Source organism: Paraburkholderia steynii (assembly GCF_900100565.1).
Taxonomy (GTDB): Bacteria; Pseudomonadota; Gammaproteobacteria; order Burkholderiales; family Burkholderiaceae; genus Paraburkholderia; species Paraburkholderia terrae.
Map to the genome: position 1 here is coordinate 1 of NZ_FNDI01000049.1, position 43,686 is coordinate 43,686.

Consider the following 43,686-nt stretch of genomic DNA (forward strand, 5'->3'; position numbering starts at 1 on the left):
GCCATCGAGCACCCACACTTATCGGCTGTTGATTGTTAAAGAACATTCGCTAAAAAGCCGCTGTTTTCTGCTGCTTTCTTGCGTCTCCGTCGTTTGGAGAGGCCGAATTATGCGGAACCCCCAGGGGGCTGTCAAGCACTTATTTCGCACGATCTACGAAAAGTTTGCGATGCCACTTTATTAGGCGAACGCGGTCACTCGAGCCCGACTCTCTGTCGGCGTCCCATTCCTGTTCCATTTCGGCCCGCCATATCCAGCTATATTTTTCACGGGTCAAACAATCCGGACGTTCGCGTGCAACGGTTCGCCGACAGATCAGGGAGGACCCTGCCGCATGGCTGCATCCGTGTGCTGTTGCCGTGCGTAAAAGAGGGATGACGCGCCGGCGATGGAGAACACGCAATGGATCTGCAGACGGAAACTCATCCTGTTCCGCCGGGCAGCCGCGTTGCTGTCATCGGCTCCGGCATCGCTGGACTTGCGAGTGCGTATCTGCTGGCCCGCCGCCATCGCGTGACGCTTTACGAAGCCGCCGCCTACGCTGGCGGCCATACCAATACCGTCGACGTCGAACTGGAAGGCCTCACGCATCCCGTCGATACCGGCTTTCTCGTCTTCAACGATCGCACTTATCCCAACCTGATCGCACTCTTCAACGAGCTCGATGTCGCGTCATACGAAAGCGACATGACATTCTCCGTCTCGCTCGATCATGGACGACTCGAATGGGCAGGCACCAACCTGAACACCGTTTTCGCCCAGCGGCACAACCTGCTTTCGCCCAGCTTTCTCGGCATGTTGCGCGATATCGTGCGTTTCAATTCAGCTGCTGAAATGCATCTCGACGCGGCATCCACCAACGGATGCTCCGTTGGCGACCTGTTGACGGCGGGCCGCTACGGCGCTGCCTTCCGGCAAAACTACCTCTTACCGATGGCGGCCGCTATCTGGTCGTGCGCGAGCTCCGACGTGCTGCGCTTCCCCGCCGCGACCTTTCTTCGCTTCTGCCTCAACCATGCGCTGCTGCAGGTGAATCGCCGCCCGCGTTGGAAAACCGTCGCAGGCGGTGCTCGCGAGTATGTCCGCCGGATCGTCGCCACACTGGACGACGTGCGCACGAACGAACGGGTCGTCGCGGTGCGCCGCGAGCGAGGCGGCGTCCACGTAGCAAGCGAATCCGGCTGCGAGTGCTTCGACGCAGCGATTCTCGCCACGCACGCGCCCGACAGTCTGCGCATGCTCGCAGACCCCGATCCCAATGAACGCCATGTGCTCGGCGCGATCCGCTATCAGCCCAATGTCGCGTGGCTGCATACCGATCTGGCCTTGCTTCCGCGCCGCGAGCGGATATGGTCCGCGTGGAACTACCTGTCGACGCACGGCGTAGACGACATGCGCCCGGTCTGTGTGAGCTATCTGATCAACCGCCTGCAACCGTTGCCCTTCAAAATGCCTGTGATCGTGACACTCAATCCGTCGCGACCGCCGTCGCCCGAAACGGTACTGAAGCGCTTCGACTACGATCATCCACTGCTAGATAGCGTGGCCGTGGCCGCGCAAAGCCGCCTCCCTTCGATTCAGCGCGCAAGACGCACTTGGTTCGCGGGCGCGTGGACAGGATATGGCTTTCATGAAGACGGACTGAAATCGGCGCTACGCATTGCTCGCGACTTCGGCGTCGAACCGTCATGGTCCGTACGATGAACGGCCAATCTTCCGATCGCGCTGGATGGCTGATGTCCGGGCGCGTGATGCACGCGCGGATGCGCCCCGTGCATCATCGCTTCGTCTATCCCGTGTTCTGCATCCGTTGCGATTTGGCGAGGCTTCATGAACTGGATGGCTGGTGGCTGGGCATCGACCGGCTGCGGCCATTGAGCCTGAGAACACGCGACTACGGCGCTTGCGACGGAACCGATCTGCTCGCGTGGATACGCGGGCAGATCGCAAACGCGGGCATCGACCTAGACGGCGGCGCCATCTGGCTGCAGACCTGCCCGCGCGTATTCGGCTATGCATTCAACCCCGTCAGCTTCTGGTTCTGTCATGACCGCGACGGCAATCTGCGCGCATTGCTCGCTGAAGTGCGCAACACGTTCGGACAACGTCACTCGTATCTGCTCAAAGCGGGCAATAACCGCCCCATCGACGCGCACACCCATCTCCACTGCAAAAAGAAGCTACACGTATCGCCGTTTTGCGACGTCGAAGGGCATTACATATTCCGTATCCTCGAGAGCGAGCACCGATCGTCGATCTCCATCGACTATCACGACGCGCAAGGGCTCCTGATCCGCACCGCGATTTCGCTCGCGAAGCGCCCCCTCACGCGCGGGCACGCGCTGCGCGCACTCATGCGGCAACCGCTTCTCACGGTCGGCGTCATCGTACGGATTCACTGGCAGGCGCTGCGCCTGTGGCTCAAGAAAGTGCCGTTCCACGGGAGCCAGCCCGCCTCGCCTCACTCACGGCCAACAACGATCAACGAGGAATCGTGACCATGACGTTTTCACGCGCCTTCTATGCCGCCGGCGGTACACCTCTGTTCGCCCGCCTGTTCCTCGCGCTGCTGGACCGTTTGCGCGTTGGCCATCTGGTTCTGACGACGCCCGGCGGCCAGCAACGCGTGTACGGCGATCCCCACGCCCATCCCGGCGCGCAACTCATCCTGCACGACTGGCGGGCGTGCCGCGCGATCCTGCAGGCAGGCGACATCGGATTTGCCGAAGCGTATCGTGCGAGATGGGTCGACACGACTGACATCGTAGCGCTGGCGCGGCTCGCCATCCGCAATGAAGCTGCATTGCCGCGCACCGTGTCAGGGAGCGCCCCTGCGCGCCTGCTCTATGGATTGCGCCACTGGCTGCGTCCCAACACACGGCGCCGCAGCCAGCGCAACGTGCATGCGCACTATGATCTTGGCAATCCGTTTTACGCGCTCTGGCTCGACCCGACGATGACCTATTCGAGCGCGCTGTTCGAGGGCGATGCCAGCCGTTCGCTCGAAGACGCTCAAGCAGCCAAGTATCAGCGCATCGTCGATGTGTTGCAGTTGCGCGCCGGCATGCGTGTACTGGAAATCGGCTGCGGCTGGGGTGGCTTCGCGCTACACGCGGCGCGTCAAGGCATACGCGTGCATGGCGTGACGATCTCCCCCGCGCAGTATGAATGGGCATGCGAGCGCGTGGAACAAGCCGGTCTCCGCGATCTCGCGACGATCGAATTGCGCGACTATCGTGACTTACGGGGCATCTATGACGCAGCGGTGTCGGTCGAGATGTTCGAAGCCGTGGGAGAACGCTACTGGCCTACGTTTTTCACCGTCCTCAAGCGCATGGTGAAGCCGGGCGCACGCGCGCTCGTCCAGTCGATCACAATGGACGATTCGCGCTTTGCCGAGTACCGGTCTTCGAGTGATTTCATCCGCGAGTACATTTTCCCGGGCGGCATGCTGCCGGGTGCCGAACGCTTTCGCGCCGCGGCGAGACGCGCGGGCATGGCATGCGTCGAGTCGCAATCGTTCGGACTCGACTATGCACGCACACTGCAGTGCTGGCACGCACGCTTCGAGGAGAATCTCGACGCTGTGCGGGCACTCGGTTTCGACGATCTGTTCATACGCACGTGGCGGCTCTATTTCGCGTATTGCGAAGCGGGCTTCGCCGAACGGCGCACGGACGTCAGGCAATTTGTTCTCACCGCCAAGCCGTGACGTGCGCGCGCGTCCGGCACACAGCGCGAATCAGCCGTCACTCGTCTGGCGGCAGAAACCCTGGCTGGCCGATCTGCTGCGGATGCTGCGGCACGCGGCGAAAGCGCGATGCGTCGAAGCCCATTGCATCGAATCGCGCGAGCAGCGAGCGATAAACGTCGTCGCTCATATCGGGCTCGCGCGAGAAAATCCAGCCGAGGCTCTTGTCGCCGAGACCGAGCAATGTGTAACGGTAATCGTCGTCGACATAGAGCGTCAGCTGCGTCACATGAACCGGCCAGAAAATGCGTACTTTCCATTCGCCGTTTCCGCTGCCCAGCACGACGCTGTCGACGAAATGGAACTTCGACGGCGACGCGTCGAATGTTCTCTTATGCGCGGTGTACCGGTCGTCGATCTTTCCGTCTTCACGCAGCGACCAGTCCGTATAGCTGCCGACATACTTGTTTTCCAGGAAATACGGAATGATCGCAATGACGTACCAGCGGCCCATGTAGCGTGGCAGATCGACGGTTGCGGGCTTTAGCGGAATGTCTGCGCGCGGATTGGGATTAGCCGGCGACTGCGAGCACGCCGACATCAGAACGGCTGTTGCGGCCACGGCGACCAGTGCCAGAGCAACACGCGCAACTTTCATCGCATCACCGCTTGTCGAACAGGTAGTGCGCAACACCCCATTCATTGCCTTGCGCATAGCCAAAGAGTTCGGCCACAGCCATGTAGAACATGCGCCAGCGCTGGAACCAGAGCCGCGCGTTTTCCGCGCCATATGTCAGGATCAGTTCTGGCATCACGCGCTCGCGTGCCTCGTCGAGATTCGCAAGCCATTGATTTGCCGTGTGTGCGTAGTGCGCGCCGCCCATCCACCACTGCCTGTCGATCCGGAGGTCGCTCTGAAAGTGCAGCAATAAAGCTTCCGATGGCATCGTGCCACCGGTAAAGAAGTATTTCGACATCCAGTCCGTCGAGTCCCGGTTCTGAAAGTGATAAGCGAGTGTTCGATGCGCGAAAATATGGACGAAGAGTTTCCCATCAGGGCGCATCCAGCGCGCAACGCGCTCCAGCAGAAGGCCATAGTTTTTCATATGCTCGAACATCTCGACCGACAGCACGCGGTCGAAATAACCGGCGCGTAACTCATCTGCGAAATCGAACTGGGCGACGTTGCCCGTCACGACGCGCAGATTCGTGATGCCCGCAGACGCTGCACGCGCTTCGATGAATTCCCGTTGACTGCGCGAATTCGACAAAGCAACGATACGGGCATTCGGATACTGCGCGGCCAGACACAATGCAAGCGCGCCCCAGCCGCAACCGAGATCGAGAATGGTCTGGCCGTCTTCGATCCTTGCCCGCTCTGCGTAGAGTGCGAGCATCGCCTGTTCCGCCTGCCCGAGCGTCTCGTCGCCGCGCGGATACAGGCAGCACGAATACTTCAGGTGCGCTCCGAGATGCGCCTCGAAGAATGAAGGCGGCAATTCGTAGTGTTGCGTGTTTGCGGCATCGGTATCGATCGCGACGGGACTCGCGCGCAACTCGTCGAGCAACGCGTTGAAACGTTGCGAACGAAACTCGCCATCCAATGCGCCTTCTTCGATCAGACGCTGCCGCATCAGGCGGCGCATGCCAAAGCGGATAACGCGATCCGGTATCCATCCACGCTCGCACGCATGGATGAGCCAGTCTTCCCTGGCAAAAAGCGGCTTATCCATTGAAGGTTGAGTTGCCGTAACTGTCATGGCGAGCACCGTTCGGGGTATCGGAAGCGTAGTGGGACTCAGCCGCGTCGCGGCGGCCACGGTATCAATGCGCTAGTCTCGCGCATGTACTCGGCGTAACCCGGACGCGAATGGACGAGATGCGCCTCAAGCATCGGCACGCCTGAGAGCTTCATCAGCAGCCACGCCATGAGCACGGGTGGGAATAGCGTCAACCACACCCAGGGTGAACCGATCGACAGCGCGACATAAGCAACCCAATGCAGACACTCGAAAAAATAATTCGGGTGCCGCGAATAGCGCCACAAGCCGACCCGGCACACTTCGCCCTGATTCGCAGGATCGGCGACGAAGCGTCTAAGTTGACGGTCCGCCACCGTTTCGCCGCTGACCGAGGCCAGCCAGATCGCTACCGCAATCGCGACCCATGCCACGGAAGGCTTGTCTGCGCGCCATGCGGGCACGGCGAACGCCAGCGACAGCACCATCGAAATGACCGTCTGAAACTCGAGAAACCAGAACATCTTTCGTCCCGCAGCCGCGCCCCATTGCTCGCGGAAACGGTGATAACGCGGATCTTCCTGTTTGCCCGCGTTACGCCGCCACAAATGCCAGCCGAGCCGCGCGCCCCAGATACCCCCGCCCGCAGCAACGAGCGCACGGGCAAACGGATCGCCGTCGCTTGCCATGCCGTAGAACATCGCAATTGCGCCCAGCGAGAAAGCCCATATCGGATCGATCATCCCCGCGTTTTCGCTTTTCAGTTGCCACGCCCAGAACGCAGCGAACAGCATGACAAGTACCACGAACGCGATCGACGCTGCGGCAGCAGGAGACATCAAAAGCTCCTCTAACGTAAATCAGCAGTTGCGTTGTCGACAGGTTATACGCGCGATGACGGCGCGTGGATGCATCGCGGGAAGAGTGTGCGCAAACAGCGTGCCCCCGAAGGGGTCGTGTCGCGGATTTGAATCGGTTCCCCACGCCTCATGAGGGGCGACTGCATCGCAATGAGGAACCGTCAGATGTGGGGTAACAGAGGAGCGGTTGAAGGAATCGTGTGCATGCACCGCAACGACCCTGACGCGAGAACGCGTCAGGCCGAAGCACGCACTCCGTGCGCAGAGATGAGCTTGCACGCATGCGCCGGCAGCCCCGCAAGCACCGGCACGCCGGGTGCAAGACCCGGCACTTCGCGCGGCGTAGTCGCGGCAGTCAACGTGAAGCCTGCGCATTCGATCGTTGCCTCGAGCGAGGCGCCGACGTCGCGAATGAACCGCACGGTGCCCCGAACGGAGTTCGTATCGTGGACGCCCTGATCGGCGCCCAGTTGAAGATGCACGTCTTCCGGCCTGATCAGAAGACGAATATCGCCGGACGCAACCGACATCGGCGCCGTGTTGGCGACGACGATCTGCTGCCCGCCCGGCAGACGCACTTTCCCGCTCTCGTCATTTGTTACGGGCAGGATATTGCCAAGGCCAATGAAGTCGGCCACGAATTCGTTGACAGGGTCGCGGTAAATATCGAGTGGCTTGCCAACCTGCGCGATACGACCTTTCTCCATCACGACGATGAGGTCGGCCATGGTCATCGCTTCGCGCTGATCGTGCGTGACCATGATCGTCGTGATGCCCAGACGCTGTTGCAGCAGGCGAATTTCAATCTGCATCGCCTCGCGCAACTTGGCATCGAGGGCAGACAGCGGCTCGTCGAGCAACAGGAGCTTCGGTGACGTCGCGATCGCGCGGGCAATCGCCACGCGCTGCCGCTGGCCGCCGGAAAGTTGAGTAACGGCCCGCCCGGCCATATGCGGCAACTGGATCAGTTCGAGCAGTTCAGAGACCCGCCTCGCCTGCTCGCTCTTGCCCGTCTTGCGCAACTTGAGCGGATACGCAATGTTCTCCGCCACCGTCATATGCGGGAACAATGCGAGTGACTGAAACACCATGCCGAAATCACGCCGGTTCGCGCTCAAATGCGTGATATCGCGACCGGCGAACATCACCGCTCCCGACGTTGGCTGTTCGAGCCCGGCGATCATCCGCAACAGCGTGGTCTTGCCACAGCCCGACGGTCCGAGAAAGCACACCAGCTTGCCTTCGGGAATCGCGAGGTCGACGTTGTCGACCGCATGCGCGGCACCGAAGCGTTTCGTGACGGCCTGCAGCGTGAGATGAGTCATGACAGTTTCCAGTCCGTTTCGCGACATGGCGCGATGAATGGGATCACAGCGCGATCCCTTTGTCGCCCACCAGCTTTTCGAGCAGCCAGATCAGCGCAAAATCGATTGCGACGACGAACACCGCAAATGAAAACACGGTTGGATCGAGTGAAGACACCGTGCGGCTATACAGCCATACGGGAAGTGTCATCGTGTCGATGCCATACAGAAAGAACGTCACCGTGAATTCGTTGAACGAGATAATGAACGCGAACAGCATGCCCGCGAGAATGCCCGGCCGCATCAGCGGCAACACGACATCGACGAGCGCGCGTCTCGGGCTCGCGCCCATCACGTAAGCGGCCTCTTCGAACTCCGGCCCGATCGACGCCACCGACGCCGCGCAATTCTTCACCGTGAACGGCAACGCGAGAATCACGTGGGCGATGATCAGCCGGAACACGCCGAGTTCGACGGGTAGCACGTTGAACACCAGCAGCAGCGACAGTCCCAGCATGACCAGCGGATACACGAGCGGCAGCGCGACCAGTTGTTCGACGAGCCGCTTGCCGCGAAAACGGTAGCGGCTCAGCGCATACGCGGCGGGTACGGACACCAGCGTCGCAATGATCATCGTCGACACGGCGACGAGCAGGCTCGTTCCGAGCGCCGCGCCCATCGACAGCGCATCGCTTGCGTCAGGCGAAACGAACGTGTGCCACGCCGCGCGATACCACCGAAGGTTGTACGCATGCGGCGGAAATTCAAGCGTATCCGCAGCGCTGAACGACATCGTGATCATCGTCAGAATGGGGAGCGCCGCCAGAAACAGGACGATCGCAGCCGACAGGGCCGCCACCTTCCCAAGCCGGCCGGGCATCGTCGAGGATGGCCTCAGCGCGCCCAAGGGCCGGCGAGGCAACACACCTTGCGTACTCATCAGGCAGAACCCTCCAGACGCTGCATGCGGCGCAGCAGCCATTGAGACAGCGCCATCAGCGCAAGCGTGGCGACCATCAGCACGACGCCCGATGCCGACGCCGCAGGCCAGTTCAACAGCGGCGAGACCTGGTCGTGAACCAGCACCGCGAGCATGGGGACGCGTCGTCCACCGAGCAAGAGCGGCACCGCGAACGCACTCGCGTTGTACGCGAACACGAGCAGCGCGCCGGATACGATGCCAGGCATCGCGAGCGGCAGCACGATGTCGCGCATGGTTCGCCAGCGGCTGGCGCCGAGTGTCGCCGCGGCCTCTTCATACGAAACGGAAATTGCGCGCATCGCGCTCGATATCGGCAGCACGGCCAGCGGAAACGCCGTCTGGATCAGACCGAGCAACACGCCATGTTCGCGATAGAGCCACATGACGGGACGCGACACGAGACCGCTGCCGAGCAACGCATGGTTGAGCAATCCGGCGGGGCCGAGGATCACGAGCCACCCGTAGCCCTGCAACAGCAGATTGACGAGCAGCGGCAACAGCACGCCCGCGAGCAGCAGGCGCCGCACAAGGCGCGACTCGGTACGCGCCATTGCAAGCGCAACGGGAATAGCGAGCAGTACGGCGCACACCATGCTTTGAAAAGCGAGCCGCAGCGTCAGCCACAGCGACTTCACGAAGTAACTGTCGGCGAGTTCGACATAGTTATGCAGCGTGTACGCGTGCCACTCGTTCCCTGAGACGCCGAAACTCATTCGCACCACGACCAGCGCGGCGGCGGCGAGCACGGCGAGAAACACGAGAATTGGCGCAAGCAGCAGCCACGGCCTCGCGCGCGCGGACACGCTGTCGGCACCGCTCGCGGCGTGCCCGTCGGGCACGCCTGTCGACCCAGCCGGCGCGACGTCAGCGCGCCCGCGCCGCGAAAAGAGCGCGGGCATTCCGTTCATGCCGAGAAGATCTCCGTGTAACGCTTGATCCACGCTGGCTGTACGGCCGCGAGCGCCTTGTCGTCATGCAACACCGCTTTTTCGGCGATCTGCTTCGGGCTCGGCACATAGGCGCTGCTCTCGGCGGGAATCATGGCCTTTGAGTTGACCGGGCCATTCAGGACATCGGCGGCCATCCGGCCCTGCACGCCTGCATCGAGCGAATGGTTGATGAATGCGTGGATCAGGTCGGCATCGCCCGGGTGCGCCTTCGGAATGACGGTGAACATCAGTTGCGTCGCGAAGCCTTCCTTCATCCCGTAGGTCACGCCCATCTTGTACTCCGGCTTGCGGATCTGAGCGGGGAAAAACGCGGGTGAATAAATGCCGCCGATATCGAGTGACCCCGTGCGAAACAGATCGGCAACCTGATTCGGGTTTTCACCGAGCGTCATCACACGATCTTTCAGTTGCGCAAGCTTCTTGAAACCCGGCTCGATGTTCTGCTGCGAACCGCCTGCGAGCTTTGCAGCGATGATCGCGAGATCGACTGCCTCGGCCCACTCCGGCGGCGGCAGGAAAATGCGCCCAGCGTACTTCGGGTCCCACAGCGCTTCATACGAGTCGGGCGGCGTCTTGACCGTCGACGTGTTGTAAATCAGGCCGTCCGACCAGAGCAGATAGCCGACGCCGAAGCCGTTCGCGCCCGTGCGGTACTGCGGCGACACGTCTTTCAGGTTCGGCAGCTTGTCCAGATCCGGCTTGACGAGCAGGCCGGCATCGCCGAGCCCGGACGCGCCGACGCCTGCCAGCGTGATCACGTCGTAGGTGGGACGATCCCCTGCCGCCTTGACCTTGGCGACCATGCCGGATGTCCCGTCAGCGCGGTCCGCGATCACTTTCGCACCCGTCTTCGCGGTGAAGGTCGCGGCGATGTTGCGCAACGCGGCCGTACCCGTATCGTCGGACCAGGTTAGGAGACGCAGGGTCTTTCCGGAGAAATTCTGTTGCTGCTGGGCGCGCACGTTGATGAACGGCATTGGCAACGTCGAAGCCGCGAGTGCCGCGCCGATCGTCTTGATTGCCTGCCTTCTGCCCCGTTTGATGTCTTGCATGACGGTCTCCTGATGAACGATCGATGTCCACTGCCTGTCTCACGTGACACAGCGGCACGGTGCGAAGGCTTTGCGCGACAACCGACTGTAGGTTTGCCAATATCACGCAACAAGCGAAATCTGCGCATGCGCACCATGTCAAAAACTCATGCGCGCTCAGGCGAGCGAGACGTTCAGGCGGTCGTCCTTCAGGCAGGAGAGCGACATTCAATATCCGCTACATACCCCACCTCAGCGACGGCGTGTACACTGCGCTATCCCAATGTCTTAGCATTTCTTCGTTCATCACGCACAACGTAATCGAGGCGCCCGCCATTTCGAGCGAAGTCGTCAGCGAATCCACTTTCACGCGTGCAATCTTCAGATCACGCTGTTGCAGCCACAAGCGCGTGGAATTGAACAACAGATAGAGTTCGCCCAGCGGCGTGCCGCCCAGCCCGTTGATCAACACTAGCAGTTCCGCAGCGGCTGGCGGCTTGAGATCGGCGACAATAGCCGTCAGCAGTTCGCCCGCGATCGCGTCGGCCGCGGCGAAACGCGCGCGCCGCCGCCCCGGCTCGCCATGTATCCCGACGCCGACTTCGATTTCGTCATCGCCGATCTTGAACGTGAGCGTGCCCGCCGCCGGCACCGTGCAACTGGAGAACGCAACGCCCATCGACGCCGTATGCTTGTTGATCCGGTCGCCGAACGCCTTGCATTGTTCGAGATCCGCGCCGCTTTCGGCGAGACTCCCCACCAGCTTCTCGACGATCACGGCACCCGCCACGCCGCGCCGCCCCGTCGTGTAACTGGAATTTTCGACGGCGACGTCGTCGTTGATCAGCACCATCGCGTTGGGCAACTCCGACATCTCCGACGCCATTTCGAAGTTCATCAGATCGCCCGAATAGTTCTTAACGATAAACAGCGTGCCCGCGCCCGTATCGACGGCTTGCGCGGCAGCCATCATCTGATCGGGCGTTGGCGACGTGAAAACCTGGCCCGGACACGCGGCGTCCAGCATGCCGTAGCCAACGAAGCCGATGTGCAGCGGCTCGTGCCCCGACCCGCCGCCCGAAATCAGCGCGACTTTGCCCGGCTTCAGGGTCTTGCGCCGCACGAATACCGGTTCCTGATTGAGCACGACAAGATCGCTGTGCGCGGCGCCGAATCCGGCCAGGCTCTCGACCAGAAAGTCGTCGACGTGATTGATGAATTTCTTCATGGTCTCCGCTCCTTCTACGCTCTGTCTTGCGCGAGCCGCGCACATACGGCGTCGATCATCAACTGGCTCGACCGCGCGCCCGGATCGATGTGACCTCGCGAGCGTTCGCCGAGAAACGATGCGCGCCCCTTGGTCGCGAGCATGTCGCGCGTCGCGAGCATGCTCTGCTCCGCGACTTCCGGCAGGGTGTCGAGCACGACTTCCGGCGGCGCATCGTTGTCGGCCAGTTCCGCCAGGCGCGACGCCACGGGAATCAGCACGTCCATCATCGTCTTGCTGCCGATACCCGCCTTGCCGCGCTGCGCAACGGCATCGACACCCGCGGCGAAGATACGCGCCGCGTCCTGCACGCTGGCAATGTCGCCGCTTTCCGCCGATGCTTTCGCCATGCCATGCAGTAGCGAATAGAACAGCGGCCCCGACGACCCGCCCACCGTCGACAGCAACTTCGACGCAGCGAGATCCAGCGCCGGTGCGAATGCTTCGGCTTCGATATCGGCGCGCAGGCCGAGCAGTGCATCGGCGCCGCGCAACAGGTTGAAGATGTGATCGCCGTCGCCGATCTGCTGATCGAGCGCGGCGATCTCCTCAGTGTGTTCCTTTAGCGTTGCATGCGCAGCCTCGATGCACGCCATGACCGTTGTGCCGTTCATGCCGGAATCCTCCTGCCGTCGGAACGAAAATAAAGAAGGCTGCGCGGCGGCAGTGACACGCCGACCGTTTGCCCTGGCGTGAAGTTGCGTTCGGTCATCGTGGTCGCGACGATCGCCGTGCCTTCGCGGTCGAGAATCAGCAGATGCCGCAGCGGCGAATATTCGAGCACGCGAAGGTTGAGCGCGTCGCGTGCCTCGGCGCCGTGCAGCACGATGTCTTCCGGGCGAATCGCGACGGTCGACGTACCCGCCGGCATCGCCGCCGGATCGAACAGCGCGGGCGGCAGCAGGTTGATGGGCGGCGAGCCGAGCCGTTGCGCCGCGCTGAGCGACGCCGGGTTGCCATAGACTTCACGCGGCGTGCCCATCTGTACGATGCGACCGTGTTCGAGTATGCCGATGCGATCGGCAAGCGTCGTTGCCTCGACCTGGTCGTGCGTGACGTAGATAATCGTTGCGCCGATGGAGCGATGCAGCCGCTTCAGTTCGATGCGCAGTTCCTCGCGCAGTTTTGCATCGAGCGACGACAAGGGCTCGTCCATCAGAAAGACTTTGGGCTCGCGCACGAGTGCGCGGCCAATTGCAACCCGCTGCATCTCGCCGCCTGACAAATGCGTCGCCATGTTGGCGAGTTTCGACTCGATATGCAGCATCTGCGCGACTGACCGCACGCGCGCGCTGACTTCTGCCTCGCTCGAGCGCCGCCGCGGCGAGCGCAATGGAAACGCCAGATTGCCGAACACCGTCAGATGCGGATAGAGCGAATACTGCTGAAAAATGAAGGCGACGTCCCGGTCCGCAGGATGCATGTCCGTGGCCGCTTCGCCGTCGATGAATATCTCGCCCTCATCGGGCCGTTCGAGGCCCGCAATGAGCCGCAATGTCGTCGTCTTGCCCGCGCCGCTCGGTCCGAGCAACACGACGAACTCGCCCTCGTTCACGTCGATCGACACGTCGTGTACCGCGACGATATCGCCGAATCGCTTCGTCACATTGTGCAGGCGAATCTCAGACATAAGCGCCTCCGCTGCCGTTACCGTTACCGTTAAAGGCCATCTGGCGTGCGGCGCCGGGCAGCAGCTTGCCGCTGTCCGCGTCGTACAGCAGCGTGCGTTCCTTGCGAAACGACAGCCCGACCTGCGAACCCGCCGCCCGCCCCTCGTCCTTCCCGACCCGCACGCGCATGATGCCAAGCGCCGTCTCGACGACGAGAATCTGATGCGAGCCGAGATATTCGTCGGCGATCACACGGCCGCGCAACGCGCCGCGTTCATCGATCATGACGTGCTCGGGCCGCACCCCCACCAGCGCCTTCGCGGCCGACGCCTCGGTACGCGGCACGGGCACCGCCGCGCCGCCAAGCGAGACCTGTTCCGCGCCCGCCGGAACGCCGCCGTCTACCGCCAGAAAATTCATCGGCGGGCTGCCGATGAAGCTGCCGACGAACACGGTTGCAGGAAAGTGATAGATCTCATGCGGCGACGCGGACTGCAGCACTTCTCCGCGATTCATCACGACAATGTCGTCGGCCATCGCCATCGCTTCGCTCTGGTCGTGCGTGACATAGACAGTCGTTGCCGTCAGCGCGTTATGCAGCTTGCGCAACTCGAGGCACATCAGTTCGCGGAAGTCCGCGTCGAGCGTGCCAAGCGGCTCGTCCATCAGAAAGGCCTTCGGATGGCGCACGATGGCGCGACCCAATGCGACGCGCTGACGGTCGCCGCCCGACAATCCACCCGTCTTTCGATCCATCAGATGTTCGATGCGCAGCATGCGCGCAGCCGTGTCGACGCGCGTCGCTATTTCACGGCGCGAGATACCCTCGTTCTTCAGCGGAAAGGCGATGTTGTTGCGCACCGTCATATGCGGATAGAGCGCGAACATCTGGAACACGAATGCGATGTCGCGCTGACGCGCTCGCAGTGCCGTCACGTCTTCGCCGTCAATCAATATCTGGCCCGACGTCGGCAGCTCGAGTCCGGCGATCATCCGCAACGTGGTCGTCTTTCCGCAACCGGACGGTCCGAGCAGCACCACGAAACGGCCGTTGCCCACCGTGAGATTCGTATCGTGGACGGCGGTGAATTCGCCGAAGCGCTTGTGGAGATTGGAGAGAACGATCGTCGACATGGCTCAGTCCGGGAAATGGCTTGTCACGACAAAGGCCAGCGCGCCCACCAGAATCACGGGAAACGACCACGTATAGAGGTCGACGGTGAACGGCTGAACGAGCATGGCAATGCCCAGACCAATGAGTGCCATCGATGCGCCTTCCCAGTAGCGCCTGCGAAGGAAACGCCGACGCGGCGTGGCAGGTAGGGCTTTCATTTGCGCACCGCTCCAAAAGTGATGCCGCGCAACAGATGCTTGCGCAGCACAACGGTGAAGATCAGGATCGGCAGCACGAACAGGGTGGTCGCGGCCGCAACGGCCGGCCAGTCCTGCCCGCCCTCGCCGATGATGAACGGAATGAACGGCGGCATCGTCTGCGCGTCGCCGCTTGTCAGCAATAGCGCGAACGCGTACTCGTTCCACGCGAAGATCAGGCAAAAGATCGCCGTGGCGGCAATGCCTGTAATCGCTTGCGGAAGCACGACCTTGATGAAAGCCTGCATGCGGGTGTAGCCGTCTACGAGCGCGGCCTCTTCGTATTCGCGTGGGATCTCGTCGATGAAACCCTTGAGCAGCCATACCGCCAGCGACACGTTCACGGCCGTATAGAGCACGATCATGCCCAGATAGGTATCCGCGAGTCCGAGCGCGCGGTACATCAGGTAGATCGGGATCGCGACGGCAATGGGCGGCATCATCCGCGTCGACAGTATGAAGAACAGCAGATCGTCGGCGAGCGGCACCTTGAAGCGCGAGAACGCATAGGCAGCGAGCGTGCCGAGAAACACCGCGAGAAACGTCGAGCCGAAGCCGATTACCAGCGAATTCACGAAGCGCGGCAAGACCTTCGACGGTCCCGCAATCACCATGTTGCGCTTGCGCACATCGCGGTCATACCAGGCCGTTGCAGGCGGCAGGCTCGCGATGAACTCCGGCGTCTGCCGCGAGCGGATCGTGAAGAGATTCACATAGCCTTCCATCGACGGCTGAAACATCACGACGGGCGGATAGGCAATCGCATCCTCCTGCGTCTTGAAGCTCGTCAGAATGATCCATACGATCGGCAAAGTCGCAATGAGTGCGTACGCGATCACGACGACGGCGGCAAACGTCTTGCTGCGCGGCGTGGCGGCTACGACCGATTGTTGAAGGGCAAGGTCTGTCATCGCTGTTTCACCTTGTTGAGTGCCTTCACATAGATATTCGCGGCGCCGAACACGACGACAAACAGGATGATCGCCAGCGCAGACGAATAGCCCGTCTGCCACTTCTCGAACGCGGCGCGCTTGAGCGTGATCGACACGGTTTCCGTTACCGAACCAGGACCGCCCGACGTCAGCAAATTCACCATGTCGAACATCTTGAAGTTCTCGATACCGCGAAACAGGATCGCGAGCATCAGGAACGGCAGCGTCATCGGTAGTGTGATCGACCAGAACTGGCGCCACGGCGAGGCACGGTCCACTTCCGCCGCTTCGTAGATGTAGTCGGGAATCGAGCGCAGCCCGGCAAGGCAGATCAGCATCACGTACGGCGTCCACATCCATGTATCGACCATCACGATGGTCCATGGCGCGAGCGGCACGTCGCCGATCATCTGGAACGAGCTGGGCGGAATGCCCGTGAAGAAGCTGACGATGTCGTTGAAGAGGCCGGTTTGCGGCTGCAGCAGGAAGGTCCAGAAATTGCCGACCACGGCGGGCGACAACATCATCGGCAGCAGGATCAGCGTGGTCCAGAAACTATGGCCTCTGAACTGCCGGTTAATCAGCAGCGCGAGCCCGAACCCCAGCAGAACTTCCAGTCCGACCGACCAGAATACGAAGCGTGCGGTGACCTGCATCGCGTACCAGATGTCTTCGTCGGTCAGGATGTCCGTGTAGTTGTCGATGCCGACGTTGCGCGCGGGCACGCTGGGCATGTTCGACTTGAAGTTCGTAAACGACAGGCGCAATGCCCAGATCAACGGAAAGATGTTGATCGCGAGCAGCAATACGATGGTCGGAAGAATGAACAACCACGCGATCGTCCTGTCGGACAGCCCGCGCTGGCGCGCGGCCGCGCGCGGCAGCCGTTTCGCCTGCAATCCTTCCGGAGTAAAAGGCTTGTTTGCCAACATGCCGACTCCTTTTCGCGGATTAGCGGGGATCACCCGCCCGCCAAGCCGCGAGCCGAGATATTTTGATTGCTAATGCGTGCCTCTACTTCCCTTCCGCCTTGAAGACCTTGTTCCAGTCCTTGACCAGCAGATCGAGTGCTTCTTTTGCCGTGCCTTTATCGGCAACCACATAGTCATGCACGCGCTTCTGCATGTCGAGCAGCAACTCGGCGTAGGCGGGTTCCGCCCAGAAGTCCTTGACGATCGACATCGATTTCAGGAAGGCAGGCGCGAACGGTGCGCTCTTCGGAAAGTCCGGCGCATCCACGACCGACTTCGCCGCCGAATAGCCGCCGAGTTGCCACCACTTCTTCTGCACATCGGCTTGCGCGAACCATTTGATGTATTCGAGCGCGTCCGCTTTGTGATCCGAGTACGACACGACGGAGATGCCTTGCCCGCCGAGTTGCGTGAACTGCTTGGTTTCCTTGGGATTGACGAAGAAGCCGATCTTGTCGCCGCCGACATTCGGATCCTTGTACAGCCCCGGGAAGAACGCGAACCAGTTCATCTGCATCGCAACCTGACCGGACTTGAACGCATCGAGCCCCTCCTGCATGTACGCGTTCGTCATGCCCGGCGCCGTGCAGCATTTGTACAGTGCCTTATAGAACTCCAGCCCCTTGATTGCACCGGGTGAATTCACATAGCCGTCGAGGTGATAGGGCTTCTTGGGATCCTGGTACTCGAAGCCAAAGTTGTAGAGCATGTTAGTCACGCCCATCGTGATGCCTTCCGAACCGCGCTCTGTGAAGATATACACGCCGTACACGGTCTTTCCATCGATCTTCCGCCCCTGGAAAAACTCGGCGGTTTGCTTGAGTTCGTCCATCGTGGTTGGTGGTTCGAGTTCGCGTTTGTATTTCTGCTTGAACTCGGCGCGCAGTTCAGGCCTTGCAAACCAGTCTTTCCGATAGGTCCAGCCCACTGCGTCCGCCATGGCAGGCAACGCCCAGTAGTTCGGCGTGTTCTTCGGCCATTCCGCGTAGCCGACAACGGTTGCCGGCACGAAGTCATCCATGGAGATCTTGTTCTTCGCGAAGAAATCATTCAGCTTCACGTAGTGACCATTGACGGCGGCTCCGCCGATCCACTGGCTATCGCCGATGATCAGGTCGCACAGTTTGCCGTGAGAATTGAGTTCGTTGATGAAGCGGTCCGCGTAACTCGTCCACGGCACGAACTCGAACTTCATTGCAATGCCGGTTTTGGCCGTGAAGTCTTTCGATAATTCAACGAGTGCATTGGCGGGGTCCCATGCCGCCCAGCACAATGTTAACTGCTTGCCTTGGGCGTGCGCCGCCGATCCCAGGCAAAGTCCCAATGATGCGAGGACCGCCGCGACTACCCTTGCTGACGTTAGACGTAACATTTGTCTTCTCCTTGTCTTTCTCGGGTCTCCAACCTGATGACAGACAGCGTCCATGCGCCGGACGCCGTATACGGGCTCTGGCGGATTCAGAAAGCTGTCCGCGTGTCGCGAGCGTCAGGCATGCGCATTCTCACGAAGATAAATCCGGGTTTCGGGCGTCGGGATGTTGAGCACGCCCCGTACATCGTTCAGAAAATTGATGGCTGCCAGGCCCGCCCAATGGACGATGCCGCGCACATCCTGATCGAGGATCACGTCGATGGCGCGCTCGGACAATTGCGCGCGCGTCTCGGCCGTACATTCGTGGCCGATCAGAACGACGCGCGCCTTGTCGCCCGATTCCTGCAACGCAGACGCAATGCCGGAAATGCCGCCGCCCGTCACATACACGCCGACGAGATCCGGGTGCCCTGCAATCAGGCCTTGAACAGCGAGACCGGCGCTGTCGTCGTCTTCGGCGAAATCGGGTTCGGTGACCCAGCGCAGGTTGCGAAAATCTTCTTCGAGAACCTGTGAGAAACCCGTGCGGCGCTCCAGTTGATCGTGCAACCGTGACGATGCGGACAGCACCGCGACCGTGCCAATGCGAGATCCGACGAAGCGGCCCATCAGCAGCCCAGCCGTTCGTCCGGCGATGCGGTTATCGACGCCGACATAAGCCGCGCGCCCACTCGACGGTAAATCGGAAAAAACCGTGACGACGGGCATGTTCGCGTCGGTCATGTCCTGGATCATTCGAACGACCCATGGGTAATCGAGCGGTACCAGCACGAGCGCGTCGTAGTCGGTCAGCTGCTGGGCGAAAGATGCGGCGTCCCGCTGGTTCGACAGGTCGCATCGATAAAACGACGGGACGATGCGATGCTCACGAAAGAAACTCGCCGAGAGCGCGATATCGCGCTCGGCCTGATCGAGAAAGCGGGAATTGATTTGCGGCAGAACGAATGCGACCCGAAATGACGTGGTTTTTGCCGGACGACCACGACTTGCACGCTCGTCGCGCAATGTCGCAAGCGCGAGATGAACGCGTTCGGCTGTCTCCGGACGCACGCCCTGGTCGTCGCGCAGCACACGATCGACCGTGGCGACGCTCACGCCGGCGCGACGCGCAATCATCATACGAGTAGCCGGCATGGGTCTCCTCCGTTGCCGAGCCAAGACACCTTTTGTTAATTGAAAATAGTTTTTCCAGCGAAGAATGCAAGGTTTTTCGTTTGGATAAATGCGTCATTCTTGATGACGTTACCGCGCAAGGTACTTCGCTGGTGCGCGGCGACGGAATCAACCATTGCGCAGGCGATAAAGGACGGTCTGCAGAAAGAGAATCATTTGCGCTCCCTGTCTCGTTACCGCCATGCTCACGCCAGCCGCCTATGCTGTATGAAACTCTGCGGAATGACGGGAGCTGTCATGCAAGCCGATCCAAAAGTCATTGAATATCTGAACGCCGAACTGAAGTACGAACTGACGGCCATCAATCAGTACTTTCTACATGCACGTCTCTACAAGCATTGGGGCATGGAAGGACTCGGCAAACACGAATATGACGAGTCGATCGAGGAAATGAAGCATGCCGACAAGCTGATCGAGCGGATCTTCATGCTCGACGGTTTGCCGAATTTGCAGGATCTGGCCAAGCTTCTCGTCGGCGAAGATACGCTCGAGGTCCTTCAATGCGATCTCAAACTCGAACAGTCCGCCCAAGCCCATTGCAAAGAGGCGATCACTTACTGTGAATCGGTCAAAGACTACGTGTCGAGAATGATCTTTTCGGAGATCCTCGATGACACTGAAGATCATATCGACTGGCTGGAGGTACAGATCAGCTTGATCGACAAGGTCGGTATCCAGAACTACCAGCAGTCAGCCATGGGTTCACCTGGTTGAGTCGCGAGTCCGCGTTATCTTGCATAACGCGGCGAGGCGGCCATGAGGTGCTTGCGAGAGATGTACGAGGACGTCGCGTTTCTCAGAGCCGCTCAAGGGCGACACTCACGGGGCGGATCTTCCAGATCTCGTGACAGTACTCGCCGATCGCGCGATCGGAGGAGAACTTACCCGAACGCGCGGTGTTGAGGATGGACATACGGGTCCAGCGTCGCACGTCTTGCCATGCGTTGTTCACACGCTCCTGGCACGCCACATAATCCGCGTAGTCGGCCAGCACGAAAAATGGGTCGGCGTGCAGCAGATTGTCGACAAGCGGCCGGAACATATCCCTGTCGCCGCGCGAGAAATGCCCGCTGACAATCAGATCCAGTGCGTCGCGCAATTCGCCATTGCCAGCCGCGAAGTCTGCCGGACGATAACCATCGCGCCGGAGTTGCTCGACCTGAGAGTCGGTCATGCCGAACAGGAAAAAGTTCTCCTCGCCGACCTCCTCCCGGATCTCGATGTTCGCGCCGTCGAGTGTTCCGATGGTCAGTGCGCCGTTCATCATGAATTTCATGTTGCCCGTACCCGATGCCTCCTTGCCCGCTGTCGATATCTGCTCGGACAGGTCCGCTGCGGGATAGATGAACTGTGCGTTCTTCACATTGAAGTTCGGGTAGAACACCACTTTGAGCCGTCCGTTTATCGACGGGTCGTTGTTCACGACTTCCGCCACCCCGTTGATCAGGCGAATGATGAGTTTGGCCATCGCGTACCCCGGCGCAGCCTTTCCGCCGAATACGAAGCAGCGCGGCGCGACAGCGAGATGCGGGTCGCGGCGCAGACGCTGATACAGCGAGACGATGTACAGCGCGTTCAGGTGCTGTCGCTTGTACTCGTGAATGCGCTTGACCTGAATGTCGAACAACGCGGCAGGGTCCACTTCGATGCCTGTCGTGTTTCGAATGTGCTGTGCGAGGATCGCCTTATTCGAATACTTGACGTCGCGCCATTCGTCGAGAAAGCCCGGGTCGTCGGCATGCGATTCGAGGGCGCGAAGCCGTGTGAGGTCGGTCGCCCATCCCTCGCCCACCGTCTTGTCCAGCAACCGCGCAAGCCCGGGATTGCTGAGCAGCATAAAGCGACGTGGCGTGACGCCATTGGTGACGTTTGTGAAGCGCTCGGGCCACAGTTGCGCGAAATCGCGCATTACCGTTTGTTTGAGCAGCGCGGAATGAAGCTCTGCCACGCCGTTCACGGCATGGCAGCCGACAGTCGCCAGATGCGCCATGCGCACCTTCTTCTCGCCGGCCTCGTCGATCATCGACATCCGCGCCACGCGTGCATCGTCGCCGGGATAACGTTGCCGGACCTCGTCGAGAAAGCGCCGGTTGATTTCATAGATGATTTCGAGCAGGCGCGGCAGCAGGTTGCGAAAAAGCGGCAGGCCCCAGGTTTCGAGCGCCTCGGGCAGAAGTGTGTGGTTGGTATAGGCCAGCGTGCTGCGGGTGATATCCCAGGCTTCGTCCCACGGGACACGCCGCTCGTCGACGAGCAGGCGCATCAGTTCTGCCACTGCGATTGAAGGATGCGTATCGTTCAGCTGCACCGTGAACATGTCGGCAAAGCGCGCGATGGGTTCACCCTTGATATCGAGCAGGCGCAGCATGTCCTGCAACGAGCAGGAAACGAAGAAGTACTGCTGCGCGAGGCGCAGCCGCTTGCCGGCTTCGGGCTCATCGTTGGGATAGAGCACCTTGGACAGCGTTTCGGAAATCACCTTCTCCTGCACGGCCTGGTAGTAGTCGCCGGCGTTGAAGTCCTCCAGATCGAAGGACTCGACAGCTTCGCTCTTCCATAGGCGCAGCGTGTTGCAGGTGTTGACCCGGAATCCGAGCATCGGTGTATCGCAAGCCACACCCTTGACCATGTGCGCCGGTATCCAGCGCACGCAGTAGCGGCCTTGCGCATCGTTCTCGCTCTGCGTGTGTCCGCCGAAGCGCACGTAGTAGTTCACGTTGGGGCGCACGATCTCCCATGGGTTGCCCTTCTGCAGCCACTTGTCGGTGGCCTCGACCTGCCGGCCATCGCGGATCACCTGGTCGAAGATGCCGAACTCATAGCGTATGCCGTATCCGACCGACGGTATCTGAAGCGTGGCCAGCGAGTCCAGATAGCAGGCGGCGAGCCTTCCGAGTCCGCCATTACCGAGTCCCGGCTCTTCCTCGAGCGCGATGAGCGCGTCGAGATCCTGGCCGAGCGACTGCATGGCAGCACGCGCTTCGGCCTCGATGCCCAAGTTCACGAGATTGTTGCCGAGTTGCGGTCCGATCAGGAACTCCGCAGAGAGGTAGCAGGCAACCCTCAACTCGCGAGCAGCATAGGTCTGAATCGTGGCGGCCCAGCGCGCGAGCATGCGGTCGCGCACGCTGTAGGCCAGCGCCATGTACCAGTCATGCGGCGTAGCAATGGCCGGCGGGCGAGCCTGCAGGCAGATGAGATTGTCGAGCACGCCGCGCCGCAATGCGTCGGGATCCAGCGCGCTACGCGCGGAGTCGCCGCAACTGGCGCTGGCGGACATGTCGGCAGCCATGGTCTTGCCCTCCTGTTTTTGCGCGACCGCTCCGAAGCCGAGGGCAGTCTCACATTCGCAGCGCTACCCAAGGAGATACGCGCACACGAAGGCAGCATACGTTACACCATGCGTATTTCAAGGCAATGGCCGATTTATCGCCGTTCGTTCATATGATTAGGCGCGATTCAGGCAGTACATCGACGCTGCTACGCGCGCGGCTCGTCCGTGTCCCCAAACGGATCAAGCCTGCGAGATGATGGCCAGTCGATAAATATCCGCCGGATTCAGGATGGACCGTGGTGCGCCGTGACGCACGGCACTGAGCATGGCGTCGCCGACAACCGACGTCGTCAACACATGCTCCGGCGAAATGCGGCGGGCCAGAATCAGAAACGGCTTGAGCACGACATACATCCATCGATACACGGCGGTGCGCGACTGGATGCCGTCCTCGGGAATGATGGCGGCGGGCCGAAAAATCACGACTTGCCGAAACGGGAGCCGCTGCAACGCATTCTCGGTTTTTCCGCGGATGCGGGCCCACATGGGACGTGAAGCGTGAGGTCGTAGGTCACCGCGCGGTATGCCGTCTCGGACATATGGAAGGACGAAACACCCACGCAGAAAAAGCACGCATCCGCGTTGGTGAAAACGTCGCCCTCGGCCTGAAAGCGCTCCAGATGTTGCGTGATGACGACCTTGAGTCGCGGATCCTCGTAACCCTGTAGCGCACGCCGGCTGATTACGATGATTTCGGTGACGTCGCGTGCTTTCAGGCACGCTCGCAATACGCCTTCGCCTACCATGCCGGTCGCGCCGATCAGAACAATACGCATCGTCTTACTCCGAGGGCAACTCAGGCGATACCGCGCCGAAATCGGCAGCGACGGTGACGGGCTTCCAGCGTGGCTTCGAGAATGATGCGGCCCAAACCTCGGGACGCACCGCTAATCAACCAGACTTTGGACATGATCGTTTAATCCTTTGATATACGCCGGGACTACGCGTTGGCATTGAAGACGTGGAAGCTCGTCACTCAGGCATGAAGCCAGACTTACCTTCGAACATCACAGACGCGGCGAGATCCTTTTGCGCCTGCAGCGCGGTCAGACTCCGGGTATAGCCCGCTTCCAGCACAGCATAGGCATCGCCGCCTAGAACGGTGCGCAGTGGCGGCTCCGGCATCTGGCTGATCGTATAGATCGCTTCGGCCATTCTCACCGGGTCGCCCGAAGCATCTGCTTCACCGTTTTCCTCGATCCATCGACGCAGCGTGGCAACGGTGCCGTCCTTGTAGTGCTCGAGTTGCGGCGTCCAGCGGATATTCGCCACGAAGCCTGTCTTGATGGAGCCCGGTTCGATAATGATGGTCTTGATGCCGAACCCGGCGACTTCCTGGCTGACTGCTTCGGCGAAGCCCTCCAGACCGAACTTCGCGGCGTGATACATCGAGCCTCCGGGGAACGCGGCACGTCCGCCGACGCTGCTGACATGGATGAACGTGCCGCGCTGTTTCGCGCGCAATGCGCCGAGAAACGCGCGCGTGACGTGGATAGGCGCCAGCAGGTTCAGCGCGATCTGTTGCTCGATATCGGCGTCACTCATTTCCTCCATCGCGCCGAAAACCGCGCCGCCCGCGTTGTTGACCACGACGTCGACATCGGGATGGCGTGCTGCGGCCGCCTGAACCTGCTCGCGATCAGTCACGTCCACCGACTCCACTTCGAGCAGGTCCGCATATGCCTGCTTAAGTGTCCGCATTCCTTCAATACGACGCACCGCCGCGACCACTGGATGCCCTTGCGCCAGCGCTTTTTCCGTGAGTGCGAGCCCCAGACCGCCGGAGGCTCCCGTGATGAACCACTTCTGACTGGACATGATGTCTTTCTCCATTTGCAAACCAGGTAAGCACACATTAATGAGCGCCCAATCACTCATTAATCGAGTAAAAAAATTACATCGTGATTGCGCGCCACAGGACGCGAAAGCCGAGCTTCCTTTGAGTTGCGGCGTCCTTGGGATGCCGTTCGATATGCTCAATCGTCGTGTCGGCAATGTGCTCGATCAAAGACGAGAGAAAGCTGATTGGCGCATCGACCAGGACGCCGTCGCGCACGCCATCCTGCATCATCTGGGCGACGGCCAGAAATCGCTCGATGCCCTGTGATCGTGTGTCGTCCGATATCTGCCCCGAACCCGCAAGCCGGGAAACAGCGAACCGTGCAGACGGATTGACCAGTCCCCAGTTCACGTACCGCTCAAAGACGTGCTGCATGCGCTGCATGTAGTCGGCTCCCGTGGGATAGCCAGGCATCACAGCGTCGGCCAGGCCGCGCTTGAGGTGCAGATACAGTTCCTGGAACAATGCCTCCTTGCTCTCGAAGTACGTAAACAGCGTGCCCTCCGCGACGCCGGCGCCCCGCGCGATGCTCGCCGTGGAGGCCTGCACGCCCATCTCAGCGACGGCCTGCGTCGCGGATTCCAACAGGGCACTACGTTTTTCGGGACTCAAGGGACGGGCCATGAACTGCCTTAAATGACTGATTACTTGCTCAACTATAACCGTCTTTTTCAAGACACGCAATTGAAAGTGACCTTTCTTCCGAAGTCGAAGATCGATACGGGTGCGCTGCGCGATCCTGCCCAAGCAGGCAGAGCCCGCTCGATCAATGCGCCCGCACGATGTGCGGGCGCCAGGCACATGATCAGATTGAACAACCCTGTTAGAAGCGCGTACGCAAACCAACAGTCGCCGCCACCTGATTGCCCGTCGTAGCCTGCGCCAGGCCATTGATGAACGCACCTTCGAACGCGGAACCAGTCGCACCGTAAGCGTGTTGATAGACGCCTTCGACATAGACATCCGTGCGTTTGCTGAAGGCGTAGTCGGCCATCAGCGTCACTTGATGCCACTTCGGGTCACCCGAACCGGTGCTTCCGTCAAACGCACCTTGGGTGAACGTATAGGCACCTGCGAGCGAAATTGCCGGGGTCACGGCATAGTGAACATTGACTTCATAGTTGTCGAAATGAAGCGAATCAAACGACTGGGCGATCACAGAGTTCGCGCCCGGCTGCGTGTTGTCGAACAGGGTATGCGTCCACAACAAGCCGACAGACGCCGGCCCGATCGTGTAGTTGCCGCCAACCCCCATCACGCGCTGGCGTGAAGCTGGGAAATTGACGAAGTCGTTGTTCGACACCGCTCCCGTTCCCGAAAGCGAACCGTTATTCAGTTGAAGGTAAGCAGCCGCCAGATTGATAGGACCAACGTTGTACGTCACACCGAAGCTATAGGCGCGATTGTTCGAAAAGCCACCGGCCGCGTTACTGAAGCCGTATAGCGCCTCGGCCTGCAGCCCCCGATACGTCGGACTCACGTACTTGACCGAGTTGTTGATATAGAACGAGTCATCTACGTTGTCGTTGTCGAACGGATGCGCGGCCAGATTGTTTCCATCGCCGTTGTTCGCCAATGCAATCGGGCCGAGATCATCGACCACGGAATCATACTGGCGGCCAAACGTCAGCGTTCCATACAGATCGCTTTGCAAACCGACGAAAGCCTGACGGCCGAACATCGTGCCCGCGTATGTGGTCTTGCCGTTTTGGATATTGAAGCCATTCTCAAGACGGAAGATCGTACGCAGACCGCCACCGAGATCTTCACTTCCCCGTAAGCCCCACACTTCATTCGACAGCATGCTGCTTTGTTCCTGCACCACGCTGCTGCCACCCTGGTTATTCGTATAGACGATACCTGTATCGATCAATCCATAAAGGGTGACGCTGCTTTGCGCATGAACCCCCACTGCAAAAACGGAAAGAACAGCTGCACCGATAATCTTCTTCTTCACTTGCTTTGTACTCCAGGCCGTGTCACAAAAAGAGATCATGATGTGTGCATGATCCCCGTCCATCCAGAAGCTACGGATAACGCGCGCTCAGTTGACAAGGAATTAGCGAAGGATCTGCCGACACCGTAATGGCTAGCCATCCATCGAATGTGATCCACTTTGCATCCGCGAATCCGCAGCGCCACGATTCTATGGGTATCGACATTGCGGTTTATCGAAAGAATTGCAGTCTTCCCGCAAAGATTTCATAAACGACTATCGAACGTAATCGAACCCCTGCGCAACGTTGAAGCGAATGGCCGCATCACGTCGGCCAACCTAGGGACAATGGCGTCGACATGAACGCATTCAACTCAAGGGACACCCGCTTGAGACAACAGTCGCGCCCTACCCGGGAGTCCTCGAGCAATTTAAGGTAGTCTGTCCGGAACGGTTCAGCAGCGGCGGGTCGACGGATCGACTCCACCAGTACGACGATGGTTATAGCGACCTCATGGAGGGTATTGACTGTGGCTACGAAGAATGGCGGTACGCTGTATATCCTGCAGGCACGTCCACCGGCGATCATCGCTCTATCACCGGACGGTTCACACGAAGTGATTATCGCGAACCTTACGCGCACACCCGACGGCATCAAGGTCGATGCTGAAAACCAGCTGGTCTACTGGACCAACATGGGAACGGGCATCCACCTGGTCGATGGCGATCCCGCTTCCGGCGCAGTTCCTCCGAACGACGGCACGATCGAATGCGCGAAGCTCGACGGCAGCGAGCATCGTGTGCTGGTGCCTTCCGGTAAGGCCGGGACACCCAAGGAACTCGTGCTGGACAAGGAAGGCGGCCACCTGTACTGGTGCGATCGCGAAGGCATGCGAGTCATGCGCGCGCGGCTGGATGGCAGCGAGGTGACGGAACTGGTCCGCACCGGGAATTTCCCCGAGGATACGCGCGACGCGACCCGCCATTGCGTAGGCATCGTATTGGACAAAGCAAACGGGCACGTCTACTGGACGCAAAAGGGACCACCGGATGGCGGAGAGGGCCGCATCTTCAGGGCGGGGATCGAGTTGCCGCCTTCCGCGACGCCCGATCGACGCCCGGACATCGAATGTTTGCTGGCCGATCTGCCCGAACCGATCGACCTCGATATCGATCACCGCGACAGCATGCTTTACTGGACGGATCGTGGCGACGATACGCATGACGGAAATACTTTGAATCGCGCAAGAATTACGGCGTCCGGGCTGGTTGATCGCCAGGTGCTCGCGCACGACCTGAAAGAGGGAATTGGCGTGTCTCTGGACTCACGTGGGCGCCGGGCCTTCGTGACCGATCTGGGCGGCAACGTGCGCGAGCTGAACATCGATACGAAGCACACCTCGCATTTCACCACCGTCGCGCATCTAGGTGTTCTGACCGGTATCGACTACGCCGAGATTTGAGTCGAATCCCAAAGACTGCCGGGGACGTATCCGGTGGTCTTTGTCACACTCTACCGGTCGCTCTTCCGGCCGTGCCCACCCGCGAGCCTCGAAAAATAGAACAAAGCGTTACGCGAAGAGAGAGGCCACTCTTATTCCATGTAATTGGATCGATGGGCGTGTCGCGGTAAAGATCGATGGATGAGCGAGATCAATACGTCGTAACGGCACGCGCTCTACTGGCTGTCACGGCCCTGTCACGGACAGATAGGCGGCGACCTGTTCGATCTGCTGTTCGTCGAGCGCAGCAGCAACAGCCGTCATCGTGCCCGACTTCGGCGGCGCGGATTGCGCGCGTTCCTGGAATTCGTGCAATCGTGCGATCGTGAACGCGGACGGCTCGCCCGCAATCGACGGGAATCGCGCGCCATTGCCTTTGCCGCCTGCCGCGTGACAACTGAAACACGCAGGGACACTAGCGCCTGCGCCCGTCTCCGCCAGTTGCCGGCCCGCCATCACTAGCGTTTGCGAAGGCGGCGGAGAAGCCTTCACGATCGGCGGGTGCTGCCCGGAAAAGAACACGGCAAGCGTATGCATATCGCTGTCCGAGAGGTTCTGCGCCACCGCCTGCATCGGCACACTGATCCGCGTGCCTGCCTTGAACATCGACAAAGCGTGGGCAAGGTACTGCGGATTCTTTCCCGCGAGTCGCGGCGCGCCGGACGCTTCGCCAGCACCCAACGCACCGTGACACGCGACGCAAGTCGCGATTGAAGGAATCTGCGTCGGTGTGGTTCCAACCACAGCAATAGCATTGTCTTGCGCGAAGCCCACACTCGCGAATGTGCCTAACGACAGGAACATACCCAGTCGCGCACCGCCTAACAGAATGCGCGCGCAAAACGAGAATTTTTTGGTGCGCCATGCGTTCCTGTCCGGGACGCTCGCATTGAACAACCTTGCCCTTTCCAACATCGATCCTTTCTCCGCTGAAAGCCATGAAGTCGCCCCTTGATTGCGAGCCAACATGAGTCGAGGAGCGTACCTCAAACCGGATGACCATCACGTTGGATTTGTGCCAGATGTCCAATTTGTAATCTGAAGGCAATGTACTCGTTATGCATCAGGCGACATGCGCTTGAGTCGTTCGCGTTTCCTTAAGCGAAATCGTCGCGAAGTTTGTAATTTGAGCAATCAGGCTTTCTTACGTCCCGTTAATTTTTTCTGCCTCCTGCAACAATGTCATTTGCTATAGATTCCTAAACATATGTCAGTTCGCAACGCACACCCTATTATCTATTTTGTCGAAGTCTTTCTCTTTGCCTGAGACAAATAGGTCCAAGACATCGAGTCGACCACGTGGTGATCGGGAGACGAAATCCACCGATGAACCTTGGCAGATCCAAAAGAAAAACACATCGACCCCACTAACAGATCAACCTTCTGATTTGCGCCGAAGGGCTAACATATGACCGATGCGTGCTTGCGTAATTCGGCATAGCGGGTTGACGCTGGTGCGCCGCTGACCGATATTGGCAATTTGCCCCGCTCCGTTTCCATTCGTCTTATCTTATAGCGATCGCGGTATCGGTTCGCATCATGGAGCGGTTGCATTTATAGGGGGAACATTTGCCGATGGACGCTCAAACCGCTCGTCGCCCGAATTCTTTGACCACGTGCGCGCAGTGCGGCGGTAGGTTATCCGAGCCAGTCAATTTTTGTCCACAATGCGGAGCGCCTGCGAGGCTCGCGTTCGGCGAACGCACCTCGACAAAAAAGCCCAATGCCACAACGGCATCCAAAACGGCAAGCGCTGCAGCGGCGCGTCCAAACGTTGCGCCCAAGGGCCAGATCTGGCGGTCCCGGCTGACATCTTTCGTCCGACCGGTTGTCGCTGGCCCAAATGGCGGCACGCGTTCACCTTCGCCATCGCCAGGCGGCTACCGTGGTTGGCGTATGAAAACGGGGACAGCGCTAACTCTGGTGGCATTAGTGGTGCTCTGCGGCGCAGTGGTATCGTTGACCCGCCATAATGGTTCCGTCGATGGAGAACCAATAGCGGCATCAAACACTGCGCAAGGTAGCGTAACGGCAAATGGCACGAGCCAGGCAGCGCGGACTGCGACGGTTGATGCGCCGGCAATCGCGCGAGGCTCGGCGCAAAATCCAGCGTTGGCGCAAAGTTCGACAATGACAGCAGAAACAACGCCTGCGCCGGTCGCGTCGGTTGCCGTACCCGAACCGGCTCAGCCGTCGACCGCGACGCCGCAGCCGTCACAATCAATGTCCTCGCAGAGTTCGGTTTCGAACAGCGGGAGAGATAGCGACAAGAACCAAAGGCTGATGGCGCTCGCACTTGCGCGAGCACACAGCGGTCTCGACAAAAACGACCTGCGTATGGCGCGCTCGGGCATTTTTTGGGCGCTTTCAATGCAGCACAACAATAGCGAGGCACTCATGTTGAAGCAGGAGTTGCTCTCACGGGAAAGGGAGCGTAATACGTCATCCAACGCGACACGCGGATCAGTCAAGGCTGCGAGCCCGACGGACTAAATTTCACCGCGGCAAAATGCGCCGATGGATCAGTAGTTTTCTGGAAGGGCGAAAGGCCGCGACTTCGGCGAACGCCTCCGTCCTTCTTCCTCGAAAGGCCGTCGTTCGCTGATCGATGCTAAAAGCGAGCGCCCGGAGATGACCGACCTGAACGAAAAGGCGTACCCGCGGTCTTATCTTATCTCCACCTCCCAGTCGCTGGGATCGTTCCCTAACTGCCTGGGGATCAAAATGAAACGTACAGTTATCGCAATCGTTCTGGTTGCAACAGCGTCGACGGCGTTTGCGCAATCGACCCGCGGTGTCGCTTCCATCGCGCAGCCCGCCAACAACTCGCTCCAGTTGCCGATCAGCCATTCCGCCGGCCTGCCGGGCGGCCGATGGGTCCCGCCATATAGCGGGCCGACGCCGGCCAGGACTCCCGCGCAGGTTTATCAGCAAACCGTGCATGCGGAGGTGGACGGACAACTCGCGCATCTCAACTCGATGACGGCAGGTCGCCACTAGCGCGCCAAAAAACCCGGTGCTGGCCAGGCCATGTTGACCTCAACCATTACCACGTCAAAGGTCACATCCAAAGCGTGAAACGGGACGCGGACGCATCGTTTGAGCAGCGCTCTGGTGATACGTATTCGGGAAATTCGTGTCGCGAAACCGCTCAAAGCCAAAAGACGCAATCCTCTTCTCGAGTTGATCGATGTGCCAGGCATCGTGGTGCCGACAGGACAGAAACACGTCATGGAATGACCTGCGCTTTTCGGTCGGTATCGACATGCCGGGTTCCACCGTGTGAACGGTCAGCAAGCTCCGAAGCACGAACTAAATGCAACTGAAACCGTAGCTGACGCCACACGTTTTTTACCCCGTCTTACCCTCGCTGCCCGATTGCTCCGCCAGCTTGTCGGCCACGCCGATAAGCCGTGCGCGCCGGGATTCGTCCAGTACGAGTTGAGCACTCGCGCGAAGATCGGCCAATACGCTTTCGATTTTCCAGCGCGTCACGCCTTCGGCCGCCACCTTTTCCGCAAGATCCTCCGCGAGATCTGCATCGCCGTCGTCAAAGGCAGCCGCCAGCCACGTTGGGCGCAGCCATTCGTCCGTCACGCCACGCCGTAGTGCGCGCTCGCATGCGGCGTTCACGACAGCCGAGATTACATGCGCGTGCTTCAGATCATCCTTGCCATTGCGCGCGCGATACAAGCGCGGCAGATTCGACGAGCAGTAGTAATCGTTGAGATCGAGGTCCATGCCACGCTCGTAGCAATCGATCGCCCGGTCAAGAAATTGCCGCTTCTGGAACGGCTCCACTGTATCGCGGTAGAGCCGCTTGTATCTGCCGCCCAGCAGCCCAAGGCGCTCGGTCGACGGACCCGCCGTCTCCAGCACGACCTCGAGCTGCTCGATCGCTTCGCGCACGTCCCCCGCCTGCGACACGGTGAATGCGCGCTGCGACTGCACCTCGGGCTGCTGACGGAAGTCCTCTGGCAGCGCGTCGATGAAGGCGAGCAGCTTGTTCCAGTCGTCGGGAACCTCAACTGAATCACGCAGAAGCAGCAGCAACGCAAACGCGACGCTCGCCATCAAGGGCGGCACGCCGTGCTTCTTGACGAGTTCCTGTGCTCGCGCCATGCGCTGCGGCTTGGGCAGCAGACGTACGCCCCGCACAGCGGACTGAAAGGCGGCGAGTTCCGCCATGCGTTGCTTCATTGTGGACGCGAGGGCCGGCTCCGGCGACGAAGGAAACCCCTTGATGGCTTCGAACATCGGCGACTGCCCATCCGTGAGCGCCTTGATGCCGGGCACGATCGTGTCACGAATGCGCTGCGCGGTCGCATCGTCGACGTCGCCGTTCGCAAGCGGATAGCGCACCGTGCGCAACTGCGCCACGTCGAAGAGCGGCTGCGACCAATCCGCCGCGAGCAGTACGCAGCCGGTGGGCTTCGCCGCGTGGCGGATGCCGACCTCGTAGTAGACGTTGCCGTTCGCGATGGTCATGTCGGCGAGCACGAGGTCCGCGTAGTAGATGCGCTCGAGCATCTGCGTGATGATCATTGCGCCCGTGTCCTGATCTGCGCGAACGGCGTCATAGCCCAAGGACTCGATGACGGGCACATACGCGCGGTCCCACAGCGCATTGAAATCGATCTCGCCGGGGCCGCGCGCGGGATCCGCCTGGGTCGGCTTGCGGCCGTAGGGCATGATGACGAAGCAAAGAGGTCTTGGCATGTTCGCCTCACCGTGTGAACCCAAGAGGATGAATGGGAGGCTCCGCGATGCCGCCCGCCGCCTCGACGGCCTCGACCATATGGCCCGTGCCGCCCGGCCCGTCGCCCGCTGCACCGTCCCATACGCAGATGAAGTGGACCTTCTGCGCTCCACAACTCAACGCGCGCTCGAGCATCCAGAGATTCGTGCGCTCGTACGGCGATAGCTGCCGCTCGTCTGCCGTCTGGGCTTCGGGCAACACGATGGTGCGCGCGCCCGGGTCCGCGCGGACTGCGTCGAAGCGTTCGCGCCAGTTTGCGTTCGCGAAGTCGACGGAATCCCTCACGAACACCGCTGGCTCGAACGGCAGGTGAAGATTGACATGTGCGCCGCGCCCGAGCATGAGTTCCGCGAAGATCAGATCGCTCCCACATGCGCCGCTACAGACGGCAAGATCAACGGCGCCCGCTTGCAGCCTGTCGAGCACGCCGGCAATGTCCTTCGTCACTGCGTCTTCCCGTTCCGGCGGAAAGCGCGGTTTCGGGCGGTCGGGCCTGTCTATCATGTGCCCGCTAAACAGGAAGACCCGCTTCGGCGAAAATATGTCGGTCACATCCGTCATCCTTGTCGGCCCCCTCGCTTCACGCACGATGTGGCAGTCGCCTGTACGCCTTGTTCAGTCGTTCCATTCGGGCTCTTCGCCCATCGGCAATTCGCCGGGCATCGCTTTCGCGAGGGCGCAGAACCCAGGCAACCTCGGGTCAACATATCGTACGCCATCGGACTACACCCTTCCAGATAGCGAAGAATCTGCCGCCGTGTCGAGTACACATGAAACGACGAACCGCGCCACCTGCTTGCGGCTTGCTTCGATGGCCTTGTCATGGGTCCATCGGCGACGAACCTGAAGTTTCGCGTTTCGGCCGTCAACCACGGCCATACCGAAGGGCCAGGTTCATAAAGACCATGTGCCTGAAACGCTTCGCCCATCGTTTTGTTTCGATTTCTGCAAGCGATTCGATCTTGATTGCGAAATCCAGCAGAATCGACGTGCAGCTTTGCGGCCGTATCCGTCGATACCGTCTGTTGCATGCGCAATGACAGCAAGAAAAATAGCGCGGGGCAAAGCATCGACAGTCACACTGTTCAAGCGTCCGACACTCGTCGCTTGACGAGCAGTTCCTGTCGAGCCTGTTCGAGCATATGGATGCGTGGCGGGTCGTTGGGATTGCGTTTCGCCAAAGCCATCGCCTTGTCGATGGTGCGTCCGAGGTTCGCGTCGGCCTCGACAGGAAGGCTGCGGACGGCCTGGGCGAGCGAAGTCGCCGCCTGGTAGCCAACGAATGGTGTTTCGACATCCGGGTCCAGACGATCAGCCAACCAGTTGATCTCCGCCTCTTGGGGAAACGCCCTGAGCAGCGCGACAGCCGCAAGTCGCTCGCCCGCCGACCTGCTTGTCTTCAGTCTTTCAAGGGCTTTGATCGCGACGGGCGCTTGCGACATCATGTCGGAGAAAATGGCCGTCATTTTCCTTGTTCGCTCCGCACCCGGACGCATCGTGTCGCGGACTTCGTCATAACTTCGCGCCAGCTCCGCGATACTTGCCGGCACTTCCAATGCCGACGCTTCGGTATCCGGTGAGTCGACGCGCACAGCCGATGGCCGATGCTGCACGTCGGCGACGGCACGCAGCAGTCCGCCACGCACACGTTCCCTGAAGCTTGCCCGATCCGGGTAGGACATCGTCAATCCGATTAGCGAAAGCTCGTCGCGGAATTTCATCACTCCGGCCAACTGGCTGATTGCCTCTGTCGTGCGAGGCAGCGATGAAGGCGCCTCGTCCGAGAAATAGAACATGACGATCGGTCGTCCCGTCGCCTCCCGGCGCTTCATCGCCTGCCGGAATTCGTGGATCGTACCGCTCGGATCGTCCATGGTGGGCGTGCCGCACCGCATCCACATAATGCCGAGATAAATATCAAAGTCCTTCGGCATTTGCCGGTCGACGACGTCTTGCGGACGCCCCGCATCGGGGTACACGTTGTCTTGATATCGCAACACTTCCAGCCGCACGTTGAGATCAGGGGACAGAAAAGCGATGACGTCGTTGATTTCTTCGGCCAGTGCAAGCACCGCCTGCTGTTCGGCAATGACATCGGCTGGAGAAGACAAGAAAATTTTGATGACCTGTGTCATTTGCTTTGAGGCCGTTGAGCCCCCCTCCATCTCGACGTACGACCTCAGGCTATTGGATTTGTGAAGTGACGCTTCGCGACCCGGAAATTGAATGCTCAAGGCAGCGTCTCTACGATCTCGAACACTTGTCCTGAATGCGCGACTACAGACTCTCCGGATGCGATTGACGCTACGCGATTCGCGAACGCCCTGGTCACGACACGTGCTGAGACATGCTAACGATTGGCGGAATGTGTGCCGTGGCGTCTGACCCATCAATCATACTGCGCGCAAATTCGTACAGGATCCGGAATATCCCGACGCACGGATCTTTTCCGGGCATGAGACAGACCTATCACCCCCATTACGAGTAAGGCCATCCACACATATCGTGAAATTACGATATAAGATTCGGTCCATAGCGATTCAGACGCCGACATTCCGGCCAGAGAGTCTGTCCGCTGTTTCATGAGCACGAAGCCCAACCCGAAGATTACCGATATCGACATCGACGCGATCCACAAGGCGCTGGCCAACCCGGCGCGTCGCGTGATTCTTGCGAAGCTGCGCGAGCCGGGAAAGTATTTCCCGGAGCAGGAGCTTTCGTACGAGCACGGTGTCTGCGCCGGACAGTTCGACGACTGCTGCGGTCTGTCGCAGTCCACGGTGTCCGCGCACCTCGCCGCGTTGCAGCGCGCGGGGCTGATCACGTCGAAACGCGTCGGTCAATGGGTGTTCTTCAAGCGCAACGAGGCCGTCATCGAGGCGTTCCTCGCGCACATGAACGCGGATCTCTGATTCACGCCGGCGTCTTCGCTTTCCCCGAATGCAGTCTCGACACATCGGGCCATGCGCCCGCAAGGATTGACACAACATGCCGACACTTTTCGACCCGCTCCAGATTGGCGATCTCACGCTGAAGAACCGTATCGTGATGGCGCCACTCACGCGTCAACGCGCCGGCGACGTGCGCGTGCCCAACGCGTTGATGGCGAAGTACTACGCCGAACGCGCCAGCGCCGGCCTGATCATCTCCGAAGCCACCTCCGTGACGCCGCAAGGCCTCGGCTACGCCGACACGCCGGGCATCTGGTCGGATGAACAGGTGGAAGGCTGGAAGCTCGTGACGGACGCCGTCCACAAGGAAGGCGGCAAGATTTTCCTGCAACTGTGGCACGTCGGCCGTGTGTCGGACCCTGTGTTCCTGAACGGCGAACTGCCCGTTGCGCCGAGCGCGATCGCGCCGGAAGGCCACGTGAGCCTCGTGCGTCCGCAGCGTCCGTTCGTGACGCCGCGCGCGCTCGACATCTCGGAGATTCCGGGCATCGTCGCCGCGTATCGCAAGGGCGCGGAAAATGCGAAGAAGGCGGGCTTCGACGGTGTTCAGGTTCACGGCGCGAACGGCTATCTGCTCGACCAGTTCCTGCAGGACAGCACCAACAAGCGTACCGACGCATACGGCGGCTCGATCGAAAACCGCGCGCGCCTGATGCTCGAAGTGACGGACGCGTGTATCGACGTGTGGGGCGCGGATCGCGTGGGCATGCACCTGGCGCCGCGCGGCGATTCGCACACGATGGGCGATACCGATCCCGCCGCGACGTTCGGCTATCTTGCGCGTGAACTCGGCAAGCGCAAGATCGCGTTCATCGCGGCACGCGAAGCGGTCGGCGACGATCGCATCGGCCCGCTGCTGAAGAAGGAATTCGGCGGCGTGTATATCGCCAACGAAAAGTTCACGAAGGAAAGCGCGCAAAAGGTGCTGGACGCGGGCGAAGCGGACGCTGTCGCGTGGGGCAAGCTGTATATCGCGAATCCGGACCTCGTGCGCCGCTTCGAGCTGGATGCGCCGCTGAACGAGCCGGTTCCGGAAACCTTCTATGCGCAAGGCGAAGCAGGCTACACCGATTATCCGGCGCTGGAAACCGTCAACTGATCTCGCGACGGGCTGGAAACTAACAGCCAGTAGTGCAATGAACGCGGCGGGAGCGATTCCCGCCGCGTTTTTTCATTCATGCTCAGCGGGCCTCACCACGCGCCGCATGAACACGCGCTTCGTTTCATCGACTCCACGCGCGATCCGCAGATTGCGGATGCGCAGCAGCGCCGCATCGAGTTCATCGTCGTCCAGCACGCTAAAGCCGAGCCGCTGATAGTACGGCGCATTCCACGGCACATGCCGGAACGTCGATAGCTCGACATACGTCGCGCCAGTCTCTCGCGCCCTTACGTCAACCTGATCGAGCAAGGCCGCGCCGATTCGCCGCCCCGCATGCTGGGGCACGACGTCGAGCGCTTCGACGTAGATGCGCGCGCGCAGCATCGCGAACATCACGAAGCCGACACATTCGCCGTCGCATTGCGCGACGATCACTTCCGACGCCCCCACCTTCTTCAGCACGAACGGCGCATCCATCGGGCGCGCAGCCGCGATTCCCGTCAGCCCGACGCTGACGAAACGCTGCGCCGCCTCGCATTCGACGACGCGAATCGACGGGACATCTTCGGGCACGGCAGGCCGGTAGTGAACGACGGGCGGTCGCATCGGGTTGGTTGGCAGAGGCTCAGCGGACATATTGACACTGCTTGCCCGCGCAACTCAACCCGCCACGCCGATATAATCCAGCCACAGACCCTTTCGCAAAGGAGTCGTTCGATGGCGCTTTCCGGTCTTTTCGTCTTCGCGCTCGCGCTGATCGTTGCCGCGGGCTCGCCCGGCCCGAGCATCGCGGCGCTCGTTGCCCGCGTGCTCACCAACGGCTTCCGGGACGTGCTGCCGTTTCTCGCCGCGATGTGGATCGGTGAAGCGCTGTGGCTCACCTGCGCGGTCGCAGGCCTCGCGGTTGTCGCGCATACCTTCGTATTCGTGTTCATCGCGCTGAAGTTCGCAGGCGTCGCGTATCTGCTGTTCCTTGCGTGGAAGATGTGGTTCGCGCCCACCGACGTCCACGAAAGCACGCTGCCGAGCGGCCAGTCGCCGTGGCGCATGTTCGTCGCGGGGCTGATGGTTACGCTCGGCAATCCCAAGATCATGGTTTTCTATCTGGCGCTGCTGCCGACCATCGTCGACCTGTCGCGTGTCGGCACGCTCGCGTGGCTCGAACTGACGCTGACGATGCTAGCCGTGCTGATGTCCGTCGATTTCATCTGGGCGCTCGCCGCCGTCAAGGCACGCACGCTGCTGACCAGCCGCCGCGCGGTGAAGATCGCGAACCGCACCAGCGCGACGATGATGGCGGGCGCCGCGGCCGCCATCGCCACACGCTGAACTCACACACACCATCTCGACGAGGTTCGCATGCGCGCCCGCATGTTCACGCAGATCGGCCGTGAAGCAGTGTCCGCGCTCGGCCGCGAACTGGCCGCCTGGAAGCCGACGCCCGAGCGCGCGCTGTTCGGCGTCGAAGCGGTGATCTCGGTCGTGCTGTCGGTGGCGCTCGCGCATCTGCTGCATCTGCCCTATACCTGGTGGGCCGCCATCAGCGGTTTCGCCGTGATGCAGACGCGTTTCTCGGCTTCCGCGCAACGCGCGCTGCATCGCGTGCTCGGCACCATTCTCGGCGGCCTGCTCGGCACGCTGCTGGGCCCGATCATCGGCGATCGACCGTGGCTATTCGTGCCCGTGCTGGGCGTGATCGGCGCCATCTGCGTCTATCGCGGAAACGGCTCGTCGGCGTCGTACGCGTGGGTGCTGGGCGGCATCACGTGGGTGCTGGTCACGTTCGAGGCGCACAAGCTGATCGCGTTCGGCCCGACGGCGTCGTTTGCGATGATGCGCGTCGCCGAGGTGTGCGTCGGCACGTTTGCGTGCCTCCTCGTGTCGGGCGCGTTTCACGTCGTCATCAGCTGGTATGAGCGGCGCCGGCCCGCATCGAAAGTCGTCGCGGCGGCGGCCGCTACCGCGAACGCCCCGCCGCCCACCTTCGAGACCCTGCGCCATGCGCGCATGGTGCTGGGCGTGCAGGCGGGCATCGCCGTTGCGATCCTCGCGGCGCTCACCGTCACGCTCGACCTGCCCGGCTTCGCGCAGGCGCTCGTGACGACGATCGCAGTGATGATCCTGCCGCCCACTTCCGTGGTCGTGCGCTCGCAGAAGCCCGTCGCCGACAAGATGGTGCAACGCATGGTGGGCTGCCTGATCGCGGGCGCGGTTGGGATTGCGCTATTGCCGCTGATGCAAGGCCAGGTCGTGCCGTCCCTGCTCGCGCTGGCGGCGGGCATATGGGCAGGCTGCCACGTGCAGACGGGCAAAGAGGGCGCGAGCTATATCGGCCGGCAGTTCACGATCGCCTTCATCATGGTTTTCGTGCAGGACCACGCGTGGTCCGCCGATCCGCACGCCGCGATGCTGCGGCTCGCGGGCATCCTGACGGGCATTGCGATTCTCACGTGCGTAATGCTGGTCGCGTCGCGCCTGTCGTTCTTGCCGGTTTCGGAAGAAGCCACGCCGTAAGCGCCGCGGGCGCTTCGTTGCACTTCAGTGCGCATCCACGCGACTCAAGGCTCGCCGAACAGCGCCTCGCATAACTCCAGCCCTTCGCCCGTCAGCGACGCCGAGCCGCGCCCTTCCTCGTCCATTTGCACGGCGATCACGCCCGCCGACTGCAACTGCGTGAAATAGCGCCGCAACGTGCTCATGGGGAGATCGGCGCGCTTGCTGATCTTCGCGAGCGACCACGGCTTACCGGGCGATTCGCGCGACGCTTCCCATAGCAGCATCAGCAACTGCTCGACGGTGGGATCGAGTTCGTTGTCGTCGTCATCGTCTTCGCAATGCTTGTCGTGTGCCGCATCATTCGGATTCAAGTCGGTTCTCCTCTCGACTAATCGTCATCTCATTCGCGCATGCTCGCGGCCGCCAGCTTGCCGACCGTCACCAGCGCGCTCTCGATTTCCGGCGACCATGCATAACTGTAATTCAAGCGGATGCAATGGCTATACCCGTTCGTGGTCGAGAACATATAGCCGGGACCCACCGTGATGCCGTGCTCCAGCGCGAGCTTGTAGAGCTGCATCGAATCGACGCTCGGCGGCAGCTCGACCCACAGCACGTAGCCGCCCATCGGATGCGACACGCGCGTGCCTTCGGGAAAGAAGCGCGTGACCATCGTCGTCATCAGTTTCGCGCGCTGCGCGAGGCCCTTGCGCAGCTTGCGCAGATGATGCTCGTAGCCATCCTGCTTCAGATACTCGGCAATCGCGAGTTGCGGAAGCGACGGCGTGGTCAGCGTGTTGAGAAACTTGAGCTTTTCGACCTGCTCGCGATAACGGCCCGGCATCGCCCAGCCGATCCGGTACGCCGACGTGAGTGTCTTCGAGAACGACGCGCAATGCAGCACCAGCCCTTTCTTGTCGTAGTTCTTCAGCGCGCCGGGATGCACGTCGCCGAAGTACAGCTCGTGATAGACGTCGTTCTCGATGACGGGCACGTCGTGCCGCGTCAGCAACTTGACCAGTTCGCGCTTCTTGTCGTCGGGCATCTGGAAGCCGAGCGGATTCTGGAAGTTCGGCATCACCATGCACGCGGCGATCTTGCGCTTGTCGAGTATCTGCGCGAGCGCGCCGAGGTCGATGCCTTCGCGCGGATGCGTCGCCACTTCGATCGCGCGCATGCCCATGCGCTCGATGGCGTGCAGCATCGCGTAGAAGGTCGGCGATTCGACGGCGACCGTATCGCCCGGTTTCGCGACGGCCTGCAAGCACAGATTGATCGCCTCCGTCGCGCCGACCGTCACGACGATCTCGTTCGGATCGATCGCGATGCCGTTCTCCAGATAACGCCGCGCGATCTGCCGGATCAGGTCGGGATTGCCGGGCGGCAGTTCGTCGGTGACGCCCCATTGCGTCTTGCGCCGGCCGATCGCGTGGGCATAGCGGTTGATCTTCTGGAACGGATACAGACTGGGATCGGGATACGGCGAGCCGAGCGGCACGGCCTCGTCGCTGCCGATGGAGCGCAGCGTCGACAGCACGAGACGGCTCACGTCGACCTGCGCGGACACGGCGATCGGCTTCGATACGTCCAGTTCCTGGACGGGCGGCGGCGCGTCGTTCGCGCCGAGCCGCACGAAGTAGCCGGACTGCGGGCGGCTCTGGATCACGCCCTTGCTCTCCAGCATCAGATACGCGCGCAGCACCGTCGTGATGGAGATCTGCCGGTGCTGGCTGGTCTGCCGCACGGATGGCACGCGCTCACCCGGCCGGAACACGCCGCGCCGGATCTGCCCTTCGATTTCCTTCGCCAGTTCTTCGTAAAGCTTCAAGAGATGCCTCTGCCGTAGGCACAGCGGACGGGCGTCGCGCCCAACTTTTGAGCACAGTTCACCGAAATTGAGCCTTTCGGTCGATAACAGTCGCAACTGTACTCTTTTTCTATCACACATTGTGTACACGCCGGGTACAGGTATTCCCCACTACCCTAGCCTCATCATCAAGCCACACCGGACGCAAAGAACACATGGACAAGACCAGCACCAAACCGGGCCGCATCGAACCGTACATTGGGCCTGCCGCCGGATGGGGCGCATTGAAGTACGTCGCGATCAATCTCGTCAAGGAGAAGGTCGCCGGGGGCAAGTACAAGACGCTTTTCAAGCAGAACCAGCCAGACGGCTTCGACTGCCCGGGCTGCGCATGGCCGGACCGCGAGCACGCGTCGACCTTCGAGTTCTGCGAAAACGGCGTGAAGGCCGTTGCTGCGGAAGCGACGAGCAAGCGCGTGACGCCCGCGTTCTTCGCACAGCACACCGTCGACGAGTTGATGAAGCAGGACGACTACACGCTCGAACAACATGGCCGTCTGACTGATCCGATGGTGTTCGATCCGCTGACGGATAAGTATCAACCCATTTCGTGGGACGCCGCCTATCAGTTGATCGCGAAGCACCTGAAAGGGCTCGACAGCCCGCATCGTGCTGCCTTCTACACGTCGGGCCGCGCGAGCAACGAGGCCGCGTTCCTGTACCAGCTGTTTGTGCGCATGTACGGCACGAACAACTTCCCCGACTGTTCGAACATGTGCCACGAGGCGACGAGCCGCGGGTTGCCGACCACGGTCGGCATCGGCAAGGGCACGGTGTTGCTCGAAGACTTCGAGCACGCCGACACGCTGCTGATCTTCGGCCAGAATCCGGCGACGAACCATCCGCGCATGCTCAACGAACTGCGTGACGCCGCGAAACGCGGCGCGACCATCGTGTCGATCAACCCGTTGCGCGAGCGCGGCCTCGAACGGTTCGCGAGCCCGCAGCACGTGACGGACATGCTGTCGTCGGGCGTGCAGATTGCGTCGACGTTCATCCAGCCGAAGATCGGCGGCGACTTCGCGCTAATCAAAGGCGTGGCCAAGCGCGTGCTGGAACTCGACGACCTCGCTGTCGAACAGAACGCCGAGCGCGTGCTCGATGTCGCGTTCATCGAAGAGCACACGGCGAACTTCGGAGCGTTCGCCGCCGATCTGCGCGATCAAAGCTGGGACGCGCTGGTCGAAGAATCGGGCGTGTCGCGCGAAGACATCGAGAACCTCGCGCGCATCTACGCGAATGGCAAGCGCGTGATCTCGACGTGGGGCATGGGCATCACGCAGCACAAGCATTCCGTGCCGACCGTCCACATGCTGTCGAACCTGATGTTGATGCGCGGCAATATTGGCCGGCTGGGCGCGGGCCTGTGCCCGGTGCGCGGCCACTCGAACGTGCAGGGCAACCGCACGATCGGCATCGAAGAAAAGCCCACCGACGCGTTTCTCGACCGGCTCGGCAAGGTGTTCGATTTCGAGCCGCCGCGCGGGCACGGCTACGACGTGGTCGAAACGATCGAGGCGATGCTCGAAGGCCACGTGAAGGTGTTCATTGGCCTGGGCGGCAATTTCTCGATCGCGACGCCCGACACGCCGCGCACGTGGGAAGCGCTGCGCGCCTGCGACCTGACGGTGCATATCACGACGAAGCTCAACCGCAGTCATCTCGTGCATGGCAAGGCAGCGCTGATTCTGCCGACGCTCGGGCGCACTGAGATCGACTTGCAGGATGGTGTTGCGCAAGGTGTGACTGTCGAAGACTCGATGAGCATGGTTCACGTGTCGTATGGGATGAACACGCCTGCGTCGGCCAATCTCGTGTCGGAGACGCGTATCGTTGCGCAAATCGCTGAGGCGACGCTTGGCAGCGCGAAGGTGGACTGGCTTGCTTACGCGAATGATTACGCGAAGATTCGCGATGCGATTGAGTGGTCGATCGATGGTTTTTACGAGTACAACAAGCGGATCGAGCAGCCGGGCGGGTTTCATCTGCGGGTTGCTTCGCGTGAACGTGACTGGAAGACGGGTACGGGGAAGGCGAACTTCGTCGTGCATCAGATTCAGCGCGATACGCCGATCCAGCGCGCGCGGAAGCTGCACGGTGAACGTGCGATGACCTTGATGACGACTCGGTCGCATGATCAGTACAACACGACCATCTATGCGATGGATGATCGCTATCGCGGGGTTTACAACCAGCGGCGCGTGGTGTTTGCGAATGCTGCTGATATGGCGATGCTCGGATTCAAGGCTGGTGATTGGGTCGATATGGAAACCATCTGGGATGATGGGATTGAGCGGCGGGCCGAGCGGTTTTTGCTTGTTGAGTATGATATTCCGCGAGGGTGTCTCGGGGCTTATTATCCGGAGACTAATCCGCTTGTGCCGTTGAATAGCGTTGCTGATGTGTGTAATACGCCGACTTCGAAGTCGATTCCGGTGTTGTTGTGGGCGTCTGCTGCGCCTGCGGCGCGGGCTGCTTAACGTAGGGTTTGTTGGTGTCTGCGACGCTGGTGTGGTTTGCTTTTGTTTGCGCTGGCATCCGCGATTCGTTAGCGTGCTTCAGGCGTCGCCCCTGTGCGGGGCGGCACCTACTTTTCTTTGCCGCCGCAAAGAAAAGTAGGCAAAAGAAAGCGGCTCACACCGCCAG

The 43,686-nt window shown here is 60.8% G+C and carries 40 protein-coding genes; 11 read left to right on the top strand and 29 right to left on the bottom strand.

All coding sequences use genetic code 11. The annotated features are described in order from the left end of the window. Positions 1-402 precede the first annotated feature (402 nt). The 3 genes from BLT65_RS43210 to BLT65_RS43220 are packed head-to-tail and all read left to right on the top strand — an operon-like array spanning position 403 to position 3,712. A complete protein-coding gene (locus BLT65_RS43210) occupies positions 403-1,704 on the top strand; it encodes an NAD(P)/FAD-dependent oxidoreductase (protein WP_091790272.1) in 1,302 nt (433 codons plus the stop codon). Continuing rightward, complete coding sequence (locus BLT65_RS43215) at positions 1,701-2,498, top strand: DUF1365 domain-containing protein (RefSeq protein WP_091790302.1); 798 nt, start codon at positions 1,701-1,703, stop codon at positions 2,496-2,498. Before BLT65_RS43210 ends, BLT65_RS43215 begins: the two co-directional genes overlap by 4 nt. Before the next feature lie 2 nt (positions 2,499-2,500). After that, positions 2,501-3,712, top strand: coding sequence for an SAM-dependent methyltransferase (locus BLT65_RS43220; RefSeq protein ID WP_091790273.1), 1,212 nt, complete (start codon positions 2,501-2,503; stop codon positions 3,710-3,712). 37 nt (positions 3,713-3,749) lie between these two features. On the opposite strand, the gene BLT65_RS43225 is transcribed toward BLT65_RS43220, so the two are convergent. The 16 genes from BLT65_RS43225 to BLT65_RS43300 form a co-directional block, all read right to left on the bottom strand. Further along, entirely contained in the window at positions 3,750-4,349 is a 600-nt protein-coding gene (locus BLT65_RS43225) for a lipocalin family protein (RefSeq protein ID WP_091790274.1), read from the bottom strand. Positions 4,350-4,353: 4 nt separating this feature from the next. Then, positions 4,354-5,451 carry an SAM-dependent methyltransferase gene (locus BLT65_RS43230; protein WP_091790275.1) on the bottom strand — a complete coding sequence of 366 codons (1,098 nt, stop codon included), beginning with the start codon at positions 5,449-5,451 and terminating at the stop codon, positions 4,354-4,356. Between the two features lie 38 nt (positions 5,452-5,489). Beyond that, a complete protein-coding gene (locus BLT65_RS43235; RefSeq protein WP_091790276.1) occupies positions 5,490-6,269 on the bottom strand; it encodes a DUF1295 domain-containing protein in 780 nt (259 codons plus the stop codon). 257 nt (positions 6,270-6,526) lie between these two features. Further along, positions 6,527-7,615 (bottom strand): ABC transporter ATP-binding protein, encoded by a 1,089-nt coding sequence (locus BLT65_RS43240; protein ID WP_091790277.1) that lies wholly within the window; start codon positions 7,613-7,615, stop codon positions 6,527-6,529. Between the two features lie 43 nt (positions 7,616-7,658). Further along, positions 7,659-8,534, bottom strand: coding sequence for an ABC transporter permease (locus tag BLT65_RS43245; RefSeq protein WP_009769623.1), 876 nt, complete (start codon positions 8,532-8,534; stop codon positions 7,659-7,661). After that, on the bottom strand, positions 8,534-9,484 hold the full coding sequence (locus BLT65_RS43250) for an ABC transporter permease (RefSeq protein ID WP_091790278.1): 951 nt from the start codon (positions 9,482-9,484) through the stop codon (positions 8,534-8,536). The genes BLT65_RS43245 and BLT65_RS43250 overlap by 1 nt, the downstream gene beginning before the upstream one ends. Then, the gene (locus BLT65_RS43255; RefSeq protein WP_091790279.1) at positions 9,481-10,578 is read right to left on the bottom strand and encodes an ABC transporter substrate-binding protein; all 1,098 of its coding nucleotides are present in this window, start codon (positions 10,576-10,578) and stop codon (positions 9,481-9,483) included. The genes BLT65_RS43250 and BLT65_RS43255 overlap by 4 nt, the downstream gene beginning before the upstream one ends. Before the next feature lie 217 nt (positions 10,579-10,795). Further along, the gene (dhaK, locus tag BLT65_RS43260; protein WP_091790280.1) at positions 10,796-11,785 is read right to left on the bottom strand and encodes a dihydroxyacetone kinase subunit DhaK; all 990 of its coding nucleotides are present in this window, start codon (positions 11,783-11,785) and stop codon (positions 10,796-10,798) included. Between the two features lie 14 nt (positions 11,786-11,799). Beyond that, positions 11,800-12,438 carry a dihydroxyacetone kinase subunit DhaL gene (gene dhaL, locus BLT65_RS43265; RefSeq protein ID WP_091790281.1) on the bottom strand — a complete coding sequence of 213 codons (639 nt, stop codon included), beginning with the start codon at positions 12,436-12,438 and terminating at the stop codon, positions 11,800-11,802. Further along, positions 12,435-13,454, bottom strand: coding sequence for an ABC transporter ATP-binding protein (locus tag BLT65_RS43270; protein WP_042310893.1), 1,020 nt, complete (start codon positions 13,452-13,454; stop codon positions 12,435-12,437). Before BLT65_RS43270 ends, dhaL begins: the two co-directional genes overlap by 4 nt. Then, on the bottom strand, positions 13,447-14,568 hold the full coding sequence (locus BLT65_RS43275; RefSeq protein ID WP_091790282.1) for an ABC transporter ATP-binding protein: 1,122 nt from the start codon (positions 14,566-14,568) through the stop codon (positions 13,447-13,449). The genes BLT65_RS43270 and BLT65_RS43275 overlap by 8 nt, the downstream gene beginning before the upstream one ends. Before the next feature lie 3 nt (positions 14,569-14,571). After that, positions 14,572-14,766 (bottom strand): hypothetical protein, encoded by a 195-nt coding sequence (locus tag BLT65_RS43280; RefSeq protein WP_042310889.1) that lies wholly within the window; start codon positions 14,764-14,766, stop codon positions 14,572-14,574. Further along, on the bottom strand, positions 14,763-15,716 hold the full coding sequence (locus BLT65_RS43285) for a carbohydrate ABC transporter permease (protein ID WP_042310887.1): 954 nt from the start codon (positions 15,714-15,716) through the stop codon (positions 14,763-14,765). Before BLT65_RS43285 ends, BLT65_RS43280 begins: the two co-directional genes overlap by 4 nt. Beyond that, entirely contained in the window at positions 15,713-16,669 is a 957-nt protein-coding gene (locus BLT65_RS43290) for a carbohydrate ABC transporter permease (RefSeq protein ID WP_091790283.1), read from the bottom strand. Before BLT65_RS43290 ends, BLT65_RS43285 begins: the two co-directional genes overlap by 4 nt. 82 nt (positions 16,670-16,751) lie before the next feature. Continuing rightward, on the bottom strand, positions 16,752-18,080 hold the full coding sequence (locus BLT65_RS43295; RefSeq protein WP_091790284.1) for an ABC transporter substrate-binding protein: 1,329 nt from the start codon (positions 18,078-18,080) through the stop codon (positions 16,752-16,754). Between the two features lie 114 nt (positions 18,081-18,194). Next, positions 18,195-19,214: a LacI family DNA-binding transcriptional regulator gene (locus BLT65_RS43300; RefSeq protein WP_208545898.1), complete on the bottom strand. Its 1,020-nt coding sequence runs from the start codon at positions 19,212-19,214 to the stop codon at positions 18,195-18,197. A gap of 276 nt (positions 19,215-19,490) precedes the next feature. On the opposite strand from BLT65_RS43300, the gene bfr reads away from it, so the two are divergent. Beyond that, entirely contained in the window at positions 19,491-19,967 is a 477-nt protein-coding gene (gene bfr / locus BLT65_RS43305; protein WP_042310879.1) for a bacterioferritin, read from the top strand. An 82-nt stretch (positions 19,968-20,049) separates the two neighbouring features. Here the strand turns inward: bfr and BLT65_RS43310 are convergent, their stop codons facing one another. The 6 genes from BLT65_RS43310 to BLT65_RS43330 form a co-directional block, all read right to left on the bottom strand. Continuing rightward, positions 20,050-22,545 (bottom strand): glycogen/starch/alpha-glucan phosphorylase, encoded by a 2,496-nt coding sequence (locus BLT65_RS43310; protein WP_091790286.1) that lies wholly within the window; start codon positions 22,543-22,545, stop codon positions 20,050-20,052. A 222-nt stretch (positions 22,546-22,767) separates the two neighbouring features. Then, complete coding sequence (locus BLT65_RS48240) at positions 22,768-23,010, bottom strand: hypothetical protein (protein ID WP_244187045.1); 243 nt, start codon at positions 23,008-23,010, stop codon at positions 22,768-22,770. Further along, positions 23,007-23,363, bottom strand: coding sequence for a Rossmann-fold NAD(P)-binding domain-containing protein (locus tag BLT65_RS48245; protein WP_244187047.1), 357 nt, complete (start codon positions 23,361-23,363; stop codon positions 23,007-23,009). The genes BLT65_RS48240 and BLT65_RS48245 overlap by 4 nt, the downstream gene beginning before the upstream one ends. A 196-nt stretch (positions 23,364-23,559) precedes the next feature. Further along, complete coding sequence (locus BLT65_RS43320) at positions 23,560-24,567, bottom strand: SDR family NAD(P)-dependent oxidoreductase (protein WP_244187049.1); 1,008 nt, start codon at positions 24,565-24,567, stop codon at positions 23,560-23,562. Next, positions 24,482-25,051 (bottom strand): TetR/AcrR family transcriptional regulator, encoded by a 570-nt coding sequence (locus tag BLT65_RS43325; RefSeq protein ID WP_091790288.1) that lies wholly within the window; start codon positions 25,049-25,051, stop codon positions 24,482-24,484. The genes BLT65_RS43320 and BLT65_RS43325 overlap by 86 nt, the downstream gene beginning before the upstream one ends. A 199-nt stretch (positions 25,052-25,250) precedes the next feature. Further along, positions 25,251-26,384: a porin gene (locus BLT65_RS43330; protein ID WP_091790289.1), complete on the bottom strand. Its 1,134-nt coding sequence runs from the start codon at positions 26,382-26,384 to the stop codon at positions 25,251-25,253. 509 nt (positions 26,385-26,893) lie between these two features. On the opposite strand from BLT65_RS43330, the gene BLT65_RS43335 reads away from it, so the two are divergent. Then, positions 26,894-27,826: a hypothetical protein gene (locus tag BLT65_RS43335; protein ID WP_091790290.1), complete on the top strand. Its 933-nt coding sequence runs from the start codon at positions 26,894-26,896 to the stop codon at positions 27,824-27,826. 225 nt (positions 27,827-28,051) lie between these two features. Here the strand turns inward: BLT65_RS43335 and BLT65_RS43340 are convergent, their stop codons facing one another. Beyond that, the gene (locus BLT65_RS43340; RefSeq protein WP_244187051.1) at positions 28,052-28,669 is read right to left on the bottom strand and encodes a c-type cytochrome; all 618 of its coding nucleotides are present in this window, start codon (positions 28,667-28,669) and stop codon (positions 28,052-28,054) included. A 1,827-nt stretch (positions 28,670-30,496) separates the two neighbouring features. Between BLT65_RS43340 and BLT65_RS43350 the strand changes: the two genes are divergently transcribed. Continuing rightward, positions 30,497-30,865, top strand: coding sequence for a hypothetical protein (locus tag BLT65_RS43350; RefSeq protein ID WP_244187053.1), 369 nt, complete (start codon positions 30,497-30,499; stop codon positions 30,863-30,865). Between the two features lie 351 nt (positions 30,866-31,216). Here BLT65_RS43350 and BLT65_RS43355 read toward each other — a convergent pair whose 3' ends face one another. From BLT65_RS43355 to BLT65_RS43365, 3 genes are all read right to left on the bottom strand, one after another. Further along, entirely contained in the window at positions 31,217-32,584 is a 1,368-nt protein-coding gene (locus tag BLT65_RS43355; RefSeq protein WP_143036686.1) for a TRAFs-binding domain-containing protein, read from the bottom strand. Positions 32,585-32,591: 7 nt separating this feature from the next. Then, positions 32,592-33,071 (bottom strand): hypothetical protein, encoded by a 480-nt coding sequence (locus BLT65_RS43360; protein WP_208545899.1) that lies wholly within the window; start codon positions 33,069-33,071, stop codon positions 32,592-32,594. Positions 33,072-33,709: 638 nt separating this feature from the next. Continuing rightward, on the bottom strand, positions 33,710-34,759 hold the full coding sequence (locus BLT65_RS43365; RefSeq protein WP_091790295.1) for a hypothetical protein: 1,050 nt from the start codon (positions 34,757-34,759) through the stop codon (positions 33,710-33,712). Positions 34,760-35,206: 447 nt separating this feature from the next. On the opposite strand from BLT65_RS43365, the gene BLT65_RS43370 reads away from it, so the two are divergent. Next, positions 35,207-35,536 carry an ArsR/SmtB family transcription factor gene (locus tag BLT65_RS43370; protein ID WP_042310854.1) on the top strand — a complete coding sequence of 110 codons (330 nt, stop codon included), beginning with the start codon at positions 35,207-35,209 and terminating at the stop codon, positions 35,534-35,536. Between the two features lie 76 nt (positions 35,537-35,612). Beyond that, on the top strand, positions 35,613-36,674 hold the full coding sequence (locus BLT65_RS43375; RefSeq protein ID WP_091790296.1) for an alkene reductase: 1,062 nt from the start codon (positions 35,613-35,615) through the stop codon (positions 36,672-36,674). A gap of 72 nt (positions 36,675-36,746) precedes the next feature. On the opposite strand, the gene BLT65_RS43380 is transcribed toward BLT65_RS43375, so the two are convergent. Next, positions 36,747-37,313 (bottom strand): GNAT family N-acetyltransferase, encoded by a 567-nt coding sequence (locus BLT65_RS43380; protein WP_244187055.1) that lies wholly within the window; start codon positions 37,311-37,313, stop codon positions 36,747-36,749. An 81-nt stretch (positions 37,314-37,394) separates the two neighbouring features. Between BLT65_RS43380 and BLT65_RS43385 the strand changes: the two genes are divergently transcribed. Then, the gene (locus tag BLT65_RS43385; protein WP_091790298.1) at positions 37,395-38,006 is read left to right on the top strand and encodes a LysE family translocator; all 612 of its coding nucleotides are present in this window, start codon (positions 37,395-37,397) and stop codon (positions 38,004-38,006) included. 30 nt (positions 38,007-38,036) lie between these two features. Continuing rightward, positions 38,037-39,191, top strand: a complete 1,155-nt coding sequence (locus BLT65_RS43390; RefSeq protein WP_091790299.1) for an FUSC family protein — start codon at positions 38,037-38,039, stop codon at positions 39,189-39,191. A gap of 44 nt (positions 39,192-39,235) precedes the next feature. Here BLT65_RS43390 and BLT65_RS43395 read toward each other — a convergent pair whose 3' ends face one another. Both BLT65_RS43395 and BLT65_RS43400 read right to left on the bottom strand, forming a co-directional pair. After that, positions 39,236-39,544, bottom strand: coding sequence for a helix-turn-helix domain-containing protein (locus BLT65_RS43395; RefSeq protein WP_007744708.1), 309 nt, complete (start codon positions 39,542-39,544; stop codon positions 39,236-39,238). A gap of 29 nt (positions 39,545-39,573) precedes the next feature. Continuing rightward, a complete protein-coding gene (locus tag BLT65_RS43400; protein ID WP_091790300.1) occupies positions 39,574-41,001 on the bottom strand; it encodes an aminotransferase-like domain-containing protein in 1,428 nt (475 codons plus the stop codon). 194 nt (positions 41,002-41,195) lie between these two features. Between BLT65_RS43400 and BLT65_RS43405 the strand changes: the two genes are divergently transcribed. Beyond that, positions 41,196-43,520 carry an FdhF/YdeP family oxidoreductase gene (locus BLT65_RS43405; RefSeq protein ID WP_091790301.1) on the top strand — a complete coding sequence of 775 codons (2,325 nt, stop codon included), beginning with the start codon at positions 41,196-41,198 and terminating at the stop codon, positions 43,518-43,520. Positions 43,521-43,686: the final 166 nt, after the last annotated feature.

Excerpts from the sequence above, each read along its gene's own strand:
- BLT65_RS43210 (WP_091790272.1), top strand. The coding sequence starts at position 403 with ATGGATCTGCAGACGGAAACTCATCCTGTTCCGCCGGGCAGCCGCGTT.
- BLT65_RS43215 (WP_091790302.1), top strand. The coding sequence starts at position 1,701 with ATGAACGGCCAATCTTCCGATCGCGCTGGATGGCTGATGTCCGGGCGC.
- BLT65_RS43220 (WP_091790273.1), top strand. The coding sequence starts at position 2,501 with ATGACGTTTTCACGCGCCTTCTATGCCGCCGGCGGTACACCTCTGTTC.
- BLT65_RS43225 (WP_091790274.1), bottom strand. The coding sequence starts at position 4,349 with ATGAAAGTTGCGCGTGTTGCTCTGGCACTGGTCGCCGTGGCCGCAACA.
- BLT65_RS43230 (WP_091790275.1), bottom strand. The coding sequence starts at position 5,451 with ATGACAGTTACGGCAACTCAACCTTCAATGGATAAGCCGCTTTTTGCC.
- BLT65_RS43235 (WP_091790276.1), bottom strand. The coding sequence starts at position 6,269 with ATGTCTCCTGCTGCCGCAGCGTCGATCGCGTTCGTGGTACTTGTCATG.
- BLT65_RS43240 (WP_091790277.1), bottom strand. The coding sequence starts at position 7,615 with ATGACTCATCTCACGCTGCAGGCCGTCACGAAACGCTTCGGTGCCGCG.
- BLT65_RS43245 (WP_009769623.1), bottom strand. The coding sequence starts at position 8,534 with ATGAGTACGCAAGGTGTGTTGCCTCGCCGGCCCTTGGGCGCGCTGAGG.
- BLT65_RS43250 (WP_091790278.1), bottom strand. The coding sequence starts at position 9,484 with ATGAACGGAATGCCCGCGCTCTTTTCGCGGCGCGGGCGCGCTGACGTC.
- BLT65_RS43255 (WP_091790279.1), bottom strand. The coding sequence starts at position 10,578 with ATGCAAGACATCAAACGGGGCAGAAGGCAGGCAATCAAGACGATCGGC.
- dhaK (WP_091790280.1), bottom strand. The coding sequence starts at position 11,785 with ATGAAGAAATTCATCAATCACGTCGACGACTTTCTGGTCGAGAGCCTG.
- dhaL (WP_091790281.1), bottom strand. The coding sequence starts at position 12,438 with ATGAACGGCACAACGGTCATGGCGTGCATCGAGGCTGCGCATGCAACG.
- BLT65_RS43270 (WP_042310893.1), bottom strand. The coding sequence starts at position 13,454 with ATGTCTGAGATTCGCCTGCACAATGTGACGAAGCGATTCGGCGATATC.
- BLT65_RS43275 (WP_091790282.1), bottom strand. The coding sequence starts at position 14,568 with ATGTCGACGATCGTTCTCTCCAATCTCCACAAGCGCTTCGGCGAATTC.
- BLT65_RS43280 (WP_042310889.1), bottom strand. The coding sequence starts at position 14,766 with ATGAAAGCCCTACCTGCCACGCCGCGTCGGCGTTTCCTTCGCAGGCGC.
- BLT65_RS43285 (WP_042310887.1), bottom strand. The coding sequence starts at position 15,716 with ATGACAGACCTTGCCCTTCAACAATCGGTCGTAGCCGCCACGCCGCGC.
- BLT65_RS43290 (WP_091790283.1), bottom strand. The coding sequence starts at position 16,669 with ATGTTGGCAAACAAGCCTTTTACTCCGGAAGGATTGCAGGCGAAACGG.
- BLT65_RS43295 (WP_091790284.1), bottom strand. The coding sequence starts at position 18,080 with ATGTTACGTCTAACGTCAGCAAGGGTAGTCGCGGCGGTCCTCGCATCA.
- BLT65_RS43300 (WP_208545898.1), bottom strand. The coding sequence starts at position 19,214 with ATGCCGGCTACTCGTATGATGATTGCGCGTCGCGCCGGCGTGAGCGTC.
- bfr (WP_042310879.1), top strand. The coding sequence starts at position 19,491 with ATGCAAGCCGATCCAAAAGTCATTGAATATCTGAACGCCGAACTGAAG.
- BLT65_RS43310 (WP_091790286.1), bottom strand. The coding sequence starts at position 22,545 with ATGGCTGCCGACATGTCCGCCAGCGCCAGTTGCGGCGACTCCGCGCGT.
- BLT65_RS48245 (WP_244187047.1), bottom strand. The coding sequence starts at position 23,363 with ATGCGTATTGTTCTGATCGGCGCGACCGGCATGGTAGGCGAAGGCGTA.
- BLT65_RS43325 (WP_091790288.1), bottom strand. The coding sequence starts at position 25,051 with ATGGCCCGTCCCTTGAGTCCCGAAAAACGTAGTGCCCTGTTGGAATCC.
- BLT65_RS43340 (WP_244187051.1), bottom strand. The coding sequence starts at position 28,669 with ATGTTCCTGTCGTTAGGCACATTCGCGAGTGTGGGCTTCGCGCAAGAC.
- BLT65_RS43350 (WP_244187053.1), top strand. The coding sequence starts at position 30,497 with ATGACCGACCTGAACGAAAAGGCGTACCCGCGGTCTTATCTTATCTCC.
- BLT65_RS43355 (WP_143036686.1), bottom strand. The coding sequence starts at position 32,584 with ATGCCAAGACCTCTTTGCTTCGTCATCATGCCCTACGGCCGCAAGCCG.
- BLT65_RS43365 (WP_091790295.1), bottom strand. The coding sequence starts at position 34,759 with ATGACACAGGTCATCAAAATTTTCTTGTCTTCTCCAGCCGATGTCATT.
- BLT65_RS43370 (WP_042310854.1), top strand. The coding sequence starts at position 35,207 with ATGAGCACGAAGCCCAACCCGAAGATTACCGATATCGACATCGACGCG.
- BLT65_RS43375 (WP_091790296.1), top strand. The coding sequence starts at position 35,613 with ATGCCGACACTTTTCGACCCGCTCCAGATTGGCGATCTCACGCTGAAG.
- BLT65_RS43380 (WP_244187055.1), bottom strand. The coding sequence starts at position 37,313 with ATGTCCGCTGAGCCTCTGCCAACCAACCCGATGCGACCGCCCGTCGTT.
- BLT65_RS43385 (WP_091790298.1), top strand. The coding sequence starts at position 37,395 with ATGGCGCTTTCCGGTCTTTTCGTCTTCGCGCTCGCGCTGATCGTTGCC.
- BLT65_RS43390 (WP_091790299.1), top strand. The coding sequence starts at position 38,037 with ATGCGCGCCCGCATGTTCACGCAGATCGGCCGTGAAGCAGTGTCCGCG.
- BLT65_RS43405 (WP_091790301.1), top strand. The coding sequence starts at position 41,196 with ATGGACAAGACCAGCACCAAACCGGGCCGCATCGAACCGTACATTGGG.